Genomic DNA, 57,671 nt, shown 5'->3' with positions numbered 1-57,671 from the left:
TGCTTGCCGAAATTCGACGAGCTATTTTATTGCTGAAATTGAAAGGCTAACTTGCTGAGGCAAAATTTAGCCGGAGGGTCGCCTTGCATTAAAGTTACGAAGAAATGAATCAAAAGAGATCAAAAGTTGCGGTCATTGGCGCAGGAATTGGTGGATTGGCCACAGCCATTCGTTTGGCACGGCTGGGCATACCTGTTGAGGTGTTTGAGCAGGCGGCTTACCCGGGTGGAAAGATCAGGGAGTTCAGACAGGCGGGCTTTCGGTTCGACAAGGGCCCTTCGTTGTTCACCTTGCCCGACTTGGTTGACGAACTGCTGGATGATGATTTGAAGTTTGACTATCGGAAGCTGGAAGTCATCACCCAATATTTTTTTGAAGATGGAACACAGCTAACGGCTTTTGCTGATGTGGATCGGTTTGCTGAGGAGGTGGAGCAAAAAACCGGAATTCCCGTATCGGGCGTGCTTGATTACCTGAAACAGGCCGAAAGAATTTACCAGTTGACGGCACCGGTTTTTATTTTCAACGCTTTCCATCGCCTGCAAAAATTATTGACCTGGGATAATTTGAAGCGACTGCTTCAGTTTTTTCGGCTGAAAGCGTTTTCCACGCTTCATCAAATCAATGTGAAGGCATTTCCCGATAGCCGGCTGGTGCAATTGTTCGACCGTTACGCGACTTACAACGGATCCAATCCCTACAGAACGCCGGGCACGCTGAGTGTTATTTCGCATTTGGAGCACCAGTTGGGCGCCTATTTCCCAAAGCAGGGCATGTATCAAATTGTGGATTCGCTAATGGAACAGGCCATGCGATTAGGCGTTCAGTTTCATTTTAGTACGCCGGTCAGCCAGCTTGTTGTTCGCAGCGGCCAATTGACCGGGATTCGGGTGAATGGATTGGAGCGGAATTTTGGGCTGGTGGTCAGCGACATCGACATTCATCAGTTCTATTCCAAACTTCTTCCGGATAAAAGGCGCTTGGAAAAAATTAAGCGGACAGAGCCTTCGTCTTCAGCTTTAATTTTTTATTGGGGAATGAAAAAGCGTTTTCCGAAGCTGGATTTGCACAATATTTTTTTCAGCAAAAATTATAAAGATGAGTTTGCCTGTTTGTTCGAAACGAAAACCATTTCAAACGATCCCACGGTTTATGTGTTTATCAGCAGTAAAGAAGTTAAAACCGACGCACCTTCCGGAATGGAAAATTGGTTTGTGATGGTGAATGCGCCGGCCAATGTTGGGCAAGATTGGACGAGCTTGAAAACGGAGGTTCGCCAATCGATTTTAACGAAATTGAATCGGCTGTTGGATGAACAGCTCGAAGCACATATTTTGTTTGAAGAAGTGCTTGATCCGGTGAAGATTGAAGATCAGACCGGCTCGTTTCAGGGGGCCATGTACGGGCCAAGTTCCAACAGTCCGTTTGCGGCCTTTAACCGGCATGCCAACTTCCGGCGCGATTTGCCGGGTTTGTATTTTGTTGGCGGCAGCGTGCATCCCGGAGGAGGCATCCCGCTGTGCTTGTCGTCGGCCAAAATTGTAGCCGAAATGGTAGAAGAAAAAATGAAACGATGATGAAAGAAAATCCTGTCGTGATCCGGTCCGTCAAAATTGTGATTGCCATCCTCTATTTGGTTGGCATCCTGGGTTTTTCGTTTGAAGCGACTTACTCGCTTTTTGTTTTGCTGACGCCGGTAAATTTGCTGCTGACTACTTTGCTGCTACTCTATTTTCAGCGGAAATGGTCAATCAAAACGGCCTTTGTGCTGATCGGTGTCGCCGGCATTGGATTTGTCACCGAGCTGATTGGCGTGAACACCGGGCTCTTGTTTGGTGACTATGAATACGGGCCGGCACTCGGCATCCAGCTGATGAACACCCCCTTGCTGATTGGCATCAATTGGCTGATTTTGGCCTACGGCGTGTTCGTGCTCTTCGACAAAATTAACCAACGCTGGTATTTTCCATTTATCGGCGCGTTGCTGATGGTTGCCTTCGATTTTGTGATGGAACCGGTGGCCACCGCCCTGAAGATGTGGTCGTGGGAAACGGTGCAAATACCGCTGAAAAACTATGTGGATTGGTACCTGGTTTCGCTTTTGATTTTTGCCTTGATGCGGGCAGCGCGTTTGCAACTAAACAACCGGCTGGCGGTTTGGATTTTGTTGATTCAATTCGTATTTTTTCTTGGTTTGAATCTGATTTTAAAACTGATATGATGGGCGTATTCATTGCGATTGTGGTCTTGCTGTGCTGGCTGGCACATTTAACCTACAGCTTGGTTTTTTTGCAGGCCGAGCCCAGTTCGGTGTGGACCTATTTTCATGTTGTTGTGCAGGCTTATTTGTACACCGGTTTGTTCATCACCGGACACGATGCCATGCATGGTCTCATCAGCAAAAAAAGAAGCGTGAATACTTTGTTTGGGTGGATTTCGTCCTTACTTTTTGCCGGGCTTTCCTACCAAAAATTGCGCACCAATCATTACCTGCACCACCAGTTTCCGGCGACGGAAAAGGATCCGGACTATTACATCCGGTCACAAAATTTTTTCGTTTGGTGGTTTGTTTTTCTGAAACGGTATGCTACGATTTGGCAGTTTCTCTTGATGGCCGTGGCTTTCAATATTCTAAAAATTTGGGTTGGCGTGCCCGAGCTCATCGTTTTTTGGATTGTTCCGGCCCTGCTGGCAACCTTTCAGTTGTTTTTTGTGGGCACCTACCTGCCGCATCGTGAGCCGCATTCCGAAAGCATGCAGCCCCACCGGGCACGTAGCCAACGCGGACCACATTGGTGGGCCATGTTAAGCTGTTACTTTTTTGGCTACCATTGGGAGCATCACGAAATTCCGCGCGTGCCGTGGTGGCAACTTTACAGCGAAAAAGACAAACGGAAAGGAGAGCGTTCGGCATGATTTCATCAAACCACGATCCGCTGACCATTTGGTTTTTCGATCTTTACTTTCGCCTGCGCATGTTCTTCCAGTTTCGCGGGATGGAGATTCATGGCGAAGTTCCCGCTGCCGGAAAGCCGGTTCTTTTGCTGCAAAATCATTTTAGCTGGTGGGATGGCTATTGGTCTTTTTACCTGAGCCGGCATATTTTCAAGCGAAAATTTCACGTCATGATGTTGGAGGAGCAGCTGCGCAGGCGGATGTTTATCAACCGCTGTGGAGCGTTTTCGGTGCGGAAGGATTCGCGCGAGCTGATTGAAAGCCTGAACTATGCCGTTGCATTACTTGATGATCCAACCAACTTGGTTTGTTTGTATCCGCAAGGGCAGATTCAATCGCAACACCAAACGCCGGTTACATTTGAACGCGGTGCCTCGTGGATTTTAAAACGATCGAAGGTGGATATTCAGGTTTGCTTTTGCGTTTGTCTGGTCGATTATTTCAGTCGTGCAAAACCAGTGGTTCGTTTTTATTTGAAATCGTACGAAGGCGCCAAAACAAGCGCGGCTTTAGCAACTGCCTACAACGAGTTTCGTCATCAATGCATAACAAAACAAGATGAGTAACCTGCTTCTGATATCAATGAGTTTACTGGTGTTGATGATTTTACGCACCTTGGTGGCGGTGGTGAATGCGGCAGGCAAACCTTTTTTGCCTGTGGCAAAATGCAAGCCGGGCGGAAAAGTATCCATCTTGATTCCGGCCAGGAATGAAGAGGAAAATCTTCCGCGGCTGTTGAACTCGATTCTCCGGTTGGATTATCCGGAGGTTGAAGTTTGGGTTTGTGATGATCATTCCTCTGATCATACTTGGCAAATTTTGAAGGAATGGAAAGCGAAAGATCCGCGCATTGGCTATTTTCAGGGCGAACCGCTTCCGCCTTCGTGGAGTGGAAAAAACTACGCCTGTCATCAACTGGCAAAAAAAGCAACGGGCGATTATTTGCTGTTTGTCGATGCAGATGTTACGCTGGCAAGCCATTCGCTTGAAAAGGCGCTGGCCTTTTTTAATTCCAGGCAATTGGCCTTGTTAACGATTTTTCCGCGTCAGTTGATGCAGAGCAATGCGGAACGTATAACTGTGCCGTTCATGAACTGGGCTTTGTTGAATTTATTGCCCCTGCTCGCGGTCCTGAAATTGAAAAACCCACTGTTTGCCGCGGGTAATGGCCAGTTTATGCTGTTCGATGCCCTTCACTATAGAAAGAATTGTTGGCATAAAAAGGTTAAAGCCAGTTATGTTGAAGATATTTTGATCGTTCGGATGGTGAAGGAGCAAGGGCATCGGGTTGCTGTTTTGTTGGGAAACAACGATGTTTTTTGTCGGATGTATCAAAGCTACCAGGCCAGTTTACAAGGGTTTTCTCGCAATGTCCATGAGTTCTTTTTGGGAAGCCGCATCTTGATGATCCTGTTTTGGGTTTCCCTCCTGGCCACGCCTGTCGCTTTGTTTTTAAGCTGGTCGTGGAGTGGGCTGCTGGTTTACCTGGGCTTGTTCATCATCAACCGCCTGGCTGTTTCCAGTGCCAGCCGCGAAAAGTTGGGGGCAAGTCTCCTGCTGCATCCGCTGAATATCCTATTTTTCACGCATTTAATTTATGCCAATCTTGGTCTTCGAATCAAAAAAAACGGACAATGGAAAAATCGTACCCTAGCAGGATAATGACTCTCGTAACGGTGGTTTTGCTGATGCTGGCGCTGGGGGCTTCCGGAGCTGACCGGGAAGCCTTCCGCTGTCAGTTTCACCAGGCGTATCTCAAAGGCGATATGAGCCAGTGGCTTCAGTGGGCGGAAGAAATAGAATCGGCGCACCCCAATGATCGCGAGTGGATTTTGCTGGCCTTGCAAGCCCGCTACGGATTGATTGGCTATTATTTTGGAACGGAGCAGGATGATCAGGTTAAACCGGTTTTGAACGAAGCCAATGACCACCTGGATGATTTGCTCAAGCGATATCCCGGCGATGCCAGGCTGCTGAGTTTGCAGGGAGCTTTTCAGGCATTCAAAATAGGCCTGGCAAAGTATAAAGCGCCTTTTCTGGGGCCAAAAGTAGAAGCATCGGTGCAGCAGGCCCTGAAGCTCGACCCCAACGAACCCATGGCCTGGCTCGAAGCGGGAAATTCGCTGTATAACCGGCCGGCTCTTTTTGGGGGCGACAAGCTGCAAGCTATTGAAGCCTACAAAAAGTCGCTGGCCTTGTTTGAGCAGGGCGATGAAACCTGCAACTACCTGAAAGTGTTGGTTCAGGTGTTTATCATGAAAGGGTATTTTGAAACCGGGCAGCGCGAACTTTACCAACGCACACGGCAACAATTGGAGAATGAATATGGAAAACTACCGTGGTTGGATGATTTTTTGCCAGCAACAATGCTCGATTAATTCCTATCGCACCGGATAGTAAATCACGGTCACCCATTTCGATTCATCCGGCTGTTGCTGGGGATCCGTCAGGTATTTTTCCATGGGGCTGCCGGCCAGTGTCAATCCATTTTCAGGTATCCAGCGCTGAATAAAACTGTGGGTTTGATCCAGGTTCTCGTACGAGCCGATGTGGTCAGCCGTGGCATAAGTTCGCGAGGGCATTTTGCCCGACAACACCGCGCCCTGCTGCTCAATGCCATAATCCACCGGAATGCCACATTCCAGGTCGATTCGGTTTCCGTCAATTTTGTGATAAATGGCATAGGGCATGTCGGTCATCACCAAGTCGTGCCGTTCAATCAGGTTCATCAGCTGGCTGTATACCTGGCCCATTTGTGTCGACACCGCTTCCAGCTCTACGTCCTCGCGTATGCTGATGTAGTTAAACTCCGGGAGCTTGACAAGTTCAACAATCGGGCGCCCTTCCTGGACGATGGTTTCTGCAACCACCTTCAAGTTGGCAATTCCCGTTTCAAAATCGCTTCCAATCATCGATTCAAAAAAGAGTCCCATCCACCGGGCAACGGGATTGTTTCCCAAGTCGGTGTCGAACGCCCAGGTGATTGCTGTCTGTCCGTGTTTTTCTTCAAATAAAAAATAGCTGGTTGAAATTCCTTCTTCCATGAAATTCATTTCGGTGGCAATCGAATCGTAGGGAACCGATTCGGTAATGGTCAGCTTTCCCGCGCCCAGGTTGGGGTTTTCACTGTTCCAGGTGTAGGCCGCGTTTTTTCCAATGCCGGTGTTTTCAAATTCGACTTGCATGTCCGGATCCATCTGCATCCAGACGGCCCACTTGTCCCAGGTGTGGAGGTTATTCACCTGGTTAAAAACAACTTTGGCCGGAGCAGCAATCGTGCCTGTTCGCTCAACGTGAACGTGGCGGGGAAGGAAGTAGGCGACGACCAACATGGCGAAAAGAATAATGCCAAGGCCTAACAGAAATTTTCTAAACGTTTTCATAGGTAGCTTTTTTGAACTGTTTTTTTTTGCTCAATAAAATTGAAAAAAAAGATACAAAAATATTAGTGAATCCCTGTGATTAAAGTCCAGCTTGTTCTTACAATATTACCAAAGCATTTTTATGAATGTAGATTATTTAATACACTTGTACTAACTTTACCATCAACTTAACGAAGACCTTTTATGCCTGCTCACCTGAAAGAAAATGATCAGACCTTGTGGTCGAAATTTCTTCACGGCAACGAACAAGTGCTGTCACTCATCTACTTACGGCATGCCAACGCCCTGTTTGATTATGGTTGCAAAATGACTTCGGACCGCGATTTGGTGAAAGATGCGATTCAGGATATTTTTTGCACCCTGATTCGGAATCGTGAAAACTTGTCAGGTACCGACAACATTCGCCTTTATCTTTTTAAAGCGATGAAACGTAAATTGGTGCGTGAAATTCAGAAGGCACATCGGCTTCAACATGTTGATGCTGAATCCACCGTCCGATTTGACCTGGCTTTTTTGCACAGCTTTGACCATACCGAGTTTGAACTGACCGAGCGCCAGAAAAAGGAACTGGTTGAAGCCATTGAGTCGCTGACCGATCGGCAAAAAGAAGCCATTTACCTGCGATTTACCCGGGGCTTGGACTACAAGGAAATTTCGATGATTATGAATTTAAACTACCAATCGTCGCGGGCACTGATTCATCGTGCCATTGCTAAACTTCGTGAAATCCTGTCGGTTAAGTCTGATATTTTCAACCAATCTTTCCTTGTTTTATTCCTTCGAAATATAAAACCTGTTGTTTAGCAGGTATTTTTTTCTGAAAAATCCATCAACAAAAAGCAAGTCGCTGTCTTTTGTGAGCAGAACTTGTAAAGATGGAGAAGTATAAAAACTACACACCCGAGGATTTTTTAGCAGACGATTATTTCATTCAGTGGTTGAATGATCCCACGGAGGAGCATGAAAAATTCTGGAAATCATTTATCGAAGAATTTCCTGAGCGGAAAGTGAATGTGGAGCAGGCCAAGTTTATTGTCAGTATGTTTCAGCACGAGCATGAAAAACTGAGCCTGGATGAAACCTACGACATTTGGAACGGCGTGCTTCGAAGTGCCAAGCGCCCAAAAGTCCGGAAGCTGGTTCGCATGTTGCGCTATGCAGCAGTGCTGTTGCTCATGTTTGCCTCGGGCGCCCTGGCTTTTTACCTGTACGAAAACTCGCGCGAACTCCACTACGACCTGACTGAGTTGAATGAGTCGGGCAGCAATGAAGCCAAAATCATTCTATCCGACGGCTCCGAAGTTTCGCTGGAACAAAAGGAATCGGCCATTACCTATGGCAGTACCGGCAGCCAGCTCATCGTCAACAATGACACCATCAACCAAAACCAACTCGAAGGCAGGGAATATATGAACAAGGTGATTATTCCCTACGGAAAAAAATCGATGATTACCCTTTCAGATGGTACCAAAGTGTGGTTGAATGCCGGAAGCCAGTTGGTTTATCCTTCTGTTTTTCTTCGGAAAAAACGCGAAGTGATGCTGATTGGGGAGGCTTATTTCGATGTGGCTAAAAATAAGGAGAAGCCATTTATCGTGCGCACCTCCGATATGAATGTGCAGGTGCTTGGAACCCGCTTCGATGTGTCGGCCTATCCCGAAGATGATTTCGTAGCTGCCATTCTGGAAGAAGGAAGTGTTGGTTTGGAGATTAAGGGGAATGGTGTCATTCAAAAAGATCAGCAAATCCTGCTGGTGCCCAATCAAAAGCTGACCCTGAACAGAGAAAGCCGCGAAACAACACTGCGCGTGGTTGATGTGAGCATGTACACGTCGTGGAAAGAAGGCGTATTGAAATCAGAATCTGAAGATCTTAACCGGCTGATTAAAATGATTGAACGCTACTATAACATTCACATCAGCCTGAAAGACCCGCTTGTTGGAGCGTATAAAATTTCGGGAAAACTCGATTTGGAGAAAAGCCCCGAAGAAGTACTCAATATTATCAAACTAACGGTTCCGATTGATTGGGCCAAAAAAAGCAACGGAGATTTTATTGTTATGAAGAAATAAATTTCAAAAAAAAAACCGGAGAATACCGCCATATCCTCCGGTTAGCCCAAGGGCTCTGATTATTAGTCGTTAAACTAAACGTTTTAAAAGTATGAAAAAAAAGTCGTATCAAAGAATCTTTCATTCAAGTGGAGGATTCAAAAAAATGTTCCTTGTTATGAGGTTATCTGTATTATTGCTTCTGCTCAGTGTTTTAAGCGCTGTTGGGAACAGCTATTCGCAAAGCACAAAATTCTCGCTTAGGCTAAACAATGCCACCATTAAGCAAGTGTTCACCGAAATTGAAGAGAACAGTGAATACATTATTGTTTATTCTGACGACATCCTGGATGTCACGAAAGAAGTGTCGGTGATCGTCAAAAATTCTTCGGTCGAAAAAATTCTGGATCAGATTTTTTCCGGAACAGCGGTCGATTACACCATCAAAGACCGGCAGATTGTCATTACCCAACGGGCCGAAAATCCACTGCCTGCCATGGGGCAACAAGCCGAAAACTTGGTCAGCGGCAAGGTGGTCGATTCGGAAGGACAACCTTTGCCCGGAGTGACGGTGTTGGTCAAAGGAACCACCACCGGAACCATCACCGATTTTGACGGGGCATTCAATCTCTCAATCCCTGATGATGCCCAAGTGCTGGTGTTTTCTTTTGTTGGCTTTCAGCCGCAGGAAGTAGCGATTGGCAACCGCAGCACGTTCAACATTCAACTGGTTGAAGATGTCCTTCAGATTGAAGAAATTGTGGCCGTTGGTTATGGTGTTCAGCGCAAAAGTGACCTGACTGGCGCCATGAACCGTTTGACGGAAGATGATATGAATAAAAGTGTGGCGACCTCGCCGGTGGAAATGATGCAGGGACGTGTTTCGGGTGTCAATATCACCCAAAACAGCGGGGAACCCGGAAGTGGCATGTCCGTTCGTATTCGTGGTTCCAACTCCATTCGTTCGGGGCAGGAACCGCTGTATGTGGTTGACGGAATTCCTCTGGATAACGCCGATGTTACACCAAACGGCGGAACAGCTGCCGGGATCAACGAATCATCAAACAAAAACCCGATCAGCTTTCTCAACCCGGAGGATATTGAGTCGATCGATATTTTAAAGGATGCTTCGTCAACGGCTATTTATGGTGCCCGGGGTGCGAATGGCGTGGTGATCATCACCACCAAAAAAGGGAAAAAAGGCGAAGGCACGCTGAACTATGACGGTTATGTGGGGGTGTCGCAAATCCGCGAGAAGATGGATATGCTTACTGCCGATGAATTCCGTTCCTATACCAAAGCCGATGGAACAAAACTTTTGGATATGGGAGCCAATAACAACTGGCAGGATGAGATTTTTGCCACGGGAATTACACAAAGCCACAACCTGTCATACGGTGGCGGAACCGATAACTTCACCTACCAAACCTCATTGGGCTATTTGGACCAGGAAGGGATTATTGAATCAACAGGCGTACAAAAGCTGAATGGTAAGATTAAGGTTTCGCAAAAAGCCTTTGAAGGGCGCCTGAATTTGGTTGGAAGTTTGATCGCTTCGCATGTAGAAGATTATCGGGCGCCAATTTCCGAAACCGGAGGTTTTGAAGGTGACCTGATTCTTTCAGCCTTGAAGCTGAACCCAACCTTCCCAATCTATAACTCCGATGGTTCTTACTATCAACATGCCATTGACCAGCGTAACCCGGTGGCCATGATCGATCTGGTGGACGACGAAACCCAAACCGACCGGATCTTGGCCAACATGTCGGCTGAATACCAGATCGTTCCTAATTTGAAGTACAAAATCAATGTTGGCTTTGACCGCACCGTGGCCGAGCGCCGCGTGAACCAGGATAAGGAATTGAGCTACCTGACCAACAAAGGGGAAGCGGACATCAACGCCATTTCGGCCAACAACCGCTTGATTGAAAACTATGTGACCTATTCGAAAGATGTTGGAAGCGACAACCATTTTGATTTCCTGGCCGGCCACGCCTACCAGTTTATGAAAGTCGCCACTTCGGAGATGAATGTCAACGGATTTGAGGTGGATGATATCAAGTACACCGACAACCTCGAATATGGCAACTTCTCTTCGGCCGACGTGAACTCATCCGCCTACGAGCGCGAGTTGCAATCGTTCTTCGGACGGGTCAACTACAATTACAAAGACAAGTACCTCTTTACTTTTACCGGCCGTTTTGACGGTTCTTCCAAATTTGGTGAGAACAAGAAATACGGATTTTTTCCATCGGCGGCCTTTGCCTGGCGACTTTCTGAAGAAGATTTTATGGAAGGAGCCACCAACCTAAGCAACCTGAAAGTACGCCTGGGATGGGGATTAACCGGAAACCAGGAAATTCCAGATAAGATTTCTTTGTTGGCAGTTGGAACCACGCCTTCAGCCAATGGCTATTTTAACGGCGCGCTTTCTCCGGGAATCACGTTCCTGAGAACACCAAACCCCGATATTCAATGGGAAACCACCATTCAAACAAACTTTGGGATCGACTTTGGATTTTACGAAAATCGCCTGTCGGGAACCATCGATGTTTTCAACAAAACCACCGAAGATGTTTTGTTGGAAATTCCGGCAAAAGCTCCTGCCGCTACACAAACGCAATGGCAGAATGTGCCTGATTTAAAAATCATCAACAATGGTATTGAGCTGGGCGTGAATGGTTTGGTGGTTGATCGTAATGACCTGAGCTGGGAGTTGGGCGTGAACTTCGCTTACATTAAAAATGAGGTCAAGGATTTGCCGGTAAAACTGATTGAGACCGGTAATGCCAGCGGACAGGGATTGAGTGATACCCGGGTACAAATTATCACGAACGGACAGCCGGTTGGAACCTTCTACGGCATGGTGTTCGAAGGTTTGGATGCCAATGGCCTGAGTACTTATAAAACAGACTCCGAAGGGAATGTTGTTCGAGAGTATCTTGGATCGGCCTTGCCCGACATCACCTACAGTTTTACTACGAAGTTAAACTATAAGAAGTTTGACCTGAGTATGTTCTGGTATGGCTCCGAAGGAAATAAAGTGTACAACAACACAGCCAACACCCTGTTCTTTAAAGGGCCTTTAAACAATGGTTACAATGTCACCAAGGCTGTACTCGAATCCAACGAAAGTCCCTCCAACTCCAACGCGTTCTCTTCGCGATTTATTGAAGATGCTTCGTTCTTACGCTTGTCTAACCTGACCCTGGGATACACTTTCGACACCAAAGCCATCGACTGGTTAAGCCGGGCAAGGGTGTATGTAACCGGAAACAACCTGCTGTTGCTAACGGACTACAGTGGTTTCGACCCCGAAGTGAATGTGGACGCATCGGAGAACGGTGTCCCGTCCATGGGGATCGACTACACTACCTATCCCAAGCCGAGGACCTTTACTTTTGGCGTAAACTTTCAATTTTAACCTAAAAACTGAAACAAATGAGACACGATAAAATCATATTATTACTGACGGTACTGGGCCTGTTTGGGGCCGTGGGCTGTACCGATCTGGAAGAGAATGTGCTGGATGAACAACTGGGTGCTGACCTGATTAATAATCCGCAGAATATTCAAGCCCTGATCAACCCGCCGTATGGGAGTTTGCGCAGAACGATTGAATGGTACGACTACTGGGGCTTACAGGAGGTGACCACTGATGAGGTGATTATTCCGACCCGTGGGTCCGACTGGTACGATAATGGCGCCTGGCAAGAGTTGCACCTCCATACCTGGACGCCGGACCATGTGCGCATGAAGAACGTTTGGGATGCGCTAAGTCAGGGAGTTTCAAGGGCCAATACCGCCATTTACTACATTGGTCAGTTCGACCAGAATGCCACAACGGAGCAATACATTAATGAAGCCCGTTTTTTGCGTGCCTATTACATGTACCTGATTAATGACTTATACGGACAGGTGCCTTTCCGCGAGGCTGACGAGCTGGATTTTTCGGTCACTCCCCGCGTGATGGACCGCCAGGAAGCAACGGATTTTATTATTGAAGAAGTGAAGGCCGTTTTACCCAACCTGAAAACCAAAGCTGAGGTAGGTTCCGAGCGGGTAACTCAAGGTGCCGCCCAGGCCCTGTTGGCCAAAATCTATTTAAACCATGAAGTGTACACCGGAGAGGCCAAATGGGCCGATGCCATTACCTACTGCGACCAACTGATTGCTTCGCCTGATTATGCTGTGGCCGACGATTACTGGGCTATGTTCCAGAAACACGTAGCCGAGCACCCCGAGTTCATCCTGCGTGTTCCGATGGATGGCGATGTGACCATGGGCAGCGGCAGTGTTTGGGTGAACTTCACCTTGCACTACAACCAACTGTTTGGCAACTATACCAGTACCTGGAATGGCCCGTCAACTACCAAAACCTTCTTCGAAACCTGGGATATGGAGAATGATGCCCGTTTTTACGACGACCGGATCATGCCCGAAACCGGATTTAACCAGGGTTTTCTGGTCGGCCAGCAATATGGTATTGATGGCGAGGCGCTTACCACCAGGAATGGCGATCCGTTAATCTTTGTGCCGGATTTGGATTTGGAGAGTTCGCCTGAAAATGCGGGAGTTCGCGTGGTTAAATTTGCCCCGGATCCAAACATTCAGGATCAGTTCTCGTCTTCGAACGATGTGCCGATTATGCGAATCTCAGATATTTACCTGATACGTGCCGAAGCGAAGTTGCGCAGTGGCGATGAAGATGGTGCGCTCGACGATATCAACTATCTCCGCTCCAAGCGCAGTGCCGAGGGGAAAACGCTTCCTGCGCTGACGACGCTGACCCTGGATGATGTGCTGAATGAAAGAGGCTACGAATTGTATTGGGAAGGCCTGCGCCGGCAAGACCTGATCCGGTTTGGCAAATTTACCGGTGCCTACCAGGAAAAGCCGGTTACTGACGCGTCAAAAACCATTTATGCCTTGCCTACCTCTGCCATTGACGTCAACGAAAACTTAACCCAAAACCCGGGTTACTAAGCATCGCACGGTATTGCAACCGTTATCCGTGTTCATTGACAAGTTCTGACCCTCCCTGACGCGACTTTGTCGCCCCTTTCCCTCCCTGATTTTCAGGGAGGGTTGGGGTGGGGCAGGTGCAGCTGGCTTGAAAAGCTGAGGATGCGCGTTGAGAAATTTCCAACGATTGTAATCTAAGCCACAAAACCATGAGCAACCGCTGCCGATTGCAGGCAGTGGTTCTTTTCTCCGTTTCGCATAAAACGGGAAATCAAGAGATCTCAGAGTCAGTAGGATTTTGAGTTTTTGCGAATCATAACCGCTGTCCTGGGGGGCAGCGGTTTCGTTTTTTGTGGCGGCATAAGAAACTACCGGGTTGCCTGTTGATCGGATGACTCAAAGGCCCCGGATCGATAAGGTATAAACAAGCCACTGGGTATCGTCACGATTCCCGATCTCTGCTCCAATAGGCCATAATCTGCTGAAGAACATAAAAAAGATGATTTTATTTATATTGATAATGCTTTAGCTTTATTGATTATTAATCAAAAATCAATCTAGCCTTTGTTACTTTCCTGTCAAATCGTTCACCCGCGATCCGATCGCTAAGTTGCAAAGACTTTTATTCACTAATTAAATTTTTGTACTTATGGCATTAGATAATTTAATTTCCGTGCAATTCACGGATGAAGAAAAAGTAGCGCTCGACGGACATTTCGATGCAATTGAGGCGATCTTAAAGAGTAAATGTATTAGTTTGACACCCGAACAGAGGCAAGCGTATGGCCGGCTGGGGAACAAAAGTGAAAACTGGTCGCGTAAGGTGCTCAACTACATGAACACCCAACCCAGCCTGACACCACCATTTCTTGATTACGACGAGACGGTGGCTGACTTTGAAGCACGTCAGGTGCTGCAACCTCGTGCCGCTCGTGGCGAAGCGATCATGGATATGCTGAATGATACCCTTTTATTACTGGGGTCTGATGTTTATGGCAGTTGTATTGCTTATTACCGCAATATCCGCTTACTGGCCCGGCAGAATGTGAATGGCGCCAAAGCCGTTTACGAAGACCTGTCGGCCCAGTTCCCTGGAAAACCAAGAACCTAGCTGACAAACCAAATCGGGTGATGATGAAAGGCCCCGCAGACAAGTGCTGCAGGGCCTTTCTCATGCTTTGAAAACAAGACGGCTTTACCCCTTACTTAAGGGGCAATCACCCCATGCATAAGGGGCAATCACCCCTTCCATAGGGGGTAATCATCCCTTGTATAAGGGGCAACAACCCCTTGCATAAGGGGCTATCACCCCTTGTCTAAGGGGTAACCATCCCTTGCCTAAGGGGTCATCTCCCCTTCACCAAGGGGTCATCACCCGTTCGGAAGGGGTAAAACAAAGGAAAAGGCACAAAAAAAGGAAGCTCGTGATGGAGCTTCCTTTTTAATAAGGTTGGTAAAAGAACCGGAGCGGCAGTTACTGAGAACTTTTCTTTGAAATTGAAGGAGAAAGAAGTGCCTGACTCCGGTTCAATAGATTTAATATGCCCCAAATACCCTATCAAAAATTGTATGATAATTCTGGCATAGTATTACGTTCCTCTTATTCATCGCCCGTAAGTCCGGTATAACGGAATCCAGCAATTCGATATGAATCAAATCCAAAGTCTTCTGGATAAGTGTCGTCGCTAAAATTCACAAGAAAAACAATACTGTCGGCAGGCATTCCACTTGGAGTGGTTGCTGCACCGAGAATAATTTTTCCATCTGATACCGTCACTTGCATGTCATAGTATTCGTTTTGAGCTTCGCTGGCTTGAAATGTCATGGTATTGAGATCGACACTTATTTTTGCCTTAAAGTCCCAGAAATTCTCATTATCGTCAATCCACATTTCAGTTGTGTTATTCGCGGATGTATTATAGGTGTCTAGGTGAAAATGACCAAGTCCGAAGAGATCGTCATCGCTATAGACGATGTTGCCATCTGCATCTACCGCTACACCAGTAACATACCACTCACCAGCCATTGATTCTGTTGCGGTACCGCCTATTTCTTCTTTTTCACATGAAGTGACAAAGAACAGTCCGGAAATAAGCAGAACAGTATATAAAAATAGATTCTTCATATTCGTATCGTCTTTTTGTTAATTAATAATAATCGTAAATTCCATTAAACCAGCGTATTCCATTACATAGGTGATTTGGCCAGTTGAGGGGTTAACTGAACTGGAAGTCATCGCATCCATCGAATCGCCCCAGGCAGGAACAATACTAGAAATAGGAGTGATTGTATTATCATCATTTAGTTCGAAGTAACCGTTCATGGCATAGCCAGGGCCGTATCCAACGCGTTGATCATAGTAACCACCCATAAAGTCAGAGATATAAAACACTCCGGGTTCAACTTGAAGAATTAGAATGTCATAACCACTAAAATTTACTACGGCCTCACTTGAGAACCAGAATCTTTTTGTTCCCTCGGCGGTAGTATGAATTCCTGTTGAGATAATTGAAGGCGTTGGATCAAAGACATAAACAGTTCTGGACCCTGTTACTGAAAATCCTTCTGCATTTACAATTTCATAACTAACTGAATAAACACCACCAGTACTTGTGTCGACATTGGAGGTTACTTCAACTTGATCGGTAACATCTTCACCATCCAGTTCTGCAGCTACACCGGGGTCTTCATATGTAGAACCGATCGGTACTAAGATTTCAGGCTCACCTAGTACTTCAAGAGTAGGATAATATGTTATGTCGGTAAAGCCTTTGGTGGTTTCATCCTCACAACTTGACAAACCTACAATTGCAAGTAGTAAGACCAATAGATATAATATTTTATTTTTCATCATATTCTAAGTTTAAACATTTATTATTTTATTCAGCCCAGAATACCGGTGTAGCAACTCCTTTATTAGAAGGAGCATTACTGTTACGGCTTGTCGAACTTTCAGCATAGGGGAAGCGTTGCAAAATCTTGTCAGCTCCCAATTCCGTATTATAATCAATGGGCGTGTATAATGTACCTGCAACATACAATTCGGGAGAGAATACATCATTTGCCCGATCGTAAATATCAGCTCCAGTCACATCTCCAAATTCAGGATATCCTAAACGACGCATTTCACACCAAGCTTCAAAGTTATTCGTACCACCTAAAGCGATCCATTTTTGAATGCCAATTACTTCAGCATAATTATCATTGTCATACGGATAATAGCTGGTGTAAATGTCTTCAGCACCACTAACCCCCGCAGCACTGAATGATGCTTCAATAGCAGCTTTATAGTGTGCTTCTGCATCAGTGGCTGACCCATAGCGAGCATAATACTCTGCCAGGAAAAATTCAGTCTCAGTTACTGTAATGAGATTGACAGGCATGTCATACGCAAATACAGGACGACAGAAATACGGAGATTTGTATTGGGCGGAAGTACTAAAGTTAGTACCGGAAACACCTCCTTTATAGTCTCCACTTTCATTAGTTTCAAAGAACGCAGGTACGCGAGGATCATTGCTGTCAAGCATGGTTTGCATGTACGCGATATTCGCTGTCACATTCACCTGATTAGATCCAAAATATGTCGCATACTCTTCTTGATAATAGGGGCTGGCTTTACCAGTTTCATCTGTCCAAATATCATCCCAGGAAATATCTTCCGTTGGGAAGTTGTCTTCCTGAATTAGTGCTGCGATTTCAGACTGTACATTCTGGACATTGCTCATTCTCATTAAAATCCTTAATTTCAGTGCATTTGCAAATTGTATCCATTCTTCGGCAGTCGATGTTCCAAACAAGAAGTTTGTTTTAACAACACTTGAAGCTGTTGCTTTAGATAGTGCGTCATCCAGCTCTCCTAAAATACCTTGATAAATAGTCATGCCATCATCATAGGCAGGTGACAGGTTCGTTGGGTCGAGCGCTTCAGTGTAGGGAACCTCTCCATAAGCATCCACTAAGACTTGATAAGTAAAGACTCTCAATGTTGTAGCCGCTAAAAATGTTCCCCATTCTTCAGATTCGGTCGATTGTTCGCGAATTGTTTCAAGGTTTTTAAGTGCACGTTGATACAGTTGCGTATACGTGCTACTCGAACGGGTAGCAGACATGATAAACCGTGAATAATCGACATAGTTACTGGTACCAAAATTCTGCGAGTAATGTTGAGAATAGTACCCACCAACAATACGTAGAAAGTTCCCGTAACTTGCAGCTACGTTCATTTCCGCTCCCGGGAAGATCATACCTGCGGTCACGTTATTTTCCGAAGGGGAGTTTGGATCTTGATTTATATCCAGGTATTCTTCACAAGAGGTCATACCCAGTATAAGTATTACGAATAAAAATATTATCTTTTTCATATATTTTGGAGTTTTAATATGTTATACTAAGGTTGAAACCAAAAATGCGGGTAGCTGGGTTCACATACATTTCTCCGAAAGATCCTTCCAGGTCCGTACCTGTAGTGCTCGATTCAGGATCGATGAAATGATTGTCCTCAGCGGTCCAAACAAAAGCATTGTTCACAAAAGCAGAAAGCGAAACGTCACTTAATGATAAATCATTAGTCCACTTTTTTGGTAAGCTATACGAAAGTGTGACGTTGCGTAACTTAGCAAATGTACGATCTACCATGTAGGCAAGCCCTCCGTTTCCATATCCATAGGTGTCGAAGTATTTCTGGAAACTATCATCGGTTGTTTTGATTTGAACTGTATTTTCTAAATAACTTCCATCATCAGTCACCAGAACTGAGTTTGGAATCACAAATGGATTTCTGTCATTGTAGGTTGTGACCACACTATTGCCGGTAAACTGCATTAAGTTCTTGGTGCGTGAAAACATTGATCCACCGTAGCGTACGTCAAGTGTTGCACTTAGCGATACACCGTAGGCCGATAAGGTAGTCGAAAGACCGCCAGTCCAATCATGGTTCATATCTAAGCCGGTATCTTCTACGTCTGTTCCCAATACAGGTTGCCCAGCTTCATCAACGATTTGATATCCATAATACTCGCTGCTCTCGTCCGTTACGTATTGTGGCAAGTAGGTATAGAACGTACCCATTGCTTGTCCTTCTTCCGCATACATATATACGGCATCATTACCTGCAGAAAAACTGTAGATATTCACTTTTCCTCCGTCTAAGCTTTCAGGCATTGAGAGGACTTTGTTACGGTTGATTGCAAAGTTTACATCTAAATCCCAACGGAAATTTTTGGTTTTTACGGGAGTGGTGCTCAATAACAATTCAACTCCTTTGTTTTGAACCTCACCGAAGTTGGTAACCGTAAAGCTGTAGCCCGTTGATGGATCAACCGGTAAGGTGAAAATCTGATCCTTTGTTTTTCGGTTATAAAAGGCTGCATCAATACCAATTCGTCCATTTAAGAATTGCAGGTTTAATCCAGCCTCTGACTCAGAAGTCATTTCGGGTTTAAGTGCAGTGGCTCCAGCCCTATTTGAGGAAATGAAGGAGTTCGTACTATTCATCGGGAATGCGGCAATATCACTTCCGTAATACCCGTTAGCATAAGCCTGGATAAATCTGTTACTTGTAAAATACGGGTCTGCATCATTACCCGTTTGCCCATAAGCAACTCGTAACTTACCGAAAGAAAGCACCTTGTTGTCTGACATTAATTCTGAAAAAATCCAGCTTAATGTAGTTCCGGGGTAAAAATAACTATTATTACCAATAGGTAAAGTCGAAGACCAATCATTACGAGCTGTCATGTTTAAGAAAAGCATTTCCTTATAGCCAAATGTTGCATCCCCAAACAGGCCGATCAAGCGACGCTTTGATTGTGCTTCTGAAAGTACCGATCGGGTAGCACCATTACTCAAATCCCAGAATCCGGTTTCGAATGTAAGAACATCAGTTTGACCGACCATCACGGTTGAATATCTTTCATTGATGTTTGCACCAACGATCCCTGTCAGGGTGAAATCGCCAAAGCTGGTATCATAGCTCCCAAGGAAGTCATGGTTGATCTCATATGCTCTTCTGTAGCGTGCATATACGTTACCGTCTTGATTCATGTTGCTAGGCGCATAACCGTAATCTTCGTTGATTAAAGCATCGTCCAGGCGAATTTGCGGAATTCCCATCTTAAAATCATAATCAGTATAATCAAATCCAAAACGATAAGTCAACGTCAGTCCTTCCATCGGCATGATATCTGCCTGCAATTTTCCATAAAATTGTTTTGACTCTAAGTGGTTATAATTGTTTTTCAACGACCAGTAAGGATTGGTAATACCGTATGGCGTGAAATAGGCCTCGGGGGTGTTAAACGGGCTGCTAAGATCTTGCATGTCAAGAATAGATATATCTCTTGGCATTTCGTAAACTCCATCAATTACCGATGTTCCTTGGTAGGAACTTGTCATATCAGTTTCTGACTTAGCAAAGTTGATAGAAGATGAGATTTTGAACCAATCATTACCCTGATAAGCTGAACGGAATGCTAAGGTGTTCCGTTTATAAGAGTCCGCATTGGTAGGCATAATACCATCGTCGTCAGAATTTGAGAAAGAAACATAATAGCTTACTTTATCATCTTCTGAAACTCCACTCAGTGAAATATTCTGGTTTGTAGAAACCCCAATTTCAAAGAAGTCTTTTACATTATTTTTGCGAGCAGAATACTCGTGAATCAGCTGTTGGTTGTTCCAGATGGGCCCATACACTTGTGTTGAACCATCTAAACGTGGTCCCCATGAACCATTTTCAATATAGGTTTGCGTTCCATCCCATCCTTGTCCAAATTCATTCTGGAATTCGGGCAATAGTGAAATTTGACGTAGTTGCAGCCCTCCGTTGTACTGAATCGTGAAGTTTTTACCTTTACCCTTGCTTCCTTGCTTGGTTGTAATCACGACAACGCCATTAGAAGCGCGGCTTCCGTATAGGGCTGTTGCAGCTGCACCTTTAAGGATCGTCATTGACTCGATATCGTTTGATGATATATTCGACAGACCGCTTGTTGTGAGGGCGTTACCCGATTTGTCAATTGCAGGATCATCCAGATTTAGTGAACTATTCTGCAACGGTACGCCATCAACAACATAGAGAGGTTGATTACTTCCGTTAATGGAACCAAAACCTCGAATAGTCATTGATGTTGCTGAACCTGGATCAGAAGACGTAGATTGAATTTGCACGCCAGCAACCTTCCCAGATAGAGAGTTTGCTACATTTGTGCTACGATCTTTCATCAATTCTTCACTGGCTACAGTTGTTGCAGCATAGCCCAGTGTCTTTTCTGAACGCTTGATCCCCATAGCCGTAACAACTACTTCGTTGATACCAACGACATCAGCTTCCATCACCACATTGATGGAAGTTCCAACGACGGGCACTTCCTGGGTTTGCATGCCCACAAAGGAGAACACCAGAGTGGCTGCATCCTGAGGAACTTTCAAGATGTATTGTCCGTCAAGATCGGTAATTGTACCCAGGGTGGTACCCTTAACTGATACAGAAACGCCGGGGATGGATAGACCATCTTCCGCGGAAGTGACTGTACCTGTAATTTCCTTGGTTTGCGCGAAAACCGACTGCAAACCAATTGCAAAAATTGCAAGCAATAATGCGATTTTTTTCATAGAGATAATTTTAATAATTAAACAGCATCAATTCTTTACTTATATTAATAAGGACAGTAAATTTTCGTATGTTTTATTCTCCCTGGAATGAACATTGAGCTTTTGTTCCCCCAAACAAAAAACCCAAGTCGAAATGTTAATTTGAAACCTTCAATTTCAATCTACAAAGATGTTAAAAAATATTAACAGATTACAAAAATATAAAAAAAATGAAATTACAAAAGCTTTGTTCGAAAAATCACACTGAAATTGACATATCTCATTTTATCAGTGCAAAGCCCTAACTTGCCTTCTTTTAGTTCTCGCTAATCCTATATACGCTGTTGTATGCGACTAGTAAGAACACGGAGCCGGAAAGTTCAATAAAGAGAACCTTCAGGCTGATTGAACCAATCAATTCAAAAAAATAAGGATCAAAATGTGATACCCCCTTGTTCAAAACACTTCATTCAATAACTTTTATTCCCCCAAACAAATGTTATTTTATCGACTTTTTTAAATCGTTTTTTGACACCTTTAATTTTAATTTAAAACTTTTTGTGTCGAAATGTTAAAGAACATTAACGAATGCAAATTTAAAAATATATAACTGTCAAAAAAATCGAGGCCGTTATTCTTAATTGATTTTACATGACAAAAGTCACATTCCGTGTTTTTGCCGCAATTGTGGTATATATGGATAAATATAGATATTTGTCTTTTTGTCAGAAGGTTATGCTTTTTCATCCGGTGTTTTCTCCGGCCTTGCGTGTAGTGATTCTAAATTAGAATAATTTCGTCAGGAGGGCAATTTTTTCAATAAAGTAAGTGGTACTTGCGGGGTTTATTTTTTCAAAATAGTATTTTTTGAACTTGCCCCATTCTTTTTTTGGGGGTGTAGCCTGGATATTGTTGTTTTTTAAAACGAACACCTGACTTATGCCCATGCCTTTTGCTCCAAGGATGTCCGAATCCCAGGAGTCGCCGATCATGATGCTTTTGCTTTTTTTTGAGTTACAACACTTTAATGCGTGCTGGAAAATCCGCTTATCGGGCTTTGGAGCCTGAATCTCTTCGGAAATAAAAATCCGATCGAAATAGGGGCGCAATCCGCTCGACTCAATCTTGCGGTGCTGGACCTCTGTAAAGCCGTTTGTAATAATATGCATCGGGTAGCGCTTTTGCTTCAGGTAGTCCAGCGTTTCAATCACGTCGGGATAAAGTTGTGTTTGTAAAGGCATGAGCTTCAGGTACAGTTCATTCATCGCCAAAGGATCGACCCCGTCGATGTCAAAATGCCGTAGCGTTTCTTCAAAGCGTTTGCGAACCAGTTCTGGTTTTCGGATTTCCTGATTGCGGTAGGCTTCCCAAAGTTTGGTATTGATGGCTTCGTAGTAGTCGAAAAATGTGTCGAAATCAGCAATTAGGTCGGTGAGTTTCAGCTCGGCTACAGTTTCCAGCATCGCCAGCCGCGAGTTGGTTTCAAAATCCCACAAAGTGTGGTCGAGATCAAAGAAAAGTTGTTCGTATTTTTTCATGTGACAAGACTATTTGCTTTCTGTCCGCGTTTTCGTTAGTCGTCGTGCTCATGTCTTTCTTCCGAACGGTTTGCGATGGCCTTTTCTTTTTTGCCGGCCACCACAATCACGATTTCGCCTTTTACAGGTTTCGATTTAAAATAAGTGGCCAATTCGGTCACAGTTCCCCGTTGAGTTTCTTCGTAAATCTTGGTCAGTTCGCGCGAAACAGACGCTTGCCGGTCGGGACCAAAAAATTCGGCAAACTGCTCCAGACTTTTGATCAGCTTGTAGGGCGATTCGTAAAAAACCATCGTGCGCTCTTCTTCGGCGAGCTGTAACAGTTTTTTTTGGCGGCCTTTCTTTGGTGGCAAAAAACCTTCAAAGCAGAAGCGGTCGTTTGGTAGGCCCGAGTTGACCAGCGCAGGAATGAGTGCGGTAGCGCCGGGCAGGCATTCCACTTCCACATCAGCATCGATGCAAGCCCGGACGAGCAAGTAGCCCGGGTCGCTGATGGCCGGTGTGCCCGCATCCGAAATCAGCGCAATGGTTTCACCACCAGCCATGCGCTGCGCCAGGTGCTCAACCGTTTTGTGCTCGTTAAATTTGTGGTGCGAAAACACCTTTTTCTGGATTTCAAAATGATGGAGCAATTTGGACGAGGTTCGCGTATCTTCGGCCAAAATCAGATCCACGGTCTGGAGTACTTTGATGGCCCGCAGGGTCATGTCATCCAGATTGCCGATTGGTGTGGGTACGATATAGAGTTTTCCCATGCTAATTGGTAAATCGACGTTTAACCAGTTGTGCAAACTGTATGCTGGTCTCGGTTTTTTTCCATTTGAAATTGGCGTTCAAATAACTGACGGCCTCATCCAGACTGTTTGCCTGATCAATTTCCTGAACTGTTTTCCGGAACAAGTCGGGTTGGTTATCGAACAGTTCGCGGGTGTACTGAAAACGGTCGTTCAGTCCAATGGCCGTTTCCAGTTTGGTGATTGGCGAGCTGGCCAGCTTTTTATCGAGTGTTTTATTGCCCAGCATCAAATCGTTGAGCGATTTTCCTTTGACGAAATTTTCGCCCACGGTTTTTTTGATGTTTTCGGTTTCTTCTTCCGCTTCAGTTTCTGAAGTTTTCTCCACTGCTGCCGGCGCCTGTTCTGCTTCGGGCTCCGTTTTGCGGTGCTCAGTTTTTTCCAATTCAGAAGGGGCTGCTGGCACTAATTCCTGCATTTCCGGTTCCGGAACGGTATTGGCCTGTGGTTTTGCTTTCGGAAGCTCCCGCTCTTCGGGTTCATTCACGTCTTGCGTCGGTTCTGCTTCTGTCGCGGTTAACTTCTCCCGCACCGATTCAATTTTTGGCTCGGGTTGGCTTGGCACCGAAGTGGCTGTTGACGCCGGCCTGGGGCTGTCCTTTTCAGCGTTCCAGTCATGCAGCTCTTTCAGGTATTCAAATTCCTGAAAGACCAGCTTTGATTTGCTTAAGGCGATGTCCAGCTCAAAACGCGAAAGTTGATCAGAGCGCCTCAATCCGTTGGCAATCTCGTTTAGTTCTTCCAGATCTTTTAAGATCAACTGGATCAATTTATGTTTTTCCATCATCATTTTAAAGCGATTTAAAATCTTGCCGAAGGGTACTGGTCTTGCTCAAATTGCTATGCTGCGGTGCTTCTGGAGGCTTGAAAATAACAATTCGGTTCGTGACCCTAACCCGACATTTTCGTTACTTTTGTAAAAGTAGTAAATCCAAATTGAATCACGATCAATGTTTCTTGAAAGGGATGTCAGTCACCATAAAAACGGTGGCACCATTGAAGTTATTGCAGGGTCTATGTTTTCGGGGAAAACAGAAGAATTGATCCGGCGTTTGCGGCGGGCGAAGTTTGCCCGCCAGAAGGTGGAGATTTTCAAGCCGGTGGTCGATACACGCTATTCGCTGGAGGAAGTGGTTTCGCACGATGAAAATTCAATTCCGAGTACACCAGTAGAAAATTCAGCGAATATTTTATTGCTGGCTGGCAATGTGGATGTGGTCGCCATTGACGAAGCCCAGTTTTTTGACAAAGGGCTGGTGGATGTTTGTCAAAAGCTGGCCGACATGGGCATTCGGGTGATTGTGGCCGGTTTGGATATGGATTTTAAAGGCAAGCCCTTTGGGCCCATGCCAGAGCTGATGGCTATTGCCAACTATGTGTCTAAGGTTCATGCCATTTGTGTGGGCTGTGGAAGTGTGGCGCAGTTTTCGCATCGGCTGGTGTCGAACGAAAAGCAGGTGCTGCTGGGCGAGAAAAGCGAGTATGAACCCCTTTGCCGGGTCTGTTATAATCAAGTAAAAAATCAATGAACCCAATTTCAATCCATACAATTGCATCCGCTGTTGAAGGCGACCTGAAAGGGAATGCCGGAAACGGAGACCGCTTGATTTCGTACTTGTCGATTGACAGTCGTACCTTGGTGGATCCGGAGGGCAGCTTATTTTTTGCCTTGGTTGGCGAGCGCCACAATGGGCATCAATTTATCCATGAGTTGTACCAGCAAGGCGTGCGCAGTTTCGTGGTTTCTGAGCTTCCGGACGATTTTGAGGCGCTGAAAGAGGCCAGTTTCATTTTTGTGAAAGATAGCTTGAAAGCCTTACAGCAATTGGCTGCATCGGTTCGCGACGAATTTCAGTTTCCGCTGGTTGCCATCACCGGAAGCAACGGAAAGACGATGGTGAAAGAGTGGTTGTTCGATTTGCTGCAACACCAGCTGCGCATTGTCCGCAGTCCGAAAAGTTACAACTCGCAGGTGGGTGTTCCGCTCTCGGTGTGGAACATGGCGGGAGCAATGGATCTTGGAATTGTGGAGGCAGGTATTTCCAAACCCGGAGAAATGGTCCGGCTGGCAACGATCATCCGACCGGAGATTGGCTTATTTACGAATATTGGCGATGCGCACCAGGAGAATTTCCGCTCGATGGCCGAGAAGGTGGAAGAGAAGCTCCGGCTTTTTGAAGGTGCCCGACTGCTGGTTTGCCGGCGCGATCAGGATCTGGTTTATCAGCTGGCGTTGCGTAAATTCGAACACAGCTCAACCCGGATCGTAAGCTGGTCAACCACGGGCTTGGCGGCCGATCTGGCTTTTGCCTTGCAGCGTGACGGGCAGTCAACAAAAATTCGGTTGAAGTGGGAAGAAGCGGTTTATGAAGTTGAGATTCCCTTTTCCGACGAAGCATCCATTGAAAATGCGTGCCATTGTCTGGCTTTAATTTGCGCCAACAATTGGATCAATCATTCGGTGCTTGAGTTGTTTGCCGGCTTGCAGTCGGTGGCCATGCGTTTGGAGCTGAAGCAGGGCGTGAGCGGCTGTACCTTGATTAACGATTTTTACAATTCCGATATCAATTCCCTCGAAATCGCCCTCCAGTTTTTAAATCAGCAAACCAGTTCCACCGGGCAATCCAAGACGGTGATTTTGTCCGATATCAAACAGTCTGGCTTTGCGCCCCACCGGTTGTACACCGAGGTGAACCGTTTGTTGCAGTTGAATAAGGTACATCGGATGATTGGCGTTGGAAAAGCGATTGGCGCACACCGGGCGGTGTTTCAGTTGCCTGCGCAGTTTTTTGAAACCACCCACGATTTCATTCAGGATTTTCAGACCGGGAAATTTCGAAACGAAGTGATCCTCATAAAAGGGGCGCGCGAGTTTCGGTTTGAAGAAGTCGCATCGGTACTTCAGAAGAAATACCATCAAACCCAGCTCGAAATCAACCTGAACATTTTGGTTGATAATCTGAATGCTTTTAAGGCGATTGTGAAACCAGAAACCAAAATCATGGTCATGGTCAAGGCTTTTTCCTACGGAAGTGGAACCACGGAAATTGCCCGCGCTTTGGAGTTTCAGAAAGTGGATTACCTGGCTGTGGCTGTTGCCGATGAGGGCATTGAGTTGCGGCAAGCGGGCATCGAAAGCCCGATTGTAGTGATGAATCCTGAGGAGCACAGTTTTGATGCGATGATTGAATACCGGCTGGAACCCAATATTTATTCGCGCACGGTATTTCATCAATTCAACCTGGCCGCACGCAGCGCCGCCGTGGTTCAGTATCCGGTGCACATCAAGCTGGAAACCGGCATGAACCGGCTGGGGTTTTCTGATGTGGATGAGCTGCAGCAGGTGGCAGAACAAATTCAGGCAGAAGAAATTCTTCGGGTGCAGTCTGTGTTTTCTCACCTGGCCGGTACCGACGAGCCCTTGCACGACGCCTTTACCTGGAAGCAGTACGAGCGGTTTGTCAAGCTGGCTGAGGTGGTCACCTCCAGACAAAAACACAAGGTCATCCGGCATCTGCTAAATTCCGCCGGGATCGAGCGCTTCCCTGAATTTCAACTCGACATGGTGCGTTTGGGCATTGGCCTTTACGGAGTGGCTGTCACCAAGCTTGGCGTTCGGCCCATTACGCATTGGACCAGCACCATTTCGCAGGTAAAAATGATTGGGAAAACCGAGACCGTTGGTTATGGACGCATGGGGCGGGCCAATGAGCAGAAGAAAATTGCCGTCGTTCCGGTGGGTTACGCTGATGGCTACGACCGTCGGTTCAGCAATGGCGGAGCCAACATGTGGGTGAACGGGGCATGTGTTCCCGTAATTGGCAATGTTTGTATGGATATGACCATGATTGATGTGACGGATGTGGATGTCAAAGAAGGCGATTTGGTCGAGCTGATGGGAGAACACATTCACCTGAAGGAGCTGGCTGAACGGGCCAATACCATACCCTATGAAATTCTCACGGGCATTTCGCAGCGCGTTAAGCGTGTGTATTCGCAGGAGTAGAACGACTTAGCCCAGCTTACTGATTCGATCCAGTTTGTTGGCATCCAGAATCCGGATTTTGCGACCATCAATGGCAATGACTTTTTCTCCGGCAAAGGTTGAAAGGGTGCGAATGGCATTGGATGTGGTCATGTTCGACAGGTTGGCAATGTCTTCGCGCGATAGGAATGCTTTAAGCGTGGCGCCATCGTTTTCGTAGCCATACTTTTCTTTCAGCAGCAGCAGCGATTCGGCCAGTCGTCCGCGAATGTGTTTCTGGGTGAGCGTAACCGTTCGTGAGTTGGAGAACCCCAGTTCGCGGGCCAGTTTTCGTAAGATTTTTGCCGTCACATCCGAATTTTTCAGCATCCGGTTGAAAAAGAAGTCCGGATCAACATGACAAGCCAGTGAATCTTCCAGTGCCATAGCGGAGGCAATATGGATTTCTTCGGCCAAAAGCGCCCGGTAGCCAATGTAGCCTAAGGGTTTGGTCATTCGGATAATTTGTTCGCGGCCGCCAACGCCTTCCTTAAAAATCTTGACCTTTCCTTCAATTAAAAATGAGAATCCGGTGGGCTTATCACCTTCTTTATAAATAAATTCGTTTTTCTTAAAACTGGTGAGGGTTATGTGTTTGAGTAGTTGTGCCTTTTCCTCGGGAGTCAGCAAACTGAAAACCGATTTTGGATTTCCCAGCATTTCTTTAATCCCCATTTCGTGACTCAGCATATATTCCAACTTTATATGTTATACAGCATCAAAGTTAGCCAATTTTAACAAATAAAAAACGTTTTCCGAACATATTTTGGATCAACATCCTCTGCATGATACCCTTGTGATTCATGGGTCTTCACTCGGAATATTGGTTTTTTTTGATTAATGATAGCGTGCCACCAGGGGCATCTTTCTGCCAAACCCAAAAGCTTTTGAGCTAACCCTTAAAATGGGAGGGGACTGAAATCGTTTATATTCGTTTTGATTGACCATTTGGGTCACTTTCAATACGGTTTCCGAATCGAAGCCCTGTTTGATGATTTCTTCCGGTGACATGTTCAGTTCAATGTAGTTGAAAAGAATGGTATCCAAAACGTCGTAGTCGGGTAGCGAGTCTGTGTCTTTTTGGTCGGGCCGAAGTTCGGCCGACGGCGGTTTGACGATGCTGTTGTGTGGAATGATTTCTTCGTTGCGGTTGATGTAGTGAGACAACTTGTAAACGTCGGTTTTATACACATCGCCCAACACAGACAGGCCGCCGTTCATATCGCCGTACAAGGTTCCGTATCCCACGGCACACTCGCTTTTGTTGGTGGTATTAAGCAGGATGTTTCCAAACTTGTTCGATAAAGCCATCACCAGAATGCCCCGGGTGCGTGCTTGTATGTTTTCTTCGGCAACACCCGGAGGAAGCTTGTTGAACAAGGGAGCCAGCTGCGTTTCAAAGTCGTCGACCATGCTTTGAATGGCGATGGTGTCGTGGCGGATGCCGAGCTTCTCAGCCAGTTTTACAGCATCGTCCACACTGTGGCCGGAAGAATATTTCGAGGGCATCAAAATTCCGCGTACATGATCTTTCCCCAAAGCTTCAACCGCGAGGGCGCACACCAGTGCGGAGTCGATACCACCCGAAAGTCCTAAAATGGCATCGGTGAATCCCATTTTTTGGAAATAGTCGCGGATGCCTAAAATCAGCGCCTGGTGAATTTTGGCGATGTAATCCGGGTGGTTCTGATGCTTAGGCTGCGGGTTTTCGGTGTCAACCACCTGAAAATCTTCTTCGAAATAAGCCAGTTCAACTGGAATGCTTCCATCCGCTTTCAGAAAAAATGAACCGCCATCGAACACAATTTCGGTTTGTGCACCAACCTGGTTGACGTAAACAATTGGAAGCTGGTACTTGATGGCCTTTTTCACCAAAATATCTTTTCTCCAGTTTTCCTGGTTATACGAAAAAGGCGATGCCGAAAGGTTGATCACCAGGTCGGGCTTCAGTTTACTCAGCTCTTCCAGGGGCGAGCGGGTGTACAATTTGTCTTTGCCAAATTCATTTTGCGTGGGTTGCTCATCCCACAAATCCTCACAAATGGTAATGGCCAGTTTTTTTCCGTTGAAATGGACGATGTCGAATTGCCGGTTGGGTTCGAAATGCCGGTATTCGTCAAAAATATCATAGGTTGGCAGCAACGATTTGTGGCGCACCGTTTCAACCTGGCCATCTTTTAGCAGGTAGGCCGAGTTGAACAATTTTTTGCCTCTCGGACTTTGATTAATGCTTGGCGCGCCCACCAAGGCAGCGACCTGGGTGCATTCCTTTGCTATTTTCAGGACCGTTTGTTCTGCCTTTTCAATAAACTCTTTCCGTTCAAGCAGGTCGTGCGGGTAATAGCCGGTGACTGCCAGCTCCGAGAAAACAACCAAATCGGCCTGCTGTTGCTCGGCTTTTCGGATCGCGTCGATCATTTTATTGGCGTTTCCTTCGAAGTTGGCAATGTGGTAATTGAGTTGCGCCAGTGCAATTTTCATGGTCAATCTGTTTTAAGTTCTCCAGCCTGTTTCTGCTGATCGCATTGCAGTCCTGCATTCAACAGTAGCTGACATGGCGAATTGTTGATGAGCAAAAATAGTTGAAATAGGGTAAAAACCGCCGCCTGTTTTGCTGAATGTGAGATTACTTTCTGCCTAAGTTTGCGGCCTGTTAGTTGGATTAGAAAATGAGCCCGATCTTCAGGACCACCGAATTTAAGGTCGTCTTATCATCAAATTGCTCATTTGAGGTGACATCCAGAAAGCCGTTTTTGTAGATGAGGCCAACAGTAACGGCATTGTTTGCACCCAAATCGAAGCTGGAGCCACCACCGATATTTAGTGCCAGGTTAAACAAGCCAACCTCGTCGTGGATGTTGTGTTTGTCGAGGAATCCATTGCCGCTGTCGCCTTTGGCTTGTATGTTGACAAATGATGAAAACCCGAATTGCCCCCAGTAGGTCCATCGCCTGAATTGGCTGGTTTGCAACTTGATGGCCAGTGGCACTTCAACGTACTTTAAGCGATATCGGAATTGGGTGCCCGAGTCAAAGGTTTCGCCTGCAAAACGAATGGCACCTGCATCATCGTAATAGCGAAGGTTTCCTCTGACGTTGTTGATTAAAAGTCCGGTAGCAAAGGCATATCGCTGTTCTTCATCAAAAAAGAAATCGGCATTGATTCCGTAGTCGAACCCGATGGCCGCTTTTCCTGATTCAACGCCTTGACTGTCGGACGAAAGCCAGTTAACCGAGGGACTTCCGGTAAAGGATAAACGGGTTTTTCGCTGCGAAAAGGTCGGTTGGCTTAATAAAATGACAAAGCCCAATAGCCATAGTTTGTTTCGTATTTGCTTCATGAGTTTTCGTTTTCTGAATAAATGAACGGTTGATGATGGTTTTTTTGTATCTGCAAATCTCCAACTTTCTTTTGAAATAGGCAATCGGTTTTCATAATCGATTCTGTTTTCATTTTGTCAAGCGCCAATATTTATCGTAAGTAGCTTGTGTAGAGTAAGTTGTTCGATGTTTTATTTTTATTTGATCTAAATAAGTCGTAACTTTTGTAAGCAAATTGATTGATTAACTCAAAAACACTTAAAAATGAAGACAAAAAGTAACATGATGCAAAAAGCAATGCTGTTGGCCTTGTCCATGGTATTTGTTTTTGGAGCACTGCCAATGATGGGCAATGCTCAGGACCAGCCCTCACTCTATGGAGTGATTGACTTTATGAAAGTCAAGCAGGGAAATGAAGCGAACTATGTGGATGTTGAAAAAACGGTGTGGAAACCGATTCACCAAGAACGGATCAACCAGGGCGAAATTGTTGGCTGGGTTTTGTATGGCGTTCGCTACGCCGGGGCCGACGATGAATACAACTATGTGACGGTTGCTCTTTTTGACGACCCTGCCAAGTTGGAACATACCTTTTCGGTGGATGTGGAGAAGGTTCATCCGGGGAAAGACTTGGACGCACTTTTCCAGAGAACCATGGAGAGCAGGCAGCTTGTCCGGCAGAATCTTATCCGCAGGGTGGATGCTGTGTATCCGGAAGGTGGCCCGGGAGAATTTAAATACATTCAGGTGAATTACATGAAAGTAAAACCGGGCGAAGGCGGAGCGTATGTTGACAATGAGCTGACGGTTTGGAAGCCAGTGCACCAAGAGCTGATTAATGCCGGAACGCGTGCCGGCTGGTCGTTGTGGCAAGGCGTATATCCATTCGGAACCAACATGCCTTACGATTATGTGACGGTTGATTACTTTGCCGATTTTTCGAAACTGGGTGCAGCCGATACCGAAGCAGCTTTCAATAAGGCCCATGCGGGAAAAGATATGGACAAACTGTTTGCAGAAACGATGAACTCAAGGAGTCATGTGCGAGCTGAATTGTGGGAAGTTCTTGATTCGGTTTGGAAAGAGTAGCCCTTGGCAGTGTGCCCAAATAAAAATTTTGGGCTTGGAAAATATTTGTTAGTTTAACAAGTTATAAGCTTGACCCCGATTTTTGCGGAATATCGGGGTTTTTCTTGATTAGAAATTAATTTTGATTCTGAATTTGACAGACTTTTGTATGATGACTCGCTTAACTGTTTTAATGCTTGTAGGATTGGTTGTTTTCTCCTGTCAGCGTAATCCGTTGAAAATTGATGTTTCGGAAGTCGAGCTTGATTTGATCTTCAAAAATTACGAAGATGATTTATTTGCACCGGCCGATAATCTGGAGGAAAAAGTGTTGGAATTGCAGCAGGCGTATGGCACATTCTTCAATTTGTTCAATCAGCACATGATCGGCATTGGCGAGCCTGGCGATGAAGATTTTTACCCCCAGCTGGCGTCTTTTTTGTCAGACACCATGATCGTGAATCTGAAACGTGAGGCGGATCAGCGGATTGATCGGGCAGGGTTGAAGCATGATTTTACCGAAGCTTTCAAGCATTACCGCTTTTATTTCCCGCGAAAAGTTGTGCCGGCGGTTTATACTTGCATCAGCGGGTTAAACGAGTCGGTGGTGTTGGCCGATTCGCTGATCGGGATCAGCCTGGATAAATACCTGGGAGCCGATTTTGATTACTATCCGCGGCTGGGGCTGCCGGCTTATAAAATCAGGAATATGCACCCGCAAAAGATTGTGCCCGAGGCCCTTTATTTTTGGGCGATGACCGAGTACCCAATCAGCACGCAAGCCAGTAAAGTGATTGAAAGTATGATTTACGAAGGAAGCCTGCTTTATTTTGTTGATGCCATGCAGCCGCAGGTGCACGACAGCCTGAAAATTGGCTACACCAATGAACAGCTGGAATTTTGCAAGGCCAGCGAAGGCGCCATGTGGGCCTACCTGGCCGAGCATAACTTGTTGTTTTCAACCAAGCGAATGGACATCAAGCGTTATGTGGATGACGGGCCGTACACGTCAAGTTTTACACCGGAATCGCCGGGGCGGGTGGGCGTCTGGCTAGGCTGGCAAATTGTGCGGTCGTACATGAAAAAGAACCCGGAGGTTACACTAAAACAACTGATGGAAAACCAGGACTATTTACAGGTTTTAAACGAATCAGGCTACCAGCCGGATTAGTTGGTTTTGAGCAGAAAACCACTGCCATGCACGTTTTTTATTTCAATAGAAGAATCATCAGCCAGGTATTTGCGCAACTTGGTGATGTAAACATCCATGCTTCGGGCCGTGAAATAGCCATCGTCACCCCAAATCTTTAACAAGGCGGTTTCGCGCGGCAACAATTCATTTTTGTTCAGGCAAAGCATTTCCAGCAAATCAGCTTCTTTAGGTGAAAGCGTTTGTTGTTTTTCGCCGATCGAAATCTTTCGAAGGGGCACATCAAACAGGTAGTTGCCCAGCTGGTGTTGCACGGATCTGACTTGCTTTATCTGCCCGTTCCGGTTTAAAATGGCTTTAATCTTGCAAATCAGTACTTCGGTGTCGAACGGTTTGGTGATGTAATCATCCGCGCCAATGCTGAAACCGCGGAGCACGTCTTCTTTCAGACTCTTGGCTGTCAGGAAAATAAACGGAACCTGTTTGTCGATCTTCCGGATTTCCGCACCGACCGTGAATCCGTCAACATGCGGAAGCATCACATCGAGCAGGCAAAGGTCGAACGGCGTGCTCCGGAAACGTTCCAGTGCCCGGCTACCGTCGTCCACCCAAGTTACTTCAAAGTCATTCAACTCGAGGTACGATTTGAGGACCGCCCCGAAGCTCAGGTCATCTTCCAGTAAAAACAGGTGATGTTTTTTATCCATTGTTTTCCGATTTTTAGTTGTCTCTCATAAACGGCAGGAACACTTCGAACTGGCTGCCCTTGCCTGGCTCACTCTGAACCGCAATGGCTCCCTGATTGGCTTCCACCACCGCTTTCACATAGCTCAACCCCAAGCCAAATCCTTTCACATTATGAATGTTGCCGCTTGTTTGCCGGTAGAAGCGTTCAAAAATATGGGACTGAACCGATTTGCTCATACCCATACCGCCATCTGAAATCCGGATGAGCAGACCTTTGGCGTTGTTCCAGGTTTCCACCTTTATTTCGGGCTCATCGGGCGAATATTTATTGGCATTGTCCAGCAAGTTATAAATAATATTGGCACCGTGAACCCGGTCGGTGGTGACGGTTGGGTTGACCGCCCGTAAGTTGATTTCAATTTTTCCACCTCGCTTTTCCACTTGCAAAGCAATGCCTTCGATGGCACCTTCAATCAACTGATGAAAATTGAGTGGCTCCCAGTTGAATTCGAAATCTTTTTTATCGAGCCGGGCGATGGTTAGAATGTCTTCAACCTGCCGGTTCATGCGGGCATTTTCTTTTTTGATCATGTCGATAAAATACCCAATCTTTTCGGGTTGGCTGATCACTTTTTCGTTTCGGATGGAATCGGCGGCAACAGAAATGGTCGCAATGGGTGTTTTAAATTCGTGGGTCATGTTGTTGATGAAATCCGACTTCATTTCTGATATCTTCTTTTGCCGCAGCATGAAAAAGATGCTCAGGGTGAAGGTCAGCAAGATAAAAATGGAGAAGAAAAGCGAGGCCACCAGCAGCCACGAAACTGATCGGTAGATGTATCGCTCCTGCTTGGGGAAGAATACGGACAGCTTGGTGTTGCGGTCGAAAATGGCCCGGGGAAACAAATCGGTTTGGTAGCGGGTGCCGACAAGTCCAAGGCTGTCGGCATGTTCGGTCATCGACTGGATGGTGTCGTGCTCAAGAATAGCCGCATCGAAATCCAGCTTGATGTTTTGGTTCTCCAGTTCTTTTTTTAACAGGCTGCTGACTTCACTCAGCGGAATCTCCTCCAAATCGAGTGTCGCCATTTCGCGCACAAAGCGAGAGCCGAATCTCTTCAAATTTTCGGAACGCATTTCCAGGCGCCTTTGTAATTGCGGATTGAGTTCCCCGAACTTGTTGGTCAGGGTTTCGATGGAATCGAGTTGAGTCAGGGCCGAGTGGGTGAGCGCAGTTGTGGTGGTGTAAATGGTGTCGCCGTCGGAAAATGAAAAGCTGCTGTGCTCAACCAGCGTGTCGCCGGGAGCCGAAAACTGGAATACCTGAATGTTGCTGTCATTTTCAAGGGTTTCGAATTCAATTCGCCTGCCTTTGTTCGATTCAGAATCGCGGATGATTCGCACGGCCCGCGGCGGGACAGGCGGCGCATTGCGGCCGTTGCGTTGCCAGTAGGGCCGCCCCGGACGTTCAATGCCGGTGAGCACCTCCACATCGTGATGAATTTCAATCCGCCGCACGGTGTTGTTCAGTGCTTCGGTCACACTGCGGTCGAACAATTCGTTTTTTACCTGAATGGCATTGTTGATCCAGATCAGCTGAATAGCAATGATACCCAGGATTGACACACCCATGAGCACCATTAAATAGATAAAAAAGCGTTTGTTCATGTTTCAAAGATAATTATTTCAAGTCGGGGCTTTTTTGACTTTAACTTTCCCTTAACAGATTTTAACCGGGCCTTAACTGAGATCTGGGTGCCAGTGGGTTTACCTTTGTTTTCGTAGAAATCAATTTTAAAGCAATACACATGAAAACAAATTTGAAGATTGGCCGATGGGCACTGATTATTTTTTTGCTGCTGCCAGCTGTTTTGGTATCGGGCCAAACCGATGAAAAGCCGGAAAGGCAGCGGCGGGTAAAAATGGTGAAGGTCGTCAATGGCGAACGAACCGTGTTGGATACGCTGATATCGGGGGATGAAACAGGTTTTGCCTGGATTGATGAGCTGGATTTAAGGTGCCGGCTTGATTCGACGCTGAAAAGACGGTTGAATCGCTTTCGGTATGAATTTTCGGATGGCGAAAACGAAGACGTCTTTGTCTTTGCGCCGGGCGACCGCCCGTTTATGCGCCACCGGGGAAACCGAATCATGCTTCGCGACAGTCTGCTTGCCTGTGATTCGCTCGGGATGCGGATGATGATCCGGCGTGGTGATGGACCGATGGCTCCAAACAGATCTTTTCGTCATAATCGGGCGTTTGTTCATGTGCCAGGGGCTCCTTACCCACCCATGCCAATTCAATATTTGGATCGGCATCCGGATGACAAGATGGTCATTCGCTTGGACGATCCTGATGTGATTTCTTACAAGAAAAAAGATTTGAGCGGTGGGCGCGAGAAGATCGAGATCATCCGTAAAAAGCGGGACGACCAGCCACAAGAGTTTGACATCGAAGAAGAGATGATTATCGAAGAAGAAGAAAAATAGCCGGAAAGACAGTTCGGCCTTGGGTCAACCTTCTACTTCGATTTCAATTCCACAAAGAAATTCGAGCGTAAATTATTTTAAAAAATAGCGTACCGGTTTTGAAAAAAGGTGTTTTATTTTTGATAAAGTAGGGCATACTTTGAATAAAATTGCTTAGCATTTGACAAGATCACGTTTTGCTTTTGTAAGAATAGGTTGAGGATTTATAAGGAAAGGTCAAGCTAGTGATATATGAGGTTAAACTATTGCTAGATGAGGTGGAACTTTTGCCAGACGAGGTAAGAGTTTTGCCAGATAAGGTAAGACTTTTGCCAGATGAGGTTGGATTTTTACCAGATGAGGTAAGACTGTTGGTAGATGAGGTTACATTTTTGAATGGGGAGGTTCAAAATTTAAAATGTGATGTTAGAAGTTTAATAGATGATGTTGGATTTTTAAATAAGAATGTTGAATTGTTGTCAAAGTAGGTATTGATTTTCAAAAATGAATAGACAGTTTTAATAAAAGGCGTTTTGGCTTTCATAAAAGAAAGGATGAGTTTTAAGTTTAGGGAGCCAATTGTGTTTTACACCATTCGAACCAAATAGAAAAGCTGACCGGGTAGTAAATCCGGCCAGCTTTCAATCTACCTTCACGCAGATTTAATTGATTGACAAAGATAAACTTCTGCAAGCAGTTAGGGAATTCAAAGTCAATCAACTTCGTATTATTCAGCCGGTTTAATGGCTGCTGTTGTCTTGTTGTCCATCGACAACTTGAGCGGATCAATTTCTTTGCCCCAGTAAATTGTTTGATGCGGGAATGGAATTTCGATGTTGTGTTTGTCGAAAGCAACTTTCAGTCGTTTGCGGTATTCCCGTCCTACGGTCCACTGTTGAATCGGCTTGGTCTTAATCCGACCTTTCACCACCAGTGCGCTGTCGCCAAAACTATCCAAACCGAAAATTTCCATCGGCTCGAGAATCAAGTCTTTAAATTGATCATCCTTACGTAAATCTTCCGAAACTTCTTTCATAATTCGCATCACCTCATCCAGGTCTTCCTTGTAAGCCACGCCAATGTCGAAAACCATCGCCGACCATTCTTTGGTCATGTTTGAAACGGTATTAATCTTTCCGTTTTGGAAAACATGAACCACACCCGATAAATCGCGGAGTGTGATGGTTCGCAGTTCAATCTTCTCAACCAACCCGCCGGTGCCATTAATAATGGCGACATCGCCGGTTCGAATCTGGTTCTCGAGCAAAATGAAAAATCCGGAAATAAAATCGCGCACCAGCTCCTGGGCACCAAAACCAACGGCCAGGCCAATAATACCGGCACCAGCCAGTATTGGAGCAATGTCGATGTTGATTTTTTTCAGAAAGATCATGATGAAAATGGCCCAGATGACAACGGCCACGCCTTTTTTCACGATTCCCATGAGCGTGTTGAGTCGTTTTTCAACTTCCAGGTTGGGCTCATCGTTGTGATGAACGGTTTTGGAAGTCAATACTTTTTTCAATTTTCGAAGCATGAAACTGCTCACCCGGAGTGCGATCAGCAAAAGCACAACGAGAATGATGATGGCTGGCAATTCTGTGATAATCCACTCAGCCAGGCTAGTTGCAAAAGTTTCCCAAAAATCAGCAGTAAAGAAGTCTTTCATGTTTTTTTGTTTTTTTTATTGATAATGTCCTCATTGGTGCTTTAAACAATTAAAGGCTGCCCCGCATGGAGCAACCTTGGATGCTTAACTGTTTGATTATTGAATGAGTACTGGCAACGACGGATTTTTTTGAAAATCAAAAGTTACCGGGATGACAGCCCATGAGTCTACAATGGTACCATCAACAATGGCGGGTTCCCATTCAGCATCAACTTCTTCAACGGCAGCAACGGCCGCTTCTTCCAGCTTCTTGACACGTTGTTCGTAAGGCGAATCAATGTCTTGATCTGCGGTAACAAACGATACTTCACCATCTTCTTCAACAATAAATTTAACATACACTGTGCCTTCAACACCGAAGTTTTCTGCTCCTTCCGGGTAATTGATGTTATTCATCACTTCCTGTCTAAAGGCTTCATAACCCATTTCAGGTTCTGCTTCCTGCTCCGGAGCGTAGTAAATCCCAACGCGGGTAGCAAAGTTTTTCATTTTATCTTTCTCGTTTCTAAACAGGTGCATCAGTTCTGCAACCTCTTTTTTGGTCGCCATATCATCAATACCCGATACTGCTACACGGTCAAGGTGTCCGTTGTGATAAACATATTCGTAGCCGAAGTTTGGATAGTCATCAACAATTTCGTAAACCTGAAACAGGTAACCCTCTATGTTATCCTGCATCTTTTCCAGCTCATCATAGTTTAAGTCATCATGCTGTGCGGTCGCTGTAAGCGCACCAGCCATCAAAATGAATGATGCTATCAGTGTTTTGTAAGTTTTGCTCAATCTTCTGTTCCAATTCATAATAACTCCTATTTTTCTGATTCAACTTCTATTGTGTTTCGTATCGATTGGCATTTTTCACCTGATTGGGGTGATGGTGTTGTGGAAAATGCAAATCAACAGTTAATCGTGTTGGAAATTTCGTGCCATGCTGTGGTTTCTTTTTATTCAAATCGCAGGATATGAAGGTTGTGTGGGGTTTGGCGCGTGGTTTTGAATGAATAATCAAAAAAGAACCTGATGTGGAATAATTTTGAATTTTGTGGAATTCTTTTCACAGCGCTTACGCCAGCGGAGCTTGGAATACGCTTAACATCGGGATTTGGTCGATTGGTTTTTAACTTTCGTCTAATAAATGAGGCGATTTGCTTGCGTTTTCCAATATTCGAGGGACTATTTTATTTCTTATTGTAATTTCTTTTTCATTTGCTGATGCAAAGAGTTAAACGTTTGGAAAAAATAGTAGTCTACAAGCTAAACGAAATTTATTACTGTGAAAATTACGATTGATCAACTGAGTAAAATCTATCCAAACGGGAACCGGGCACTGAACGATGTACATCTCGAAATTGAGAATGGGATGTTTGGTTTGCTGGGGCCCAACGGAGCCGGGAAATCAAGTTTGATGCGCATTTTGGTCACTTTGATGAAGCCGAGCCACGGAAAAGTCACCGTTAATGGCTACGATTTGGTGAAGAACCGGAAAGAAATTCGCAAAATGTTGGGCTATTTGCCACAGGATTTTCGTTTTTTCTCGCAGTTGACCACCCACGAGTTTTTGGATTATGCTGCCCGTTTGGCCGGAATGAAATCGGGCAGGGAACGAGCCAGTGCCGTTGATAAAATGCTGGAAGAAGTGGGCTTGTTTGAGGCTCGCGACCGGCAGGCCAACCGTTTGTCGGGCGGAATGAAACGCCGTTTGGGAATTGCCCAGGCGCTGATCAATAGTCCAAAAATTATTATCGTTGATGAACCAACGACGGGCTTGGATCCCGAGGAGCGCATCCGGTTCCGAAACCTGCTGTCCACCATTTCAACCAACGACGTGATTATCATCCTGTCGACCCATATTGTAGGCGATATTTCGAGTACTTGTAAAAATATGGCGCTGCTGAATCGCGGAGAATTGGCCTATAGTGGTTCGCCTGACGATCTGGTGGAACAGTGTGTTGGGAAAGTCTGGCTGATTCACGCCACTGAGTCAGAATACCAGGAAATCAACGAAAAGTATCCGGTTATTTCGAATGTTCCCACCAGCGATGGTTGGGAAATTCAGGTGGTTGCCGATGAGATTAACGGCTACTCCGGGCAGAATATCGATCCAAACCTGGAACATGCCTATGTCTATTTTATGGAAAGTCAGTTAAATCAATGGACCGCTATCTAACCTTCAACTCCTGAATTTATGATTTCAATTCACAATATTCGCTCCATTGCCCGCTACGAAACAAAAACCTTGCTGCGAAGCTGGTTCTTTCGGATTTTTGCGATTCTGGCGATGATCTTCCTTTCGCTTTTCAACTTTGGGGTCTTAATCGAATCAAACGGAGGCGCAGGACAGTGGGCCATGAAAGGTTTGCCATCCATTATTCCTTATACCAACTTGTTGTTTCTGAATGTAGTTCAGGCGGTGATTGCCATTTTCCTGGCTTCCGACTTCCTGAAACGTGATAAAAAACTGGATACCACCGAAGTAATCTATATGCGTCCGATGACCAATGGCGAATATGTTATTGGGAAAACGCTTGGCAATTTGGTTGTCTTTATCGTGCTGAATCTGATCATCCTTACAATTGCCTTGATCTTTAATCTGATCACCCAAAACACGGCGGTAAACTGGTTGGCCTACGGCGCCTATTTTTTGGTGATCAGCGTGCCGACCTTGATTTTTATTATGGGGCTTTCGTTCCTGATCATGTCCATTATTCGCAACCAGGCCGTCACTTTTGTGGTTTTGCTTGGCTATGTGGCCATTTCCCTGTTTTATCTTCAGGATAAGGTTTATTACCTGTTCGACTACATGGCATTTAATATTCCGCTCACTTTTTCCGATTTCGTTGGATTCGGCAATCTCGAGACCATTTTGATCCACCGGGGTATGTATTTGAGTCTGGGAATCGCCTTTATTTTTTACACCGTCTTGCTTTTGCGCCGTTTGCCGCATTCCGAATCCATGCGGATTTTTTCTTTCTTGTTTGGAACCATAGCCTTGGCGGGCGGTATTTTCCTCGGAAGTATGCACGTTGGTTCGTTCCTGAAAAATCAGAACCTGCGGGAGGAAATGATCAGCCTGAATGACCAATACCTGGATGTGAAGCAACTGGCCATTTCAAACTACGATATTCAGCTCAATCACCAGGGTGGAACCATCAGTTGCGAAGCCACACTGGATGCACGAAACGATGCGAACGAAACTTTGTCAACCGTTTTATTCAGCCTTAACCCCGGCTTGAACTTGACCCGGCTGACGGTTAACGGAAAAGAACAAGCCTTTGAACGGAAGTTGGGCTTGGTTGAACTGACCCGCCTGCAAGTGGCTCCCGGTGAGCAGTTGAAACTCGGCTTTTCCTATTCGGGAACGATCAACGAGGCCGCTTGCTTTTTAGATATTGACGACGAAACCCGGCAGGCGGCTTACCGCAATTTCATGTACCAAATTGATAAGCGCCATGCTTTTATCACACCGGAATATGTGCTGCTGACCCGTGAAAACAACTGGTACCCGATTCCTGGTGCCGGCTTTGGCGCGAAAAACAAACAATGGCTGTCGCGCCAGTTTAGCAACTACCGGCTCGAAGTGAACACCCAGCCTGGCCTCACCGCTGTTTCGCAAGGCACTGTTGAAGAAGATGGCGGCCGCTTTGTGTTTAGCAACTCGCATGCGCAATCTCAAATCTCACTGGCTATTGGCCATTACGAGCGAATGAACAAAGAAATTGACGGGCTGGAGTTCAGCATTTATTACCGAAAAGGGCATGATTATTTTTCTGAATTTTTCGAGGAAATAAAAGATACGATTCCGGGAATCATTACCGAAACCATCCAGGACTTTGAACGAAATGTCGATTTGTATTACCCGTTTGAGCGTTTTTCCCTGGTTGAAGTGCCCATTCAGTTTTATTCGTACGAACGGGTTTTAAGCGGTGCCCGCGAGCAAATTCAACCCGAAATGATTTTGTATCCCGAAAAAGGCTTGCTGATTGATGAAGCCGACTTTTACGGGCGCATGGATCAGCGACGCCGTTGGGGTGGCGGCGGTGATGAAAATTTGACGCCCGAAGAAAAGAAGATCCAGGTGTTGCAGAACTTTCTGGCCACCTTCACCCGGGAACAAGGACGACCTGATTTTAGTCGTACGCAGGGCGAAGTTCAGGTTGAGGAAAAGCAAAATGCTTTTTATGCCTTTCCGCTTTTCTACAATTACGCTTTTTACATTCGGTCTGATCGTTGGCCGGTTGCCGACCGCGTGTTTGAAGCTTATAAAAAGCAAGCGTCCACCAATCCGGGTATGGGCTGGATGCGCGATTTGCAGGGCATGTCGGAAGATGAACAAGGAAACCTGGCGCTCTTGTCCCAAAGTTTTGAAGAGATTTTGGATGATCCAACCCATAAACAGATTGTGGACAATGTCATTCAGTTGAAAGGAAAGGCCTTATTCTCCGTTATTAAACGCAAAGCGGAGGAAGAAGCATTTGAAGACTTTCTGTACGATTACTTGAGGGATGTCAAATTTAGGGCTTCGAGCATTCAGGATTTTAACGATGCCATTTTGGATGAATTTGGCATCGATTTGATTCCCTACATGGAAGGTTGGTTTAGCAGCACGCAGTTGCCCGCATTTTTGGTTGGCAATGTCACCGCGGTGAACGTGCTCGATGGAGATCAGCTGAAAACCATGGTCAAATTTAAGGTGAGCAATACCGAAGATGTGGAAGGAATTATTTCGGTTGAATTTCGCTTGGGCGGAGGTCCGGGAGGGGGATTTGGCAGAGGCGGTGGCGCACCCGAAACCATCAATAAGTTGATTCATCTCGAAGGGCACCAAACCAAGGAAGTGAGCTATTTGCTCAGTGGTACTCCGCGCGGAGCCAACATCAATACGCTGACGTCGAAAAATATTCCGTCTGAAATCCGTTTGCCGCTCGACAATATTGAAGAAGATAAAAAAGCGGTTCCTTACGAGGGAGAAAACATCACCGACAGGCCGGTTCGTATTGCCGAAGACAACGAAATTATCCTCGACAATGAGGATGCTGGGTTTGCTGTGGTTGGCGAAGATGAAACTAGCTTGTTGCGCAAGCTGCTGATTACCGAGGAAACAAGCACCGGCAAATATTCTGGTTTTTCGAGCTGGCGTGCTCCGCGAAACTGGACGTTGACCACGCATTCCAATTTTTATGGGGCTTACATTCGTTCGGCTTATTACCTGCGCTCGGGCGAAGGCAATAAAGTGGCCACCTGGAATGTCCCAATCAAAGAAGAAGGTTACTACCAGGTTTATGCTCATGTGTATAAAGAAGAACGCCGGGGGCGCCGGGGTGGTGATGATGGTGAATACCATTTTATTGTGCATCACGATGATGGCGATGAAGAAGTGCTTGTTGACCTGAAAACTGCGGAAGTGGGTTGGAACTTGCTTGGCGGGTATTACTTTTCGCCCGACACCGCAAAAATTGAATTGACCAACCAGTCGGAAGCCCGCATGGTGGTTGCCGATGCAATCAAACTGATAAAACAATAAAAGTAACAGATTTCATATGAAACGATTTTTCACAAAACTCAAATTCCTGATTTTGCTGGCCTTGTTTCCGGGCAGCATGGCTTTCGGACAGCAATTGTTGAACCTGGAGCGGGCACTGGACATCGCCTCGCAAAACAGTCCGGATATCCGGCGCTCGTTGCTCAACCTGGAACGTTCACAAGAATCGCTCAATGCCCAAAAGGCAGCCCTAAAATCGCAGTTCTCATTGAGCCTGAATCCGATTGAATACAGTCGGACCCGTTCTTTCGATGATTATTATTCAAGCTGGTACACCAACGAGTCGCTTGGAACATCGGGCACATTTACCGTTGCGCAGCCCATTTTGGTGACCGATGGAACCTTGTCGCTGGTGAACCGTTTTGGATGGCAGAAAAGTACCAGCGACATCAACAATATTGAAGACCGATCCTTCACCAATAACCTGTACCTGAGCCTCAGTCAGCCGTTGTTTACCTACAACCGCTTACGCCTTCAGCTAAAGGAGTTGCAACTGGATTTGGAAAATTCAAACCTCAGCTATGCCATGCAGCGACTCAACCTGGAGCGGCTGGTGACCCAATATTTCTACAATGTTTACATGGCACAAATGAGCCTGACCATTGCCGAAGATGAATTGGCCAATACGGAGAAAAGTTTCGAAATCACCAAAAATAAAGTGGACGCCGGCTTGGCTGCCCGGGAAGAATTGTACCAGGCCGAGTTGAACTTTGCCACTGCCAAGTCGAATGTGCAGAATCAGCAGGTGAGCCTTGAAAATTTTAAGGACCAGTTTAAGCAATATATTGGGATGGATATTTTTGAGGAAATTGCGGTGATGACCAGCGTGGATGTGAACACGGTGGATGTGGATTTGCAAAAGGCCATCGAATATGGATTGAGCTCACGAATGGAGCTTCGCCAGCGCGAGATTGATATTGAAACCTCGCAATTTGATTTGATCCGAACCAATGCCTTGAACGAATTTGAGGGAAACATGAACCTTTCGGTCGGGATTATTGGCGACAACCGCAAGCTGGGTGACATTTATGAAAATCCAACCAACAACCCGCGGGTTTCGCTGTCGTTCAATGTTCCGCTATTCGACTGGGGTGAAAAGAAATCACGAATCAAAGCGCAGGAAGCGGTTATTAAAACTCAGGAGCTGGGTTTTGAGCAAGAGAAGGTCCAGATCATTATGGATATCCGCCAAGTGTACCGCTCGCTTCAAAATATCCGTAACCAGATTGATATTGCCGAGCAGAACGAACGAAATGCACAGCTGACCTACGAGATCAACCTCGAACGTTATGCCAACGGCGATCTCACCAGTATGGACCTGAACTTATTTCAAACACAGCTTTCGGAAAAGAAAATGTCTTATGCTCAAGCTTTAATCGATTACAAAGTTGAATTGCTCAACCTGAAGATTCAATCCTTGTATGACTTTGAGCAGCGTAAAGGAATTGTTCCGGAAGACTTAATCCTGAAAAGTAAAAACTAAAACACCATCCTTATAAAAAGCAATCCCATGAAGATCAATTTGTATCATTTCGTTATTTTATTCGCGCTACTGGGTTTGGCAGCGTGCAATAACCAAAGCGCCGATTCGCAAGCTGAAATCGCCATTCCTGTTTCTGTTGTAGATTTGAAACCCGGATTTATTGAACAAACCATCAATACAACCGGGACCGTGACCGCCACCAAAGAAGCCATTTTGACCACCGAAATGGCTGGACGGTATTCGCTGGCAACCAACTCGCGCACCGGCAAACCGTTTATGCTGGGCGACCGGGTAACCAAGGGGCAAGTCATTGTTGAGTTGGAAGATGAGGAGTACCTCAACAACCTGGGGATGGAAGCCAAAGAGCTGAACCTGAAAATATCGGAACAAAACTATACCAAGCAAAAATCGCTGTTCGACAAAGGCGGAGTCACCCAAAGTGAGTTGAGCAATGCCGAAGTATCAGCGGTCAATGCCCGCGACAGTTACGAACTGGCCAAAATTCAACTCGAAAAAATGAAGGTGCGCGCCCCTTTCAATGGGGTAATTACCAAATTGCCCTATTTTACGCAAGGCAACCGGGTTGCCAGCGGAACGGAAGTCGTGAGCCTGATGAGCTATGAAAAGCTTCAGATGGAAGTCAACCTGCCCGAAAAATACATCAACCAATTGGAACAAGGGCAGCAAGTTCGCGTGATGAATTATACCCTGCCTGAAGACACGCTTCATGGCGTGGTGCAAGAGCTGTCGCCGGCTATCAGCACCGAAACCCGCACATTTACCGGAAAACTCAGCATCGATAACGACGAACTGAAGTTGCGCCCGGGCATGTTTGTCCAGGCGGACATTATTCTGGATCGTAAGGATAGTGTGATTGTTATTCGCAAAGATGTGATTATTTCAAACCAACGGGGAAAATCTGTCTTCGTTGTTGAGCAGGGAACTGCAGAACAGAAGCAGGTCACATTGGGCTATGAAAATAAGGACCAGGTGGAAATTACTTCCGGCCTGAAAGTTAACGACCGACTGGTCGTGAAAGGGTTCGAAACCTTGCGTAGCCGTTCGAAAGTAAAAATCATCAAATAGAAAGGAAGTACCGTGAAGAAGTTAAGCGAATTTTCGGTCAAGTATCCGGTTACCGTTTTGATGATGGTGCTTGGGGTGGTTCTGCTGGGCTACATCTCGTACGACAAGCTGGGCGTTGACCTTTTCCCGGACTTAAACAGCCCGCGCCTGTTTATCGAACTGGAGTCGGGCGAACGGCCACCGGAAGAGATGGAAAGCCAGTTTGTTGAAAACCTCGAGGCCTTGGCTATCCGCCAATCCGATGTGGTGGAAGTGTCGTCGGTGTCGAAGGTGGGAAGCGCCCAAATTACCGTTGAATATGCCTGGAACAAAAATATGGATGATGCCTTTCTGGATTTGCAGAAAGCCGTGACTTCCTTCTCCCAAAACCAGGATATCGACGCCATCAACATTACACAGCACGATCCCAACTCGTCGCCGGTGATGCTTGTGGGACTGAGTCATCCGACCATTAATAACATGAACGAGCTGCGCAAAGTAGCCGACAACTATATCCGTAACGAACTGATTCGCCTCGAAGGAGTCGCCGAAGTGGAAGTTTCAGGTGCCGAGGATGTGGAGGTGTTGATTGAAACCAGTGACTACCTGCTCGATGCTTTTGGCCTGACGATGGACGAAATCAGTAGCCGCATTGCGAGCTTCAACCAGAGTATTTCGGGTGGAAGCATCGAAGAAATGGGCTTGCGTTATGTGGTCAAGGGAGTCAGCCTACTGACCGATATTGAGGATTTTGAAAATGTCATTGTCGGCTACAAACAGGTTGCAGCCGACAACGAAGCAGCGGCTTTTGCCCCCATCTTTTTACGCGAAGTGGCCAAGGTCAGCTTTCAAAACAAGGAAGCCGACAATATCGTGCGCCTCAATGGCAAGCGTTGTTTGGGCCTTTCCATTTATAAGGAAACCAAGTTTAACACAGTAAAAGCGGTGGAGGAAATTAACGCGGGCCTGAAAGATATTCAAAAGGCATTGCCCGGTTATGAGTTACAACTGGTGACCAACCAGGGGAGTTTTATCAGCGACGCGATTAATGAAGTAGAGGAGTCGGCCTTGTTTGGAATTGTGTTGGCCGTTTTTGTGCTTTTTCTTTTCCTTCGTCGTGCCGGCAGTACTTTAATTATCAGCATCGCCATTCCCATTTCCATTATTGCCACCTTCAATCTGATGTATTTCAACGGGCTTAGCCTGAATATTATGACTCTGGGAGGGCTGGCACTGGGTGCCGGTATGTTGGTTGACAATGCCATTGTGGTGATGGAAAACATTTTCCGAAACCACGAGTCGGGCATGTCCGTTCGCGAAGCAGCCATTGAAGGGACAGCCCAGGTTGGCGGTGCCATCACAGCTTCCACCATCACCACCATCATCGTGTTTTTGCCCATTGTGTATTTGCATGGCGCTTCGGGCGAACTCTTTAAGGACCAGGCCTGGACTGTGGCGTTTTCTCTGATTTCGTCGCTGGCCGTCGCCATTTTGGTTATTCCCATGTTGTTCGACCTGTTTTATCGAAATAAGAAAAAGAAAGTGCGCTCGCGTTCGGTTCAGGTGAAAGGCTACGGTCATTTTCTGGCAAGAATACTGAAAATGAAGTGGACGATTATTGTGCTGGCCACCGTTCTTGTTGGTGGATCGGCGCTGTTGCTTCCCTTCATTGGGACGGAATTTATGCCCAAAACGGAAACCCGTGAATTTAGCTTGGACATTCGTTTGCAGGAAGGAACCCGGCTGGCACGGACCACTGCTGCTGTTGAAAATATGGAAGCCATTGTGACCGAATTACTGGGCGAAAACCTGGAGACGGTATTCAGTCATGTGGGTCCGTCAAGTGGCGTTGGCGGTTCGGCAACCGATATTTTTCAGGGTGAAAATACAGCCACCATCAAACTGATTTTGAGTCCCGAAAGCCAACTGGCTTCCACCGATGCCATTCGGAAAATTAGCCAGGCGGTGGGGGAGATTCCGGGGATGGAAATCAGCTATCAGCAGGATGAGACTGCCCTGAAAAGCATCATGGGAACTGACGAAGCACCTTTGGTGATTGAAGTTCAGGGCGAAGATCTGGAGGTGATTGAAACGCTCGCTGCGGAAGTAAAAAGCCGGGTGGAAGGTTTGCCGGGCATGTACAATTTCGAGTCATCGTTGGAAGAAGGTTCGCCCGAAGTGGAAATCCTGGTTGACCGACTGCGTGCAGGCATGTACAACCTGAGCGTGACGAACATCATTTCCCAAATTCAGGATCAATTGATTGGCCAAGCCTCGGGTCAGGTGAAACGCGAAGGCGAAATGCAAGACATTGTCATTAAAGTGCCCGACAAGGGGCTTTCGCAGCTGGACGAGTTGAAGATTACCAGCTCGAACCAACAATTTATGGTGAACGAATTGGCTGAAATCCGGATTGGTCAGTCGCCGAAAGAAGTGTATCGGCGCAATCAAAACCGGATTGGCAAAATAACCGGGCAGCTGGAAAAAGACATGCCGCTCGACCGGGCGGTGAAAGACATTCAGGAAGCCATCGCGCCAATGAATATTCCGCCGGACTACCAAGTCAACATTAGTGGTGAAGAAGCCAAGCGGAAAGAGTCGATGGCCAGTTTAAGTTTTGCACTGATCCTGTCAATCATACTGGTTTACATGGTGCTGGCCTCCCAGTTCGAGTCGTTGTTGCATCCATTCACCATTTTGCTGACCATTCCGCTGGCGGTGGTTGGCTCCATCCTCGTATTTTTCATGTTGGGCAAAACGCTGAACATCATGGCCTACATCGGGATCATCATGCTGGTGGGCATTGCGGTAAACGACTCCATCATCTTTGTCGACCGGATTCTTCAACTTCGAAATGAAGGAATGGAACGTTTGGAGGCTATTTTACAAGCCGGCCAGCAGCGGATTCGCCCCATCATCATGACCAGTTTAACCACCATTCTGGCTTTGTTCCCGCTTACATTGGGGCTTGGCGAAAGTGCTTCGCTGCGTTCACCCATGGCGCTGGCCGTTATCGGCGGGCTGGTAACCTCAACCTTGTTGACCCTGGTTGTGATTCCGTGCATGTACGAAGCCATTGAAGGGATTAAAGACCGGATCAGAAATCATAATTGACGATTTGCTCATTTGCGATTTACAGTTTGTAGATGGTAAACAGCTAAATAGGAAATAGACCAATGAAACGAACATGTTGCTCCGCACATAAACACTAGTGAAAATAATTTTCAGCAACATGTGAGTTCCATCAGACCACTGAAAACAAATTATTTACTGATGAAATTTATAATCGATAGAAAGACCCTGATCAGCATGTTGTTTATAGGACTAACCCTGCTGGGCTACGTCTCTTATAAACAACTGGGTGTGGAGCTGTTGCCCAACGCAGAGCTCCCGTTCCTGTTTGTTCAGGCTGTTTCAAACCAGGAAGCCGATCCGGAGTACCTCGAAAATCAGGTGGTCGTTCCCATTGAAGGTGCGGTGGGAACGCTCGAAGGCATCGAGTCGCTCGAGTCGAATATCACCTCCCGCATGGGAACCGTGGTTGTTTACTACCAGAAAGGAGTTGATTTCAGTTTCGCCTATCTCAAACTTCAGGAAAAAATCAATGAGATACAAGGGAGCTTGCCCGAAGGAGTCCAGGTGAGCGTGAACCGGGTGGACCTGTCGCAAATGAGCAACCAGTTTATGGAGCTGCAAGCGCGCGGCAGTGGCGGTGTTGACCGGATCAGAAACATCGCTGATGAGGATATTGCACCCGCCCTGGAAAACCTGGATGGCATTGCCGGTGTGAATGTGTTTGGCGGGCAGGAAAAATCCATTGAAGTGATTTTGAATATGGAGGCCTGCGAAGCTTATAATATTACCCCGGGGCAGGTGCGTTCACTGCTGTCGCAAAACTCCCAATCGCGCACCTATGTGGGTGCTGTGAAAGAAAAGGAAAAGCATTACTTTGTCCATGTTACCGCCGAGTATGATCAGGTGAGTGATCTGGAAAACCTGGTGGTTGCCGAAGGCCCCATCTTGTTAAAAGATATTGCCAACGTTCGGTTTGGGGTGAAAGAAGAAACCAGCTACAGCCGCGTGAACGGGCAGGATGCGGTGACCATTCGCCTGATTAACGACTCGCAGGCCAACCAGATTGAACTGTCGCATAAGACGTTGGAGCTGGTAGAACGACTCAATGAGAAGCTGGCCCGTAAGGATGTCGAACTGTTTGTTCAGGATAATTCGGCCGAAACCATGGAGAAAAATATCGACCAGATCATCAACCTGGCATTGGTTGGTGGATTGATGGCCGTGTTTGTGCTCTGGATGTTTCTGAAAAATATTCGCATTGTCGCCTTCATCGCGCTGGCCATTCCCGTGTCGGTGTTTACTGCTTTCAACTTATTTTACGCTTATGATATCACTTTAAACAGCCTGACGCTGGTGGGTATGGCGCTGGCTATTGGTATGTTGCTCGACAACAGTGTGGTGGTGCTCGAAAATATATACCGGCTGGCGGGTAAGGGGATGGAACCGGACTCGGCCGTCACCCAAGGAACCACCGAGGTGTGGCGATCAATCGTGGCGGCCACACTGACCACCATTACCGTGTTTTTGCCCTTTGTTTTCTCCACCAATTTCATGATTGAAATGCTGGGCAAAAACGTAGGGGTTTCCATCATTTCGACCTTGCTCGTTTCGCTGGTCGTGGCACTGCTGTTTGTGCCCATGGCTATTCACTTCATTCTGAAACGGAAAAGTGGCAAGGCCATTTCGTTTGAAAAAGTAACCACCAACAACCGGATGGTGCAGGTGTACCTGTTGCTGCTCAAGTCGTGCATGCGCAATCCTGCCGGAACGATTATCGGAGCAGTCGTCATCTTTTTTATCACGGTATTTGGTAGTTTGGCGATCAGCGTCAGCTCCTTGCAGGAGGTGGAAGAAGATCAGATTCACCTGTATATTACTATGCCTTCGGGCTCAAGCCTTGAAACGACCGATGAAACGGTGAGTAAGATTGAAGAAAAGCTGGCCGACCTGAAAGAAAAACAGGATGTGATTAGCACGATTGAAGAGGAAGAGGCGGTGGTCACTGTAAAACTATTGGAAGATTTTGAAAAGATTGATGGACGAAATTTTGCTGAGATTAAATCGGTGGTGGGCGAGCTGACCAGAAACGTTGGTGCGGCTGAAATCTCCTTCGAGCAAAGTAGCTCCGGAGGCGGAGGTGGCGGCGGCTTTGGCGGCGGACGTAACATGATGGGCAATTTTCAGCGCCTGTTGGGGATTGGCAGCAACGAGGAGAAAGTGGTGCTGAAGGGGCAGGATTTTGAGATGATGCAAACCGTAGCGGAAGACATTGAATACTTTTTGGATGAACTTGAATTTATCAACCGCGTGCGGCTCAACGTGTCCGACAACAGGCCGGAAGTGCACATGTTGTTTGATCCTTTGCTGATGACCGAGTACAACATCAACATGAATCAGGTCACCAGTGAGCTGAACTCTTTTTCAGGCGAAATTTCAACGGGCGTACAGTTTAACCAAGGGCTCGATGAATACGAAATCATCATTCGGCAAGGCGAGCAAGATCCTTTGGAAGAAGAGCCGCCCCGAACCATGGACGATTTGAAGGTGCTGCAGGTGAGCGATGCGGCAGGCGGTTTACACGACCTGCAAAAATTCACCCAATTGGTTTACGCCCGGGGATTGGCCGGTATTAACCGGGTGAACCAGGAAAAGCAAATTGAAATAACCTACAGCCTGATTGATGAAGCCCGGCAGTCAAACGAACTGCTGGAATCGTACCGCTTCGAGATTGATGAACTGATTGCTTCGTATAATTTTCCGGCGGGCGTGGCGGCCGAAGTTATTCATGAAGAGGATGATCTGGGCGAATTTAAATTCCTGATTCTGGCGGCCATCATCCTTATTTTTATGATTCTGGCTTCGGTGTTTGAGTCGTTTGCCACACCATTTGTCTTGCTGTTTTCCATTCCGCTGGCTGCCATCGGCTCGCTGTTGGCGCTAATCCTGACGGGCAACAGCCTGTTCAATGCCAACACCATGATTGGCTTCCTGATCCTGTTGGGCGTGGTGGTCAACAATGGCATTATTCTGATCGACTACAGCAATATATTACGTAAGCAGGGCTACCGGCGTCCGCGTGCCTTGATGACTGCCGGCTTGTCGCGCGTTCGCCCCATCCTGATTACCACCATTACCACCATTGTTGCGATGGTGCCGCTGGCTATGGGCCAAGCTGAATATGTGAGTGTGATTGGAGCTCCGTTTGCCATCATTGTCATTGGCGGACTGGCGCTGAGCACCGTGCTGACACTCATTTTTATCCCGACATTTTATTCGGGGCTCGAAAGTGCGCTGGAGTGGTTCAACCAGTTGGACTGGAAATTAAAGGTGTTCCAGATTGCTGCCATGGCGGGCACCTTGGCCATGATTTATATTGAAGTAGATGAGCTGACCTGGCAGTTGCTCGATACGGTGTTAGCCGTGGTGCTGATTCCGGGAGTCACCTGGTTTGTGTTGAATAGCCTGAAAAAAGCGGGAACCCGACTGGTTGCACCCGACGAACGGGTTCATATTGTCATTCAAAACCTGGTGAAAATTTATGATCGTCCGGGACGTTTTTCACGCGAGTGGGCCGGTGGTTTGAATATCCGGCGCCGGGCAGGACTGGAAAAGGATTACCACTCCATTAAAGAATTTGATCAACTTATCTGGCAATTGCCCTTGCTGGCTTTCATGATCTATTTTACCTTTTTCTTTTTGAGTTCGGTATTTTGGATCAGTTTTATGCTGGTCATGATTTACTTGTATCTCAACCAGATATGGAAACCAGTGGCCATTTACCTGGATCACCGGCATGCAGTAAGCAAAAAAGGTGTTTATAAGTTGATTCAGAAATATGCAATACTGTTTTTGTACTGGCTGTTACCTTTGGTCGAATTATTTATTCTTTGGAAGAAAACCGACTTCATTGGGTTTGTCGTCGCTTTTGCGGTGTTGTGGTACCTGGCTTTGCTGATTTCAGTTACAGCCAAACGATTGTATGAAGAAAAAGTGAACATTGACCGTATCACCGGGCGCTTTGGAAACCTCAGAAGAGCAACTTTGCGATTGGTGAAACAGATTCCGGTGATTGGCAAGCGTAAGGTTCCGTTTAAAGCGCTGAATGGCGTTTCGCTCGAAATTGGTACCGGCATGTTTGGCTTGTTGGGGCCCAATGGCGCGGGCAAGTCGACCATGATGCGGATCATCTGCGGAATTTTTGAACAGAGCTACGGCAAGGTCTGGATCAACGGGATTGATACACAGGAAAAGCGCGAAGAGCTGCAAGGCCTGATCGGTTACCTGCCGCAGGAGTTTGGAACCTACGAAGCCATGCCCGCCCAGGAGTTTCTGGATTATCAGGCGTTGCTAAAAGGCCTGACGGATGCGAAAGAACGGCGCGAGCGAATTGAGTATGTTCTGAAGGCGGTACACATGTGGGAAAAGCGGGGCGATAAAATTGGCTCCTTCTCCGGCGGAATGAAACAGCGCATCGGTATTGCACAAATTCTGCTTCACCTGCCCAAGATTTTGGTGGTGGATGAACCCACGGCTGGCCTTGATCCGCGCGAACGCATCCGGTTCCGGAACCTGCTGGTTGAGCTGAGCCGCGAGCGCATCGTCATTTTCTCAACGCACATTATCGAAGACATTTCGAGCTCGTGCAACCAGGTAGCGGTGATCAACCGGGGACAGGTGAAATATCACGGCACACCGATCGACATGGTGAACCTGGCCGATAATCTGGTCTGGCAGTATGATGTGCCTGCGTCCGACTTCGATAAAATGCCGAACAAGCACATGGTAACCCATCACATGCGGGTGGGCGACAATATCCGGGTACGGATGCTGAGCCACAAAAAGCCGGCTGATGGAGCCATCATGGCCAAGCCGGTGCTGGAAGATGCTTATTTGTGTTTGATAAAGGATTTGAAATAATGGGGCGATATTATTGCCTGAGTTTAAGAGGAGTCATTCCGAACTTGTTTCGGAATCTGTTTCAGAGTGATGAGATCCTGAAACATGTTCAGGATGACTTGATCAATTAATACCAATCATTGCGAACAACATGAACACACTCAAACTAAAAAATACATTGAACCTTGTTGGAAAGATGATCCAATACAATTTCCGGATCATATTCGGGGGTCGTTTTATCTGGTTTTTGCTGGCGGCTTTTGCCTTTTTCGCTTTTGTGGCCATCATGGCGGTGTGGAACGGCGAGCTGCCCGATGAAGAGTTTGTGTACGACACCCTGCTTTTCCCGGCTATTTTGCTCATCTTTTACCCGATGACCTTTGGCATTCAAAATGATCTGGACGCCGGGATTTTGGAAATCTTGTTTGGCATCCCCGACTACCGCTACAAAGTTTGGCTGGTGCGTTTGGTGCTGGTCTTCGTGTTGGTCTTTTTGCTGCTCATTGGCTTTGCCGGTATCAGCTACATATTCCTCACACCGGTTAACCTGTTCGAAATGACCCGACAGCTGATGTTCCCGGTATTCTTTTTGGGAGGCATGGCTTTTATGTTTTCCACCATCATTAAAAATGGAAACGGAACAGCCGTTGTCATGGTCATTCTTGGTGTTTTTCTGCTTATTATTAGTGAAGCAACGGAACGGACCATGTGGAATATTTTCATGAACCCGTTTAACCCGCCACGCAACATGAATGAGATGATTTGGGAAGGCATTGCCCTGAAAAACCGAATTTTCCTGGTGGCCGGAACGCTGGTATTTATTCTCTACGGATTGTTCAATCTACAAAAACGGGAGCGGTTTATTTAGTGGCGAAGTGCCTGGTTGTGTGCCAGAAAGGCTTGGTGGTCATTCAAAACCTGACGTCCGCAAGCTTTGGTTCTTTGTCAAATACCCTTTTTGCGAAGGGGCAGAGTGGCAAAATTTTGATTCCTTTTTGACGGGCATACGCTACCGCTTCCATCACCAGTTGTTTGCCAAACCCTTTGCCGCCATAGCGTTCGTCTACTCCGGTATGGTCAATGATGAACCGCGATTCCCCGGCCCAGGTGTAAGTCATTTCCCCGGCTAGCTCCCCATCTTCGTAAATCACGAAGCGTCCCTTTTTGCCATGGTCTTCCTGTCTGATTTCGGCCATGGGCTAATGTCCTTTGATGCTTAAAGCTCCCGAAGGGCATTGGGCAACCTGATCAATCAACTCCTGCGATGTGGCATTTTCAATTTGAATCCACGGTCGTTCTATCGGCTTGTAAACCTTAGGCAATGTTTTAACACAAACACCGGAATGGATACATCGATCCGGCTTCCATAAAATCGTGATTTCTCCGTTGCTGTACTCTTTTGTTTTCATTTGCTTGTGGTTTTAATGATGAGTCTTCGACTGAACGCCATTGGGCGAATGCCTACCATTAAAAGCGTGTAACATCGAAATTGTTCGCACAGGCCTGGTTGACTGTCCCACCAACTCATCATCCAATCACCAATTAGCTAATGACGAGCTCGTAAAGTTTCGAGTTCCAAGTTTCAAGTTCAGCCAGCGACGAATGACAATTAAATGGCCATCAATGACTATCAAATGACTAATGATCGAATGACGAGCTCGTGAAGTTTCGAGTTTCAAGTTCAACCAGCGACGAATGACAGTTAAATGACTAATGATCTAATGACCAATGACCAATAATCAATCATCTATCCCTCAATCTCCTGTCCCAAGTGTTTTTTGATTTGCTGTTCAACCTCCAAGGTTAGTTCTTTCACGTCGCGTCCTGCCGGATCGATTGGCGGCAAAACGGTGTAGGTCAGTGGTGTTCCAAAAGTCATGGGATAGTAGCCTTTGGGCATCAGCTCAAAGTTGCCGTCAATCACAAAAGGCACGATGATGGCCGATGGAGCTGCCCGCAACAGGCTGGCAATTCCGGCAGGTTGGAAGGTTTTTACACGCCCGGTTTTGCTCCGTGTTCCTTCGGGGAAGATGCTGGCAGCGTAGTTTTCTTTTTCGATGTGTTTTCCCAGGCGGGTAATTTCCACAATTGATTGGCGCCCGTTTTTACGGTCAATTAAAGCCGAGCCCCCGTGCCTGAGGTTATACGAAATACTGGGAATGCCTTTGCCCAGTTCCTGCTTCGACACAAACTTGGGATGATGCTTGCGAAAACCCCAAACGATGGGTGGAATATCCAGGGTATTTTGATGGTTGGATACAATGATCAAAGGGCGTCCCTCAGGGAGCAATTCAAAGCCCCGGAAACGAATCCGGCAGCCCATGATTGACAAACTGTAGATAAGCAAGAAGTTGAGTATGTCGACCGCCTTTTTTCGCGGATGATAACCACCCAGTCGGCGGCAAAGCATTTGTACGGGGTGAAACACCAACAGCAACAAGCCAAAAACCAGTAGGTACACGGGTGTCAGCAAATATCCAAGCACATTTTTCATTGCACAATAAATTGATTTTAATGCCACAAAAGAACAAAAAATATGGGAAAGCTGTACTTTGGGGCAGAAGGTTTCCCAAGCTCGGATTCTGTTTTCTCAAAAACGCCGAATCCACAGATCATAAGGGCTGGAGGCTCCTGGCATGGCGCCCATACAATAACCAATCACTCGTGACCAATATTGATATCTTTCGTCCGTTTGGCCCAGCGGTCGCGGGCGAGCTGTTGCATATCCGTCTGAATATCTTTTTCGTCCGTAATCTCCAACCCCAGGATGGTTTCCATGACGTCTTCCATGGTTACCAATCCTTCTGTTCCACCATATTCATTAATAATCAGGGCGATGTGTTCTTTGTTAAATAATAGTTTTTCGAACAGAACCGGCACCGTAATATTCTCGTAGCAAACCACAATTTCTCGTTTTTGTGATGCCAGTAAATCTTCGGTGGCGCCGGCAGCCAGTTTTTCCATCACATCCTGTTTCAGAACGTAGCCGGTAATTTTGTCGATACTTTCCTGGTAAATCGGAATCCGTGAAAACTGAAAGAAACTTTCCTGCCCAAAAAAGTTGGATAAAGTCATGGTGTCGGGTGCTGCCAGCATGACGGTGCGCGGAGTCATGATCTCTTTGACTTTAATATCGCGCAGCCGAATCAGGTTGATGATGATTTTACTTTCGGTCTCCTTAAATATACCTTCATCCAACCCCAGCGAAGCCAGCATAGCAACTTCTTCGCGGCTGACTGACTGCTCTGGTTTGTTTTTGGAAACGGCACGGGTAATAAATTCTGAAAAAAGTACTAGTGGGTAAGTGATGATAATCAACAGATGAATGACTCGTGCTGCAGGCAGGGAAAGCTCGCGCCAAAAACTGGCTCCAATGGTCTTTGGTATAATTTCGGAGAGCACCAGGATGAGGATGGTCAGCACAGCCGAGATTAGGCCAAAGTGGGCGGCACCAAACACTTTGACCGCTTCGGCGCCAACGCCGGCCGCTCCAACCGTGTGCGCAATGGTATTCAAGGTGAGTATGGCCGCCAGCGGACGGTCAATTTTATTTTTCAGGTCTTTCAGTATTTTGGCCGCCTGGCTTCCTTCCTGCTCCTTTAAATAAATGAAGGAGTAATTGACGGAAAGCAAAACCGCCTCGAGAATCGAACATAAGAAGGAGATCCCCAGGGCCACGGCCAAATAAAACAGTAACATACTCATGTGGATCGGTATTTTTGGCGAAAAGATAGCAATTGTGTCGGACAATGCGATCAATTCAGATGAAAAGTTCCGAAAGCATATTAAGTTGTGCAGTTTAGATCCTACGCAAAATGTGCGTTTGGTCTCCTGCTTTGCAGCCGTTGGCCGCTTCCCCGTTTTTTCGGGCTGCTTTTACTTTGGTGTAAGTGATTGGTTTCAAGGGATAGATCGGAAGAGGGTGGTCTAGTTTTTTTTTTTTTTTTT

General features: G+C 46.3%; 43 protein-coding genes. 24 read left to right on the top strand and 19 right to left on the bottom strand.

Annotation, left to right across the window (positions count from 1 at the left end; all coding sequences use genetic code 11):
* Positions 1-104 precede the first annotated feature (104 nt).
* From crtD to NC99_RS02350, 6 genes are read left to right on the top strand one after another with little or no spacing between them, the layout of a single operon-like run.
* On the top strand, positions 105-1,577 hold the full coding sequence (gene crtD / locus NC99_RS02375) for a 1-hydroxycarotenoid 3,4-desaturase CrtD (protein WP_053179466.1): 1,473 nt from the start codon (positions 105-107) through the stop codon (positions 1,575-1,577).
* Positions 1,574-2,221, top strand: a complete 648-nt coding sequence (locus NC99_RS02370; RefSeq protein WP_053179464.1) for a carotenoid biosynthesis protein — start codon at positions 1,574-1,576, stop codon at positions 2,219-2,221. The genes crtD and NC99_RS02370 overlap by 4 nt, the downstream gene beginning before the upstream one ends.
* Positions 2,218-2,916 (top strand): fatty acid desaturase, encoded by a 699-nt coding sequence (locus tag NC99_RS02365; protein WP_239684390.1) that lies wholly within the window; start codon positions 2,218-2,220, stop codon positions 2,914-2,916. The genes NC99_RS02370 and NC99_RS02365 overlap by 4 nt, the downstream gene beginning before the upstream one ends.
* Complete coding sequence (locus NC99_RS02360) at positions 2,913-3,521, top strand: lysophospholipid acyltransferase family protein (protein ID WP_053179462.1); 609 nt, start codon at positions 2,913-2,915, stop codon at positions 3,519-3,521. Before NC99_RS02365 ends, NC99_RS02360 begins: the two co-directional genes overlap by 4 nt.
* On the top strand, positions 3,514-4,617 hold the full coding sequence (locus tag NC99_RS02355) for a glycosyltransferase (RefSeq protein ID WP_053179460.1): 1,104 nt from the start codon (positions 3,514-3,516) through the stop codon (positions 4,615-4,617). The genes NC99_RS02360 and NC99_RS02355 overlap by 8 nt, the downstream gene beginning before the upstream one ends.
* Entirely contained in the window at positions 4,590-5,333 is a 744-nt protein-coding gene (locus NC99_RS02350) for a tetratricopeptide repeat protein (RefSeq protein ID WP_157624374.1), read from the top strand. Before NC99_RS02355 ends, NC99_RS02350 begins: the two co-directional genes overlap by 28 nt.
* Before the next feature lie 3 nt (positions 5,334-5,336).
* Here NC99_RS02350 and NC99_RS02345 read toward each other — a convergent pair whose 3' ends face one another.
* Positions 5,337-6,338, bottom strand: coding sequence for an SRPBCC family protein (locus NC99_RS02345; RefSeq protein WP_053179456.1), 1,002 nt, complete (start codon positions 6,336-6,338; stop codon positions 5,337-5,339).
* A gap of 183 nt (positions 6,339-6,521) precedes the next feature.
* On the opposite strand from NC99_RS02345, the gene NC99_RS02340 reads away from it, so the two are divergent.
* The 5 genes from NC99_RS02340 to NC99_RS02320 all read left to right on the top strand — a co-directional run bounded on the left by NC99_RS02340 (position 6,522) and on the right by NC99_RS02320 (position 14,465).
* Positions 6,522-7,142, top strand: coding sequence for an RNA polymerase sigma factor (locus tag NC99_RS02340; RefSeq protein WP_053179454.1), 621 nt, complete (start codon positions 6,522-6,524; stop codon positions 7,140-7,142).
* Between the two features lie 71 nt (positions 7,143-7,213).
* Positions 7,214-8,410: a FecR family protein gene (locus NC99_RS02335; RefSeq protein ID WP_053179452.1), complete on the top strand. Its 1,197-nt coding sequence runs from the start codon at positions 7,214-7,216 to the stop codon at positions 8,408-8,410.
* Positions 8,411-8,567: 157 nt separating this feature from the next.
* Positions 8,568-11,813: a TonB-dependent receptor gene (locus tag NC99_RS02330; protein WP_239684389.1), complete on the top strand. Its 3,246-nt coding sequence runs from the start codon at positions 8,568-8,570 to the stop codon at positions 11,811-11,813.
* Between the two features lie 17 nt (positions 11,814-11,830).
* Positions 11,831-13,375: a RagB/SusD family nutrient uptake outer membrane protein gene (locus NC99_RS02325; RefSeq protein WP_053179448.1), complete on the top strand. Its 1,545-nt coding sequence runs from the start codon at positions 11,831-11,833 to the stop codon at positions 13,373-13,375.
* A 628-nt stretch (positions 13,376-14,003) separates the two neighbouring features.
* Positions 14,004-14,465 carry a hypothetical protein gene (locus tag NC99_RS02320; protein ID WP_053179446.1) on the top strand — a complete coding sequence of 154 codons (462 nt, stop codon included), beginning with the start codon at positions 14,004-14,006 and terminating at the stop codon, positions 14,463-14,465.
* Positions 14,466-14,954: 489 nt separating this feature from the next.
* Here the strand turns inward: NC99_RS02320 and NC99_RS02315 are convergent, their stop codons facing one another.
* From NC99_RS02315 to NC99_RS02285, 7 genes are all read right to left on the bottom strand, one after another.
* Positions 14,955-15,479 (bottom strand): lipid-binding protein, encoded by a 525-nt coding sequence (locus tag NC99_RS02315; protein WP_053179445.1) that lies wholly within the window; start codon positions 15,477-15,479, stop codon positions 14,955-14,957.
* Between the two features lie 18 nt (positions 15,480-15,497).
* Positions 15,498-16,208 carry a BT_2262 family domain-containing protein gene (locus tag NC99_RS02310; protein ID WP_204374873.1) on the bottom strand — a complete coding sequence of 237 codons (711 nt, stop codon included), beginning with the start codon at positions 16,206-16,208 and terminating at the stop codon, positions 15,498-15,500.
* Between the two features lie 25 nt (positions 16,209-16,233).
* Positions 16,234-17,718, bottom strand: a complete 1,485-nt coding sequence (locus NC99_RS02305) for a SusD/RagB family nutrient-binding outer membrane lipoprotein (protein WP_053179443.1) — start codon at positions 17,716-17,718, stop codon at positions 16,234-16,236.
* A 13-nt stretch (positions 17,719-17,731) separates the two neighbouring features.
* On the bottom strand, positions 17,732-20,968 hold the full coding sequence (locus NC99_RS02300; RefSeq protein ID WP_053179441.1) for a SusC/RagA family TonB-linked outer membrane protein: 3,237 nt from the start codon (positions 20,966-20,968) through the stop codon (positions 17,732-17,734).
* Positions 20,969-21,732: 764 nt separating this feature from the next.
* Positions 21,733-22,485: a YjjG family noncanonical pyrimidine nucleotidase gene (locus NC99_RS02295; protein ID WP_053179439.1), complete on the bottom strand. Its 753-nt coding sequence runs from the start codon at positions 22,483-22,485 to the stop codon at positions 21,733-21,735.
* Positions 22,486-22,520: 35 nt separating this feature from the next.
* A complete protein-coding gene (gene rsmI / locus NC99_RS02290) occupies positions 22,521-23,240 on the bottom strand; it encodes a 16S rRNA (cytidine(1402)-2'-O)-methyltransferase (protein ID WP_053179437.1) in 720 nt (239 codons plus the stop codon).
* 1 nt (position 23,241) lies between these two features.
* Entirely contained in the window at positions 23,242-24,069 is an 828-nt protein-coding gene (locus NC99_RS02285; protein WP_053179435.1) for a hypothetical protein, read from the bottom strand.
* 160 nt (positions 24,070-24,229) lie between these two features.
* Between NC99_RS02285 and NC99_RS02280 the strand changes: the two genes are divergently transcribed.
* Positions 24,230-24,808, top strand: a complete 579-nt coding sequence (locus tag NC99_RS02280) for a thymidine kinase (protein ID WP_053179433.1) — start codon at positions 24,230-24,232, stop codon at positions 24,806-24,808.
* Positions 24,805-27,285: a bifunctional UDP-N-acetylmuramoyl-tripeptide:D-alanyl-D-alanine ligase/alanine racemase gene (locus tag NC99_RS02275; RefSeq protein ID WP_053179431.1), complete on the top strand. Its 2,481-nt coding sequence runs from the start codon at positions 24,805-24,807 to the stop codon at positions 27,283-27,285. Before NC99_RS02280 ends, NC99_RS02275 begins: the two co-directional genes overlap by 4 nt.
* 6 nt (positions 27,286-27,291) lie before the next feature.
* On the opposite strand, the gene NC99_RS02270 is transcribed toward NC99_RS02275, so the two are convergent.
* The 3 genes from NC99_RS02270 to NC99_RS02260 all read right to left on the bottom strand — a co-directional run bounded on the left by NC99_RS02270 (position 27,292) and on the right by NC99_RS02260 (position 30,643).
* Positions 27,292-27,993 carry a Crp/Fnr family transcriptional regulator gene (locus NC99_RS02270; RefSeq protein ID WP_053179429.1) on the bottom strand — a complete coding sequence of 234 codons (702 nt, stop codon included), beginning with the start codon at positions 27,991-27,993 and terminating at the stop codon, positions 27,292-27,294.
* Positions 27,994-28,140: 147 nt separating this feature from the next.
* The gene (locus NC99_RS02265) at positions 28,141-29,784 is read right to left on the bottom strand and encodes an NAD+ synthase (protein ID WP_053179427.1); all 1,644 of its coding nucleotides are present in this window, start codon (positions 29,782-29,784) and stop codon (positions 28,141-28,143) included.
* A 181-nt stretch (positions 29,785-29,965) separates the two neighbouring features.
* The gene (locus NC99_RS02260; RefSeq protein ID WP_053179425.1) at positions 29,966-30,643 is read right to left on the bottom strand and encodes an outer membrane beta-barrel protein; all 678 of its coding nucleotides are present in this window, start codon (positions 30,641-30,643) and stop codon (positions 29,966-29,968) included.
* A 244-nt stretch (positions 30,644-30,887) separates the two neighbouring features.
* Here NC99_RS02260 and NC99_RS02255 point away from each other — a divergent pair, with 244 nt between their 5' ends.
* Entirely contained in the window at positions 30,888-31,712 is an 825-nt protein-coding gene (locus NC99_RS02255; RefSeq protein WP_053179423.1) for a hypothetical protein, read from the top strand.
* Positions 31,713-31,860: 148 nt separating this feature from the next.
* Positions 31,861-32,862: a gliding motility lipoprotein GldB gene (gene gldB, locus NC99_RS02250; protein WP_157624372.1), complete on the top strand. Its 1,002-nt coding sequence runs from the start codon at positions 31,861-31,863 to the stop codon at positions 32,860-32,862.
* On the opposite strand, the gene NC99_RS02245 is transcribed toward gldB, so the two are convergent.
* Positions 32,859-33,548 (bottom strand): response regulator transcription factor, encoded by a 690-nt coding sequence (locus NC99_RS02245; protein ID WP_053179419.1) that lies wholly within the window; start codon positions 33,546-33,548, stop codon positions 32,859-32,861. The genes gldB and NC99_RS02245 overlap by 4 nt on opposite strands.
* A gap of 13 nt (positions 33,549-33,561) precedes the next feature.
* Positions 33,562-35,196 carry a sensor histidine kinase gene (locus NC99_RS02240; protein WP_053179417.1) on the bottom strand — a complete coding sequence of 545 codons (1,635 nt, stop codon included), beginning with the start codon at positions 35,194-35,196 and terminating at the stop codon, positions 33,562-33,564.
* A 140-nt stretch (positions 35,197-35,336) separates the two neighbouring features.
* On the opposite strand from NC99_RS02240, the gene NC99_RS02235 reads away from it, so the two are divergent.
* Entirely contained in the window at positions 35,337-36,017 is a 681-nt protein-coding gene (locus NC99_RS02235) for a hypothetical protein (RefSeq protein WP_053179415.1), read from the top strand.
* Between the two features lie 257 nt (positions 36,018-36,274).
* Positions 36,275-36,484, top strand: a complete 210-nt coding sequence (locus NC99_RS02230) for a hypothetical protein (protein WP_157624370.1) — start codon at positions 36,275-36,277, stop codon at positions 36,482-36,484.
* A gap of 239 nt (positions 36,485-36,723) precedes the next feature.
* On the opposite strand, the gene NC99_RS02225 is transcribed toward NC99_RS02230, so the two are convergent.
* The gene (locus NC99_RS02225; RefSeq protein WP_053179411.1) at positions 36,724-37,665 is read right to left on the bottom strand and encodes a mechanosensitive ion channel family protein; all 942 of its coding nucleotides are present in this window, start codon (positions 37,663-37,665) and stop codon (positions 36,724-36,726) included.
* Between the two features lie 96 nt (positions 37,666-37,761).
* Complete coding sequence (locus NC99_RS02220) at positions 37,762-38,466, bottom strand: energy transducer TonB (protein WP_082326264.1); 705 nt, start codon at positions 38,464-38,466, stop codon at positions 37,762-37,764.
* Between the two features lie 472 nt (positions 38,467-38,938).
* On the opposite strand from NC99_RS02220, the gene NC99_RS02215 reads away from it, so the two are divergent.
* From NC99_RS02215 to NC99_RS02185, 7 genes are all read left to right on the top strand, one after another.
* Positions 38,939-39,832 carry an ABC transporter ATP-binding protein gene (locus NC99_RS02215; RefSeq protein WP_053179408.1) on the top strand — a complete coding sequence of 298 codons (894 nt, stop codon included), beginning with the start codon at positions 38,939-38,941 and terminating at the stop codon, positions 39,830-39,832.
* 18 nt (positions 39,833-39,850) lie between these two features.
* A complete protein-coding gene (locus tag NC99_RS02210; RefSeq protein WP_053179406.1) occupies positions 39,851-43,186 on the top strand; it encodes a golvesin C-terminal-like domain-containing protein in 3,336 nt (1,111 codons plus the stop codon).
* Between the two features lie 16 nt (positions 43,187-43,202).
* Positions 43,203-44,687 (top strand): TolC family protein, encoded by a 1,485-nt coding sequence (locus NC99_RS02205; protein ID WP_053179404.1) that lies wholly within the window; start codon positions 43,203-43,205, stop codon positions 44,685-44,687.
* 27 nt (positions 44,688-44,714) lie between these two features.
* A complete protein-coding gene (locus NC99_RS02200) occupies positions 44,715-45,773 on the top strand; it encodes an efflux RND transporter periplasmic adaptor subunit (protein ID WP_053179402.1) in 1,059 nt (352 codons plus the stop codon).
* Between the two features lie 12 nt (positions 45,774-45,785).
* Positions 45,786-48,866 (top strand): efflux RND transporter permease subunit, encoded by a 3,081-nt coding sequence (locus NC99_RS02195; protein WP_053179401.1) that lies wholly within the window; start codon positions 45,786-45,788, stop codon positions 48,864-48,866.
* 159 nt (positions 48,867-49,025) lie between these two features.
* The gene (locus NC99_RS02190; RefSeq protein WP_053179399.1) at positions 49,026-53,744 is read left to right on the top strand and encodes an efflux RND transporter permease subunit; all 4,719 of its coding nucleotides are present in this window, start codon (positions 49,026-49,028) and stop codon (positions 53,742-53,744) included.
* 130 nt (positions 53,745-53,874) lie between these two features.
* Positions 53,875-54,591 carry a hypothetical protein gene (locus NC99_RS02185; protein WP_053179397.1) on the top strand — a complete coding sequence of 239 codons (717 nt, stop codon included), beginning with the start codon at positions 53,875-53,877 and terminating at the stop codon, positions 54,589-54,591.
* A 43-nt stretch (positions 54,592-54,634) separates the two neighbouring features.
* Here NC99_RS02185 and NC99_RS02180 read toward each other — a convergent pair whose 3' ends face one another.
* The 4 genes from NC99_RS02180 to NC99_RS02165 form a co-directional block, all read right to left on the bottom strand.
* A complete protein-coding gene (locus NC99_RS02180; protein WP_053179395.1) occupies positions 54,635-54,919 on the bottom strand; it encodes a GNAT family N-acetyltransferase in 285 nt (94 codons plus the stop codon).
* Between the two features lie 3 nt (positions 54,920-54,922).
* Positions 54,923-55,132, bottom strand: a complete 210-nt coding sequence (locus NC99_RS02175) for a (4Fe-4S)-binding protein (protein ID WP_053179392.1) — start codon at positions 55,130-55,132, stop codon at positions 54,923-54,925.
* Between the two features lie 338 nt (positions 55,133-55,470).
* Positions 55,471-56,217, bottom strand: a complete 747-nt coding sequence (locus NC99_RS02170; protein ID WP_053179390.1) for a lysophospholipid acyltransferase family protein — start codon at positions 56,215-56,217, stop codon at positions 55,471-55,473.
* Between the two features lie 164 nt (positions 56,218-56,381).
* Positions 56,382-57,428, bottom strand: a complete 1,047-nt coding sequence (locus tag NC99_RS02165; protein ID WP_053179387.1) for a CNNM domain-containing protein — start codon at positions 57,426-57,428, stop codon at positions 56,382-56,384.
* Between the last annotated feature and the right edge of the window lie 243 nt (positions 57,429-57,671).

Source organism: Sunxiuqinia dokdonensis, assembly GCF_001270965.1.
GTDB classification, from domain to species: domain Bacteria; phylum Bacteroidota; class Bacteroidia; order Bacteroidales; family Prolixibacteraceae; genus Sunxiuqinia; species Sunxiuqinia dokdonensis.
The sequence above is the reverse complement of the archived record's forward strand: the minus strand, read 5'-3'. Positions and strand labels throughout refer to the sequence as shown.

What these genes read in the sequence shown, in the direction of transcription:
- crtD (WP_053179466.1), top strand. Translation starts at nt 105, where the DNA reads ATGAATCAAAAGAGATCAAAAGTTGCGGTCATTGGCGCAGGAATTGGT.
- NC99_RS02370 (WP_053179464.1), top strand. Translation starts at nt 1,574, where the DNA reads ATGATGAAAGAAAATCCTGTCGTGATCCGGTCCGTCAAAATTGTGATT.
- NC99_RS02365 (WP_239684390.1), top strand. Translation starts at nt 2,218, where the DNA reads ATGATGGGCGTATTCATTGCGATTGTGGTCTTGCTGTGCTGGCTGGCA.
- NC99_RS02360 (WP_053179462.1), top strand. Translation starts at nt 2,913, where the DNA reads ATGATTTCATCAAACCACGATCCGCTGACCATTTGGTTTTTCGATCTT.
- NC99_RS02355 (WP_053179460.1), top strand. Translation starts at nt 3,514, where the DNA reads ATGAGTAACCTGCTTCTGATATCAATGAGTTTACTGGTGTTGATGATT.
- NC99_RS02350 (WP_157624374.1), top strand. Translation starts at nt 4,590, where the DNA reads ATGGAAAAATCGTACCCTAGCAGGATAATGACTCTCGTAACGGTGGTT.
- NC99_RS02345 (WP_053179456.1), bottom strand. Translation starts at nt 6,338, where the DNA reads ATGAAAACGTTTAGAAAATTTCTGTTAGGCCTTGGCATTATTCTTTTC.
- NC99_RS02340 (WP_053179454.1), top strand. Translation starts at nt 6,522, where the DNA reads ATGCCTGCTCACCTGAAAGAAAATGATCAGACCTTGTGGTCGAAATTT.
- NC99_RS02335 (WP_053179452.1), top strand. Translation starts at nt 7,214, where the DNA reads ATGGAGAAGTATAAAAACTACACACCCGAGGATTTTTTAGCAGACGAT.
- NC99_RS02330 (WP_239684389.1), top strand. Translation starts at nt 8,568, where the DNA reads ATGAGGTTATCTGTATTATTGCTTCTGCTCAGTGTTTTAAGCGCTGTT.
- NC99_RS02325 (WP_053179448.1), top strand. Translation starts at nt 11,831, where the DNA reads ATGAGACACGATAAAATCATATTATTACTGACGGTACTGGGCCTGTTT.
- NC99_RS02320 (WP_053179446.1), top strand. Translation starts at nt 14,004, where the DNA reads ATGGCATTAGATAATTTAATTTCCGTGCAATTCACGGATGAAGAAAAA.
- NC99_RS02315 (WP_053179445.1), bottom strand. Translation starts at nt 15,479, where the DNA reads ATGAAGAATCTATTTTTATATACTGTTCTGCTTATTTCCGGACTGTTC.
- NC99_RS02310 (WP_204374873.1), bottom strand. Translation starts at nt 16,208, where the DNA reads ATGATGAAAAATAAAATATTATATCTATTGGTCTTACTACTTGCAATT.
- NC99_RS02305 (WP_053179443.1), bottom strand. Translation starts at nt 17,718, where the DNA reads ATGAAAAAGATAATATTTTTATTCGTAATACTTATACTGGGTATGACC.
- NC99_RS02300 (WP_053179441.1), bottom strand. Translation starts at nt 20,968, where the DNA reads ATGAAAAAAATCGCATTATTGCTTGCAATTTTTGCAATTGGTTTGCAG.
- NC99_RS02295 (WP_053179439.1), bottom strand. Translation starts at nt 22,485, where the DNA reads ATGAAAAAATACGAACAACTTTTCTTTGATCTCGACCACACTTTGTGG.
- rsmI (WP_053179437.1), bottom strand. Translation starts at nt 23,240, where the DNA reads ATGGGAAAACTCTATATCGTACCCACACCAATCGGCAATCTGGATGAC.
- NC99_RS02285 (WP_053179435.1), bottom strand. Translation starts at nt 24,069, where the DNA reads ATGATGATGGAAAAACATAAATTGATCCAGTTGATCTTAAAAGATCTG.
- NC99_RS02280 (WP_053179433.1), top strand. Translation starts at nt 24,230, where the DNA reads ATGTTTCTTGAAAGGGATGTCAGTCACCATAAAAACGGTGGCACCATT.
- NC99_RS02275 (WP_053179431.1), top strand. Translation starts at nt 24,805, where the DNA reads ATGAACCCAATTTCAATCCATACAATTGCATCCGCTGTTGAAGGCGAC.
- NC99_RS02270 (WP_053179429.1), bottom strand. Translation starts at nt 27,993, where the DNA reads ATGCTGAGTCACGAAATGGGGATTAAAGAAATGCTGGGAAATCCAAAA.
- NC99_RS02265 (WP_053179427.1), bottom strand. Translation starts at nt 29,784, where the DNA reads ATGAAAATTGCACTGGCGCAACTCAATTACCACATTGCCAACTTCGAA.
- NC99_RS02260 (WP_053179425.1), bottom strand. Translation starts at nt 30,643, where the DNA reads ATGAAGCAAATACGAAACAAACTATGGCTATTGGGCTTTGTCATTTTA.
- NC99_RS02255 (WP_053179423.1), top strand. Translation starts at nt 30,888, where the DNA reads ATGAAGACAAAAAGTAACATGATGCAAAAAGCAATGCTGTTGGCCTTG.
- gldB (WP_157624372.1), top strand. Translation starts at nt 31,861, where the DNA reads ATGATGACTCGCTTAACTGTTTTAATGCTTGTAGGATTGGTTGTTTTC.
- NC99_RS02245 (WP_053179419.1), bottom strand. Translation starts at nt 33,548, where the DNA reads ATGGATAAAAAACATCACCTGTTTTTACTGGAAGATGACCTGAGCTTC.
- NC99_RS02240 (WP_053179417.1), bottom strand. Translation starts at nt 35,196, where the DNA reads ATGAACAAACGCTTTTTTATCTATTTAATGGTGCTCATGGGTGTGTCA.
- NC99_RS02235 (WP_053179415.1), top strand. Translation starts at nt 35,337, where the DNA reads ATGAAAACAAATTTGAAGATTGGCCGATGGGCACTGATTATTTTTTTG.
- NC99_RS02225 (WP_053179411.1), bottom strand. Translation starts at nt 37,665, where the DNA reads ATGAAAGACTTCTTTACTGCTGATTTTTGGGAAACTTTTGCAACTAGC.
- NC99_RS02220 (WP_082326264.1), bottom strand. Translation starts at nt 38,466, where the DNA reads ATGAATTGGAACAGAAGATTGAGCAAAACTTACAAAACACTGATAGCA.
- NC99_RS02210 (WP_053179406.1), top strand. Translation starts at nt 39,851, where the DNA reads ATGATTTCAATTCACAATATTCGCTCCATTGCCCGCTACGAAACAAAA.
- NC99_RS02205 (WP_053179404.1), top strand. Translation starts at nt 43,203, where the DNA reads ATGAAACGATTTTTCACAAAACTCAAATTCCTGATTTTGCTGGCCTTG.
- NC99_RS02200 (WP_053179402.1), top strand. Translation starts at nt 44,715, where the DNA reads ATGAAGATCAATTTGTATCATTTCGTTATTTTATTCGCGCTACTGGGT.
- NC99_RS02190 (WP_053179399.1), top strand. Translation starts at nt 49,026, where the DNA reads ATGAAATTTATAATCGATAGAAAGACCCTGATCAGCATGTTGTTTATA.
- NC99_RS02185 (WP_053179397.1), top strand. Translation starts at nt 53,875, where the DNA reads ATGAACACACTCAAACTAAAAAATACATTGAACCTTGTTGGAAAGATG.
- NC99_RS02180 (WP_053179395.1), bottom strand. Translation starts at nt 54,919, where the DNA reads ATGGCCGAAATCAGACAGGAAGACCATGGCAAAAAGGGACGCTTCGTG.
- NC99_RS02175 (WP_053179392.1), bottom strand. Translation starts at nt 55,132, where the DNA reads ATGAAAACAAAAGAGTACAGCAACGGAGAAATCACGATTTTATGGAAG.
- NC99_RS02170 (WP_053179390.1), bottom strand. Translation starts at nt 56,217, where the DNA reads ATGAAAAATGTGCTTGGATATTTGCTGACACCCGTGTACCTACTGGTT.
- NC99_RS02165 (WP_053179387.1), bottom strand. Translation starts at nt 57,428, where the DNA reads ATGAGTATGTTACTGTTTTATTTGGCCGTGGCCCTGGGGATCTCCTTC.